The organism is Enterococcus sp. DIV0183 (genome assembly GCF_050541505.1).
Taxonomy (GTDB): domain Bacteria; phylum Bacillota; class Bacilli; order Lactobacillales; family Enterococcaceae; genus Enterococcus; species Enterococcus faecalis.
The window spans coordinates 2,737,501-2,786,518 of record NZ_CP172932.1; the positions used below are offsets into that span (position 1 = coordinate 2,737,501).

Annotated in this window: 42 protein-coding genes, 1 rRNA gene and 1 other annotated feature (1 of these 44 cut by a window edge); of the genes, 5 read left to right on the top strand and 38 right to left on the bottom strand. The window is 39.7% G+C overall.

Annotation, left to right across the window (positions count from 1 at the left end; genetic code table 11):
- Positions 1-1,287: ribosomal RNA gene (locus IGK72_RS13195) — 16S ribosomal RNA — on the bottom strand (it extends 274 nt beyond the left edge of the window).
- A gap of 666 nt (positions 1,288-1,953) precedes the next feature.
- Between IGK72_RS13195 and IGK72_RS13200 the strand changes: the two genes are divergently transcribed.
- From IGK72_RS13200 to serS, 3 genes are all read left to right on the top strand, one after another.
- On the top strand, positions 1,954-2,643 hold the full coding sequence (locus IGK72_RS13200) for a response regulator transcription factor (RefSeq protein ID WP_002355963.1): 690 nt from the start codon (positions 1,954-1,956) through the stop codon (positions 2,641-2,643).
- On the top strand, positions 2,633-3,814 hold the full coding sequence (locus tag IGK72_RS13205) for a sensor histidine kinase (RefSeq protein WP_002363566.1): 1,182 nt from the start codon (positions 2,633-2,635) through the stop codon (positions 3,812-3,814). Before IGK72_RS13200 ends, IGK72_RS13205 begins: the two co-directional genes overlap by 11 nt.
- 40 nt (positions 3,815-3,854) lie before the next feature.
- Positions 3,855-4,061 (top strand) — a binding site (T-box leader).
- An 87-nt stretch (positions 4,062-4,148) separates the two neighbouring features.
- A complete protein-coding gene (gene serS / locus IGK72_RS13210; RefSeq protein WP_002355965.1) occupies positions 4,149-5,420 on the top strand; it encodes a serine--tRNA ligase in 1,272 nt (423 codons plus the stop codon).
- A gap of 168 nt (positions 5,421-5,588) precedes the next feature.
- On the opposite strand, the gene guaB is transcribed toward serS, so the two are convergent.
- The 32 genes from guaB to IGK72_RS13370 form a co-directional block, all read right to left on the bottom strand.
- On the bottom strand, positions 5,589-7,070 hold the full coding sequence (gene guaB / locus IGK72_RS13215; RefSeq protein WP_002355966.1) for an IMP dehydrogenase: 1,482 nt from the start codon (positions 7,068-7,070) through the stop codon (positions 5,589-5,591).
- A 157-nt stretch (positions 7,071-7,227) separates the two neighbouring features.
- A complete protein-coding gene (locus IGK72_RS13220; RefSeq protein WP_016635255.1) occupies positions 7,228-8,910 on the bottom strand; it encodes a 6-pyruvoyl-tetrahydropterin synthase-related protein in 1,683 nt (560 codons plus the stop codon).
- A 165-nt stretch (positions 8,911-9,075) separates the two neighbouring features.
- A complete protein-coding gene (locus IGK72_RS13225) occupies positions 9,076-9,765 on the bottom strand; it encodes a DUF1129 domain-containing protein (RefSeq protein WP_002363563.1) in 690 nt (229 codons plus the stop codon).
- A 108-nt stretch (positions 9,766-9,873) separates the two neighbouring features.
- On the bottom strand, positions 9,874-10,989 hold the full coding sequence (gene ychF / locus IGK72_RS13230) for a redox-regulated ATPase YchF (RefSeq protein WP_002355971.1): 1,116 nt from the start codon (positions 10,987-10,989) through the stop codon (positions 9,874-9,876).
- A gap of 56 nt (positions 10,990-11,045) precedes the next feature.
- Positions 11,046-11,231: a DUF951 domain-containing protein gene (locus tag IGK72_RS13235; RefSeq protein WP_002355974.1), complete on the bottom strand. Its 186-nt coding sequence runs from the start codon at positions 11,229-11,231 to the stop codon at positions 11,046-11,048.
- Positions 11,232-11,348: 117 nt separating this feature from the next.
- Complete coding sequence (locus tag IGK72_RS13240; protein ID WP_002355975.1) at positions 11,349-12,239, bottom strand: ParB/RepB/Spo0J family partition protein; 891 nt, start codon at positions 12,237-12,239, stop codon at positions 11,349-11,351.
- Positions 12,232-12,993, bottom strand: a complete 762-nt coding sequence (locus IGK72_RS13245) for a ParA family protein (protein ID WP_002355976.1) — start codon at positions 12,991-12,993, stop codon at positions 12,232-12,234. The genes IGK72_RS13240 and IGK72_RS13245 overlap by 8 nt, the downstream gene beginning before the upstream one ends.
- 15 nt (positions 12,994-13,008) lie before the next feature.
- The gene (gene rsmG, locus IGK72_RS13250; RefSeq protein WP_002355977.1) at positions 13,009-13,725 is read right to left on the bottom strand and encodes a 16S rRNA (guanine(527)-N(7))-methyltransferase RsmG; all 717 of its coding nucleotides are present in this window, start codon (positions 13,723-13,725) and stop codon (positions 13,009-13,011) included.
- 247 nt (positions 13,726-13,972) lie between these two features.
- Positions 13,973-14,959, bottom strand: coding sequence for a DUF3114 domain-containing protein (locus tag IGK72_RS13255; RefSeq protein ID WP_002387420.1), 987 nt, complete (start codon positions 14,957-14,959; stop codon positions 13,973-13,975).
- 558 nt (positions 14,960-15,517) lie between these two features.
- Positions 15,518-17,290 carry an oleate hydratase gene (locus IGK72_RS13260; RefSeq protein WP_070415752.1) on the bottom strand — a complete coding sequence of 591 codons (1,773 nt, stop codon included), beginning with the start codon at positions 17,288-17,290 and terminating at the stop codon, positions 15,518-15,520.
- A 200-nt stretch (positions 17,291-17,490) separates the two neighbouring features.
- On the bottom strand, positions 17,491-18,168 hold the full coding sequence (locus IGK72_RS13265) for a fructose-6-phosphate aldolase (protein WP_002355980.1): 678 nt from the start codon (positions 18,166-18,168) through the stop codon (positions 17,491-17,493).
- A gap of 27 nt (positions 18,169-18,195) precedes the next feature.
- The gene (locus IGK72_RS13270) at positions 18,196-18,552 is read right to left on the bottom strand and encodes a PTS glucitol/sorbitol transporter subunit IIA (protein ID WP_002355981.1); all 357 of its coding nucleotides are present in this window, start codon (positions 18,550-18,552) and stop codon (positions 18,196-18,198) included.
- A 24-nt stretch (positions 18,553-18,576) separates the two neighbouring features.
- Entirely contained in the window at positions 18,577-19,572 is a 996-nt protein-coding gene (gene srlE, locus IGK72_RS13275) for a PTS glucitol/sorbitol transporter subunit IIB (RefSeq protein WP_002379286.1), read from the bottom strand.
- 16 nt (positions 19,573-19,588) lie between these two features.
- Positions 19,589-20,143, bottom strand: a complete 555-nt coding sequence (gene srlA, locus IGK72_RS13280; protein WP_002355983.1) for a PTS glucitol/sorbitol transporter subunit IIC — start codon at positions 20,141-20,143, stop codon at positions 19,589-19,591.
- Positions 20,143-20,628: a transcriptional regulator GutM gene (locus tag IGK72_RS13285; protein WP_002355985.1), complete on the bottom strand. Its 486-nt coding sequence runs from the start codon at positions 20,626-20,628 to the stop codon at positions 20,143-20,145. The genes srlA and IGK72_RS13285 overlap by 1 nt, the downstream gene beginning before the upstream one ends.
- Positions 20,625-22,487 carry a BglG family transcription antiterminator gene (locus IGK72_RS13290; RefSeq protein WP_002364610.1) on the bottom strand — a complete coding sequence of 621 codons (1,863 nt, stop codon included), beginning with the start codon at positions 22,485-22,487 and terminating at the stop codon, positions 20,625-20,627. The genes IGK72_RS13285 and IGK72_RS13290 overlap by 4 nt, the downstream gene beginning before the upstream one ends.
- Before the next feature lie 15 nt (positions 22,488-22,502).
- The gene (locus IGK72_RS13295; protein WP_002376273.1) at positions 22,503-23,303 is read right to left on the bottom strand and encodes an SDR family oxidoreductase; all 801 of its coding nucleotides are present in this window, start codon (positions 23,301-23,303) and stop codon (positions 22,503-22,505) included.
- Positions 23,304-23,474: 171 nt separating this feature from the next.
- Entirely contained in the window at positions 23,475-25,373 is a 1,899-nt protein-coding gene (mnmG, locus tag IGK72_RS13300; RefSeq protein WP_002355988.1) for a tRNA uridine-5-carboxymethylaminomethyl(34) synthesis enzyme MnmG, read from the bottom strand.
- 19 nt (positions 25,374-25,392) lie between these two features.
- Positions 25,393-26,790 (bottom strand): tRNA uridine-5-carboxymethylaminomethyl(34) synthesis GTPase MnmE, encoded by a 1,398-nt coding sequence (gene mnmE, locus IGK72_RS13305; protein WP_010819663.1) that lies wholly within the window; start codon positions 26,788-26,790, stop codon positions 25,393-25,395.
- Positions 26,791-27,022: 232 nt separating this feature from the next.
- The gene (locus IGK72_RS13310; RefSeq protein ID WP_430608852.1) at positions 27,023-31,987 is read right to left on the bottom strand and encodes an Ig-like domain-containing protein; all 4,965 of its coding nucleotides are present in this window, start codon (positions 31,985-31,987) and stop codon (positions 27,023-27,025) included.
- Positions 31,988-32,727: 740 nt separating this feature from the next.
- A complete protein-coding gene (gene citG / locus IGK72_RS13315; protein WP_002379282.1) occupies positions 32,728-33,597 on the bottom strand; it encodes a triphosphoribosyl-dephospho-CoA synthase CitG in 870 nt (289 codons plus the stop codon).
- A gap of 6 nt (positions 33,598-33,603) precedes the next feature.
- The gene (locus IGK72_RS13320; protein ID WP_023894426.1) at positions 33,604-34,776 is read right to left on the bottom strand and encodes an NAD(P)-dependent malic enzyme; all 1,173 of its coding nucleotides are present in this window, start codon (positions 34,774-34,776) and stop codon (positions 33,604-33,606) included.
- Positions 34,777-34,893: 117 nt separating this feature from the next.
- The gene (locus tag IGK72_RS13325) at positions 34,894-36,291 is read right to left on the bottom strand and encodes an oxaloacetate decarboxylase subunit alpha (RefSeq protein ID WP_002355994.1); all 1,398 of its coding nucleotides are present in this window, start codon (positions 36,289-36,291) and stop codon (positions 34,894-34,896) included.
- The gene (gene citX, locus IGK72_RS13330) at positions 36,284-36,820 is read right to left on the bottom strand and encodes a citrate lyase holo-[acyl-carrier protein] synthase (protein ID WP_023894427.1); all 537 of its coding nucleotides are present in this window, start codon (positions 36,818-36,820) and stop codon (positions 36,284-36,286) included. The genes IGK72_RS13325 and citX overlap by 8 nt, the downstream gene beginning before the upstream one ends.
- Positions 36,813-38,345, bottom strand: coding sequence for a citrate lyase subunit alpha (gene citF / locus IGK72_RS13335; protein ID WP_070415757.1), 1,533 nt, complete (start codon positions 38,343-38,345; stop codon positions 36,813-36,815). The genes citX and citF overlap by 8 nt, the downstream gene beginning before the upstream one ends.
- Positions 38,346-38,347: 2 nt before the next feature.
- Positions 38,348-39,235, bottom strand: a complete 888-nt coding sequence (gene citE / locus IGK72_RS13340; protein ID WP_002355998.1) for a citrate (pro-3S)-lyase subunit beta — start codon at positions 39,233-39,235, stop codon at positions 38,348-38,350.
- Entirely contained in the window at positions 39,223-39,531 is a 309-nt protein-coding gene (gene citD, locus IGK72_RS13345; RefSeq protein WP_002355999.1) for a citrate lyase acyl carrier protein, read from the bottom strand. Before citD ends, citE begins: the two co-directional genes overlap by 13 nt.
- Before the next feature lie 5 nt (positions 39,532-39,536).
- Positions 39,537-40,529, bottom strand: coding sequence for a [citrate (pro-3S)-lyase] ligase (gene citC / locus IGK72_RS13350; protein ID WP_002386427.1), 993 nt, complete (start codon positions 40,527-40,529; stop codon positions 39,537-39,539).
- A gap of 32 nt (positions 40,530-40,561) precedes the next feature.
- Complete coding sequence (locus tag IGK72_RS13355; RefSeq protein ID WP_002356001.1) at positions 40,562-40,696, bottom strand: OadG-related small transporter subunit; 135 nt, start codon at positions 40,694-40,696, stop codon at positions 40,562-40,564.
- A gap of 21 nt (positions 40,697-40,717) precedes the next feature.
- Positions 40,718-41,833 (bottom strand): sodium ion-translocating decarboxylase subunit beta, encoded by a 1,116-nt coding sequence (locus tag IGK72_RS13360; protein ID WP_002383526.1) that lies wholly within the window; start codon positions 41,831-41,833, stop codon positions 40,718-40,720.
- A 29-nt stretch (positions 41,834-41,862) separates the two neighbouring features.
- On the bottom strand, positions 41,863-42,264 hold the full coding sequence (locus IGK72_RS13365; protein ID WP_002363547.1) for an acetyl-CoA carboxylase biotin carboxyl carrier protein subunit: 402 nt from the start codon (positions 42,262-42,264) through the stop codon (positions 41,863-41,865).
- A complete protein-coding gene (locus IGK72_RS13370) occupies positions 42,248-42,610 on the bottom strand; it encodes a hypothetical protein (protein ID WP_002356004.1) in 363 nt (120 codons plus the stop codon). The genes IGK72_RS13365 and IGK72_RS13370 overlap by 17 nt, the downstream gene beginning before the upstream one ends.
- Before the next feature lie 403 nt (positions 42,611-43,013).
- On the opposite strand from IGK72_RS13370, the gene IGK72_RS13375 reads away from it, so the two are divergent.
- Positions 43,014-44,411, top strand: coding sequence for a CitMHS family transporter (locus IGK72_RS13375; protein ID WP_002410309.1), 1,398 nt, complete (start codon positions 43,014-43,016; stop codon positions 44,409-44,411).
- Between the two features lie 133 nt (positions 44,412-44,544).
- A complete protein-coding gene (locus IGK72_RS13380) occupies positions 44,545-45,240 on the top strand; it encodes a GntR family transcriptional regulator (RefSeq protein ID WP_002356006.1) in 696 nt (231 codons plus the stop codon).
- A gap of 43 nt (positions 45,241-45,283) precedes the next feature.
- On the opposite strand, the gene IGK72_RS13385 is transcribed toward IGK72_RS13380, so the two are convergent.
- The 5 genes from IGK72_RS13385 to rpmH form a co-directional block, all read right to left on the bottom strand.
- Positions 45,284-46,006 (bottom strand): response regulator transcription factor, encoded by a 723-nt coding sequence (locus IGK72_RS13385; RefSeq protein ID WP_002363545.1) that lies wholly within the window; start codon positions 46,004-46,006, stop codon positions 45,284-45,286.
- 177 nt (positions 46,007-46,183) lie between these two features.
- Positions 46,184-46,960 carry an RNA-binding cell elongation regulator Jag/EloR gene (jag, locus tag IGK72_RS13390; RefSeq protein ID WP_002356009.1) on the bottom strand — a complete coding sequence of 259 codons (777 nt, stop codon included), beginning with the start codon at positions 46,958-46,960 and terminating at the stop codon, positions 46,184-46,186.
- A 14-nt stretch (positions 46,961-46,974) separates the two neighbouring features.
- Positions 46,975-47,802, bottom strand: a complete 828-nt coding sequence (locus tag IGK72_RS13395) for a YidC/Oxa1 family membrane protein insertase (protein WP_002356010.1) — start codon at positions 47,800-47,802, stop codon at positions 46,975-46,977.
- Positions 47,802-48,158, bottom strand: coding sequence for a ribonuclease P protein component (gene rnpA / locus IGK72_RS13400; RefSeq protein ID WP_002356011.1), 357 nt, complete (start codon positions 48,156-48,158; stop codon positions 47,802-47,804). Before rnpA ends, IGK72_RS13395 begins: the two co-directional genes overlap by 1 nt.
- A 203-nt stretch (positions 48,159-48,361) precedes the next feature.
- Complete coding sequence (gene rpmH / locus IGK72_RS13405) at positions 48,362-48,496, bottom strand: 50S ribosomal protein L34 (protein ID WP_002356012.1); 135 nt, start codon at positions 48,494-48,496, stop codon at positions 48,362-48,364.
- Between the last annotated feature and the right edge of the window lie 522 nt (positions 48,497-49,018).

Below are 49,018 nucleotides of genomic sequence, written 5' to 3' on the forward strand. Positions count from 1 at the left end.
TCGCGGTCTAGCGACTCGTTGTACTTCCCATTGTAGCACGTGTGTAGCCCAGGTCATAAGGGGCATGATGATTTGACGTCATCCCCACCTTCCTCCGGTTTGTCACCGGCAGTCTCGCTAGAGTGCCCAACTAAATGATGGCAACTAACAATAAGGGTTGCGCTCGTTGCGGGACTTAACCCAACATCTCACGACACGAGCTGACGACAACCATGCACCACCTGTCACTTTGTCCCCGAAGGGAAAGCTCTATCTCTAGAGTGGTCAAAGGATGTCAAGACCTGGTAAGGTTCTTCGCGTTGCTTCGAATTAAACCACATGCTCCACCGCTTGTGCGGGCCCCCGTCAATTCCTTTGAGTTTCAACCTTGCGGTCGTACTCCCCAGGCGGAGTGCTTAATGCGTTTGCTGCAGCACTGAAGGGCGGAAACCCTCCAACACTTAGCACTCATCGTTTACGGCGTGGACTACCAGGGTATCTAATCCTGTTTGCTCCCCACGCTTTCGAGCCTCAGCGTCAGTTACAGACCAGAGAGCCGCCTTCGCCACTGGTGTTCCTCCATATATCTACGCATTTCACCGCTACACATGGAATTCCACTCTCCTCTTCTGCACTCAAGTCTCCCAGTTTCCAATGACCCTCCCCGGTTGAGCCGGGGGCTTTCACATCAGACTTAAGAAACCGCCTGCGCTCGCTTTACGCCCAATAAATCCGGACAACGCTTGCCACCTACGTATTACCGCGGCTGCTGGCACGTAGTTAGCCGTGGCTTTCTGGTTAGATACCGTCAGGGGACGTTCAGTTACTAACGTCCTTGTTCTTCTCTAACAACAGAGTTTTACGATCCGAAAACCTTCTTCACTCACGCGGCGTTGCTCGGTCAGACTTTCGTCCATTGCCGAAGATTCCCTACTGCTGCCTCCCGTAGGAGTCTGGGCCGTGTCTCAGTCCCAGTGTGGCCGATCACCCTCTCAGGTCGGCTATGCATCGTGGCCTTGGTGAGCCGTTACCTCACCAACTAGCTAATGCACCGCGGGTCCATCCATCAGCGACACCCGAAAGCGCCTTTCACTCTTATGCCATGCGGCATAAACTGTTATGCGGTATTAGCACCTGTTTCCAAGTGTTATCCCCCTCTGATGGGTAGGTTACCCACGTGTTACTCACCCGTCCGCCACTCCTCTTTCCAATTGAGTGCAAGCACTCGGGAGGAAAGAAGCGTTCGACTTGCATGTATTAGGCACGCCGCCAGCGTTCGTCCTGAGCCAGGATCAAACTCTCATAATAAAAGTTAGAACAATCTTACGATTGTTAAGCTCAATTTGTTTGCTAGCATATTGCTTGCTTGTTAAAAATGTTTGTTGTCTTGAATTGAATCAAGACGCCCTACACATTTGGTTCGTCTATTCTTTGTTCAGTTTTCAAAGGTCTACGTTACCTCGCAGCAACTTTTATATCATAACAAACTTTCGTTTGAATGTCAAGAACTTTTTTAAAAAAGTTTTTTTAAGTTGTTTTGCTCGGTTGTTGTTGTCTGTTGTGACAACTTCTATATCTTATCATCTCGCTTGTTATTTGTCAACAACTTTTTTGTTGTTTTTTCAAACTTTTTTCGAGAGATTTGAAATCAAGAATTGTTATTTAATTATTGATTTCTGAATCGCTCAGCTGTGTGACTCGCCTTGCGACATGTAATAATATACCAAGATTTCAAGCATTGGTCAATCATTATTTTCACTTTTTTTAAACTTTTTTTCAATACCGATTATTATGATTGGTATAGGTATTTTCGTTCGCTTTTTACCCTCTTTCATCCTTTTTTGGCTATAGTTTATTAACTTTTAGCAAAATCTTCTAAATTTATCGTAATATATCAAGGATTTTGTCCTTTTTAGCAATTATTTGTTAAAATATGGAAAAGAGATTTTTTATATATGGAGGAAATGAACGCTTATGAAAATTTTAGTTGCAGATGATGATAAAGAAATTGTAGAACTATTGAGTATTTATATTCATAATGAAGGATACGAAGTCGTGAAAGCTTATGATGGAAAAGAAGCATTATCCAAATTGCACACAACACCAGATATCGATTTATTAATCTTGGACATTATGATGCCAATCATGGATGGAATGGAAGTAGTGAAAGAACTTCGAAAAGAATCGCAAATTCCAATTATTATGTTAACAGCAAAAACAACCGATATGGATAAAATCAAAGGCTTAGTTGCTGGTGCAGACGATTATGTCACCAAGCCTTTTAATCCTTTAGAAGTAATGGCTCGGGTGAAGTCTATTTTACGTAGAAGCCAAATGCAATTAACCAAAGAAGAACCCGATGAATTAGAAGTCGGCCCATTAATGATTAATAAGGACTCTCACGAAGTCAAAACAATAGAAGGAAAAGAAATTCAATTAACCGCTCTTGAGTTTGGTATCCTCTATCTATTAGCTAGTCATCCAAATCGTGTGTTTAGTGCGGATGAAATTTTTGAGCGTGTGTGGCAACAAGAAAGTATTGTTTCTGCTAAAACCGTGATGGTTCACGTCAGTCATTTAAGAGATAAAATTGAAGAAGCAACTGGTGGAGAAAAAGTCATTCAAACAGTGTGGGGAGTTGGATATAAGATCGATGCTCGTTAAACCTAAAAAGATTGAAAAACAAAAACGAATTACCTTAACTTCTAAAGAAATCAGCGAGTTATTAGCAGAAGCAATTGTGACAATTGTTTTATTACTACTATTAAATGTCTCAATTATGTTCCTTTTAGGACAACTACTTAGTGAAAACTCGCCCTTAGCTGGTGTCATCTGGGCCACTAAGGATGCGGTCGCTAAAGAATTAAATACTGATTTGTTTTGGAGCTGGAATAAATTTGTCTTACCCATTTTCTTTTTAGTAGATGCAGCTGTTCTCTATTGGCGCTTAATTCGTCGCTACCATCAAATGCAATTGCGTCATATTATCAGTGAGTTACATTACATCGCTGATGGTAATTACAATCACCGCATTCCGTTTGAATTAAGTGGTGATTTAGCAAAAGTCGTGACGAGTATTAACGGTCTGGTGGATAGTACTGTCGCAGCCATTGAAGATGAACGGCGAATTGAAAAATCAAAAGATGAATTAATTACGAATGTCAGTCATGATATTCGGACACCGTTAACTTCTATTATTGGTTATCTGGGATTGATTGAAGATCGTCAATTTCATAGCCAAGAAGATTTACTGAAATATACGCATACCGCTTACGTCAAAGCGAAACAAATGAAATTATTAGTTGATGATCTTTTTGAATATACAAAAGTCCGTCAACCAAGTGTACCGATTCATACGACGACTTTTGATATGGCACAATTAATTGAACAGCTTGCTGCCGATTTTGAATTGGAAGCGAAAAAGATTAATATGCAAATCCAAGTAAAAGCCAATCCAGCTTCTTTAATGATGGAAGGCGATACGGAAAAACTAGTCCGAGTCTTTAACAACCTTCTTTCAAACGCTTTGAAATATGGCAAAGGCGGCCATCATATTGTAATGGAAGTAGACAAAGTCGGCACCGAAGCAATTATCGCTGTTCGCAATGATGGACCAGCTATTCCTAAACATTCTTTAGATCAGTTGTTTGACCGCTTCTATCGTGTCGAAGAATCCCGATCACAAGAAACGGGTGGTACTGGTTTAGGTCTGGCTATTGCACAAAGTATTGTCGCTTTACATGGTGGATATATTTATGCGAAGTCTGATCAAAAGTGGACCTCCTTTATTATTCATCTACCCTTACAGCGTACCAACAAGAAATCAGAGAGTTAATTGACATCCCTGAACTTTTTCGGTATTCTATAGAAAAGAGAAAACTAAGAGAAAAAGTATTTATGGCACTGAATTCCAGAGAGTTTGCGGGGGTGCGAGCAAACATTCATCTATAAAGAAGTCCGTCTCTTCCAGGTGTCCAGCGAAATAAGTTGGAACGGTCTGCAGCCGTTATCTGCAAATCAAGGGCAGTAACATTACTGAACTTGGGTGGTACCGCGAGATTTCCAGTCATTTCGTCCCAAGAATATTTATTTTTGGGGTGAGATGGCTTTTTTGTTGTTTTCTACAACAGTTATTATTGATTATGTACTAATTTTAAGGAGGAAAAAATATGTTAGATGTAAAAATGATGCGTCAAAATTTTGACGAAGTAAAAGCAAAGCTACAAACCCGTGGTGTGAAAGAAGAAATCTTAGTGGAATTTCTGCGTTTAGATGAAAGTCGCCGTGATTTATTAGTCAAAGTCGAAGAAATGAAAAAATACCGGAACGATGTGTCTGCTGAAATTGCTCAATTAAAACGGAACAAAGAAGATGCAACGGCCAAAATCGCGGAAATGAAAGAAGTCGGCGGTAATATTAAAGCGTTAGATGCAGAAATTAATGCTATTGACGAAGAGCTACGTGGGATCACAACTACTTTACCGAACTTGCCAGATGATTCTGTGCCTGTTGGTGCTGGTGAAGAAGAAAATGTAGAAGTACGTCGTTGGAGTGAACCAAGAACTTTTGCTTTTGAACCAAAACCACACTGGGAAGTCGCTGAAAACTTAGGCATTCTAGATTTTGAACGTGGTGCCAAAGTAGCTGGTAGCCGTTTTGTTTATTACAAAGGCTTAGGTGCTCGCTTAGAACGTGCGTTATACAACTTCATGTTAGATTTACATGTTTATGAACATGGCTATACAGAAATGATTACGCCTTATATCGTTAATGACACCGCCATGTTCGGAACTGGCCAATTTCCTAAATTTAAAGAAGATGTCTTCCAATTACAAGATACAGATTTAACGTTAATCCCAACGGCAGAAGTCCCGTTAACTAATTACTACAACAATGAAATTTTAGATGGCAAGGATTTACCGATTTACTTTACGGCCTTGAGCCCTTCTTTCCGTTCTGAAGCTGGTAGCGCTGGTCGTGACACACGTGGGTTAATTCGTTTACACCAATTTAATAAAGTCGAAATGGTTAAATTTAGTGATGCAGAGCATTCTTATGAGGAATTAGAAAAAATGACGAATAATGCCGAAGAAATTCTGCAAAAACTGGGATTACCTTACCGTGTCATGGCTCTTTCAACAGGTGACATGGGCTTCTCAGCTGCGAAAACTTATGACTTGGAAGTTTGGATTCCCGCTCAAGAGACATACCGTGAAATCAGTTCATGCTCAAACTGTGAAGATTTCCAAGCGCGCCGTGCGATGATTCGTTACCGTGATGAAAATGATAAAGTCCAATATGCGCATACACTCAATGGTTCTGGTTTAGCCGTGGGACGGACAGTCGCTGCTATTTTAGAAAACTACCAAAACGAAGATGGCTCTGTGACTGTACCAGAAGTCCTAGTTCCTTACATGGGTAACCTAACAGTTATTAAATAAAGGGAAGATGAAGGTCGTTGTCTGATATCAGATAACGGCTTTTATTCTACAGAAAAAGGAGCCTGATAAACGGTGGAAACAGAAGCAACTCCTTCATTCTACAGAAAAAGAGGCAGACGTCGAAATGACGTCTGCCTCTTTTAAATTTCAAAAAAATCAGCTTTTATTTTATTGAACAGAATAGTTTGGTGCTTCTTTTGTGATTTGAACGTCATGTGGATGTGATTCTTTCAATCCGTTACCACTCATTTGAACAAATTGTGCTTCTTCACGCAACGCTTTCAGGTCTGCTGCACCGACGTAACCCATCCCTGATTTCAAGCCACCGATTAATTGGAAGACAATATCAGAAACGCTTCCTTTGTAGGCGACACGTCCTTCGATTCCTTCTGGCACTAATTTGTTTGCTTCATTGACACTTCCTTGGAAGTAACGATCACTTGATCCTTTTTCCATTGCACCCAATGAGCCCATGCCACGGTAAGTTTTGAAACGACGGCCTTGATAAATTTCAAATTCGCCTGGAGATTCATCTGTACCTGCTAACATACTTCCTAGCATTACAGCATGTCCACCAGCAGCTAAGGCTTTCACGATATCACCAGAATATTTAATACCGCCATCAGCGATAATTGCTTTACCATATTCTCTAGCTACAGAAGCAGCATCATAAATCGCTGTTAATTGAGGAACACCAACACCAGCAACGACACGTGTTGTACAAATTGAACCAGGTCCAATACCAACTTTGACAACGTCCACGCCGACATCATACAATGCTTTGGTTGCTTCAGCAGTGGCAACATTACCAGCAATTAATGTTGCTTCAGGGAACGTTTCACGAATTTCTTTAATTTTGCGAATAACGCCGGCACTATGGCCATGTGCAGTATCGATAACAATCGCATCGGCACCTGCTTCTAATAATGCTTCCGCACGTTCGAACGTATCACTAGTGACACCGACTGCTGCCGCCACAAGTAAACGACCGTGTTCGTCTTTGGCAGCATTTGGGAATTCAATCACTTTTTCAATGTCTTTAATTGTAATTAAGCCACTTAAGCGACCTGCTTCATCAACGATTGGTAATTTTTCGATTTTATGTTTTTGTAAGATTTTTTCTGCATCTTTTAAAGATGTGCCAACTGGCGCAGTGACTAAATGATCTTTTGTCATGACTTCTTCGATTTTGATTTGGTAGTCCGTTACAAAACGCATATCACGGTTTGTAATAATTCCGACTAATTTACGGTTTTCCATTGTTTCTACAATTGGCACACCGCTAATACGGTAACGACTCATTAATTCTTCTGCATCCGCTACTAAGTTTGTTGGTGTTAGAAAGAATGGATCAATGATAACGCCGCTTTCAGAACGTTTGACTTTACGTACTTCGTCTGCTTGTTGGGCGACAGTCATATTTTTATGTACGACACCTAGTCCACCTTGACGAGCCATCGCAATTGCCATATTACTATCTGTAACAGTATCCATACTGGCACTCATCAATGGAATATTTAACTTGATATTTTTAGCTAATTGTACACTCATGTCTACATCATTTGGTAAGACATGGCTTTCTGCAGGGATTAATAGCACATCATCAAATGTAAGACCTTTTTTCGCAAATTTTGTTTCCCAATTTGACATTTTTTTGTCCACTCCTCGACTTAATTTTATATATGAAAATAACAGATAATACTAAGGAAGTCAACTAGATTTGTTTAAATAATCAATGAGGAATAAAGGACAAAATGCCGAAATCGGTTTGTCCTCTATTCAACTCTTCCTAATTAAGGTCCTACTTTCATCGTTGTTCTTTTATCTTGTGTTTCTTTTTTTGTTGTAAAAATCGGCTAAATCCAAAACCACCGACAGAAAGCAAGGTCATCATTGTCCCTATTTTTTGCACTTTTGTTCTTTGGTAACGGATGTCGACATGTCCTGTACCAGATAAAGAAAGAGCGGCTAAACCTCCTTGATTGGTTAGGCTCATTTTTTTAGCGCCCGTTTGGTTTTTCATTTGAATCGTGGCTTGATAGCCTAAGTAATAAATAAAAGGAACGGTCACCTTCGCTGATTGATTCACCACTTGGTAGTCAAATGAAATTTTCCCATAAGGCATTCTAACGTTTGTAATGGTTACTTGTTCTGCCGAATAATCAAGTTGTCGTTTTTTCTGTTTCAATAATTCCTGATAATTGATTTCATCTGGCAAATATTCATGGCCCGCACCGATATAAAAAGGCGTTGGTTGCTCATACTCAGCTTTTGTTAACAGGTGGCCTTGTTGTGACTGAATACTTTGATATTGATAAATGCCCAAATTGCTGATGGCAAGGAAAACCAACAAAGCCACGGTCCAAGATTTACGGAAAACGCCCCATTCGTCTTGTGCAATGAAAAAAGCGAGCATTACAGAAAGAATCCCTAAAAACCGCCAAGGAAACTGAATCGTATTTAAAGGCGTGTGGTTCAGCCAGTGCCAAGGAAAAAGCGTGGTAACCATCAATAAGAGTACCAGCGTCAAACCAATAAACCGTTTGTTCTGAATTTTTTTGCTGGCAAGCGAAACCACTGCTACAACAAGCCCTACAAACAAAAGGGTTCCTAGATTCGCTGTTTTCGCGTGAAAAACACTGCTCTTTAAACTATTAATGAAAAGAGAAACAATGGGATAACTTCTTTCGGAAATATAAGTGAGTGGATTGGAGGTGACTTTAAACACTTGATTTTTCATTTGTTCAGCAACTGGTAAAAGATAAAAGGCCAGCCAAAGCAGCGTCAAACCTGCAGCCTTCGCTAATGCCCACAGGACCTCCTTTTTAAAAAACTGCTGCCAATAAAACAGAATGTATAACCCAATCCAAATAGAAACCATTTCAATAGAAATAAAGTGAGCCAACCCAATCCCAGTCATCGCCAGCGTTAACAACGGCCAACATTTCGTGGTTCCCTTTCGTAATAAAAACAGGCTCGCTAAGACCAACGGAAAAAAGCTTAGCGCCAAAAATTCTCCTAACGCTTGGCGATTAAACAAGTCTTGCATGCGGTAAATAGATAAGCCATACAAAATGGCAAAGAGATAGCTTCTTTTTTTAGAGAGCGCCATTAATCGGCCTGCATAATAAGTAAGACTAAATGTTGCCAAGTTTACCGCAAAAACAAAAATCGCCATACTAGCGACAAAGGAAAGCCCCAGAACACGCAAAAGCGCAGGTAAATAAAGATACGCATCTGGATAAAACAAACTAGAGGCATAGCCATAGCCTCCCAAGAAAAAATAATTGATTTTAGGAAACCAGTCGTTGTTTTTAATTGCTAATGCGAGGCCTTCCACCCGATTTTGATGAAAGCGGAAATCACTTGCTCGTAAAAAATTCTCTTGAAAATAGACAAAATAGAGAGAAAGTCCACTTAATAAGAGAAAACTAATAAAAATGAGTAGCCGCTCGTGTTGACGGCACCAAGACTTCACTTGTTGTCCCATAAGAGGCTCCTTTCTTTACAAACTTCTGAAAACAGAAGCCTGGGACACTAGTTTTTTCGACTAATCCCCCAGGCTTTAACTGTTAAAACGCTCTATTGAGAGAGCGACTTTGCTTGTTGCAGTTTCTGCGTCAGCCGAGCGCATTCACAATTGAGCGCGCGCCGTTTATTGACGTGTCATGAAACTACCTTGAATATTGTATTTTTTCTTGAAGAAATAGCGTGCTACAAAGGCTAACGCACCGATTACTAAAGCAATCATCGGATCTAAAATGGGATTGATCACTGGCGGCAGCATCGCTGAACCAGCGAAAACTGCAATCCACAAGAACATCCCACCAAATAGAATGGCAGTCGTTTTTAACCAACCAGGACGTTTGCTTTTGTCGCCACCTTGACGATCAAAACGGTAAACATATTTGTGCATTAGATAGAAAACATAACCCCCAGCCATCGCACCTAAGATATATGTGGTTAATCCGAGAGGTTGTGCGGTTCCTTTTGAAAATAGAGACATCGCCGCTAACATGATTGTTAATAAACCAAGCAATAGTAAGGTATTGTCGAGCCAAATCATCCAGCCCGCTGGTTCTTTGACTTCTGCTGGTTTATTTAAAATTGCTTCCGTCCGTTCTGAAACAGTGCCAAATAACTGACGGGCTGTTTTGCCTGTTTTTTGACCGGCTACTAATTCTGGTAAAATACCGTGTAGAGCCAATGCTAGCTCTTCTTCAGATAAATTAGCCGCTTTTAATGATTTTTTTAAGTCAAAAATGTATTGTTCATTTCTTTTAGTCAAATTCTGTTCTAATTGACGATTCTCAGCCACGATTGCTCGTAATGCTTCTGCTTCCATAGTTGTATCCTCCTCACCCTCATGTAGAGGGAACCTCTTTCTAAACGGCTGAATGGCCTTAAATATGTGGGCTTAGCCCAAAACAAATTGCTTGTTGGGCACATTTTTTTAAACGTTAAAACGGAACAACATAACATCGCCATCTTGAACGACGTAGTCTTTTCCTTCTAAACGAACACGGCCCGCTTCTTTGGCAGCTTGCATATTGCCATATTTATCTAGGTCTTCATAAGAAACTGTTTCCGCACGAATGAAGCCTCGTTCAAAGTCACTGTGGATAATCCCAGCTGCTTGAGGTGCCTTGATTCCCTTACGGAACGTCCATGCACGAACTTCTTGTTCACCAGCTGTAAAGTAGGTAGCTAAGCCTAACAAATCGTAAGCCGCACGAATCAATTGATCTAAGCCAGATTGTTCAATGCCCATTGCTTCTAAAAATTCAGCCTTGTCTTCTTCAGAATCCAATTCAGCAATTTCTTCTTCTGCTCGCGCACTAACTACGATTACTTCCGCATTTTCACTGGTTGCAAAATTACGAACTTGTTGTACATACTCGTTGTTGTCTGGATCCGCCACTTCATCTTCTGAAACATTTGCTACATAAAGGACCGGCTTTGTGGTTAATAAGAAAAGAGATTTAACAATTTTCTCTTCTTCTGGCGTAAATTCAATCGTACGAGCAGATAAACCTTCTTCTAAAACTGGTTTAATTTTGTCTAAAACAGCTAATTCTTCCACCGCTTCTTTATCTTTTGCTTTCGCCATTTTAGCCACGCGAGTATAGCGCTTATTGATTGAATCTAAATCTGCTAAAATTAGCTCTAAATTAATTGTATCAATGTCTGCTAAAGGATCAACGAAATCCGCATCCCGATTTTGTTCACGCATGATATTTTCGTCATCAAAACAACGAACCACGTGACAGATTGCATCTACTTGACGAATGTGACTTAAAAACTGATTTCCTAGCCCTTCTCCTTTACTGGCACCTTTAACAATTCCGGCGATGTCTGTAAATTCAAACGTTGTGGGAACTGTTTTTTTCGGTTTTACTAGTTCTGTCAAGCGTTGTAAACGGGCATCTGGTACTTCAACCATGCCGACGTTCGGATCAATCGTTGCAAAGGGATAATTTGCAGCTTCTGCTCCTGCTTTTGTAATTGCGTTAAATAGGGTCGATTTACCAACGTTTGGTAAGCCGACAATTCCAGCTGTTAGTGCCATTTGTTTTCCACTCTTTCTCTCAGTCTATTCTCTTTTCTATTAGAGGCATCAAAGCATTAGTCTGCTTTTTTCTCGATTACTTTTTTTAATTTTTTAGTAAAATCACGACGCGGCATCATGACAATATGCCCGCAATTCGTGCACTTGATTTTGATATCAGCGCCCATGCGAATGATTTGCCAACGATTTGCTTGGCAAGCATGCGGCTTTTTCATTTCGACAATATCGCCTAAATCATACATGTTCCAAGCCTTCTTTCTTCTCTTACTTATATAAAAATACCATGATTACAATACCATTTTTTACCGAAACTAGCAAAAGGATTTGTGACTTTCTGTCTTACTTTCTCACTTTGCTTTTTATTCCTCGTCAAAATGAATATCTAAAATATCTAAAATTCTAGCCAAATCCGAAGAGGACAAGTACTCAATTTCAATTTTTCCTTTGCCTTCTTTTTCTTGAATCGCTACGGTTGTCCCAAATTTATCCATTAAGCGGTCTTCACTTTCTCGAATATAAATGGGTTTTTCCTTGATGGCTTTTTTCGCTTTTTTGCCCTTTTTGCCTTGTGTTTCGTTTAATTCAGCGACAAGTTGTTCTAATTGTCGAACCGTTAAATTGTCTTTAATACAACGATTAGCTAATGGCAATAGCTGTTCTTTGTTCTTCAAGCCTAATAACGTCCGTGCTTGACCCATTGACATGCTTTGTTTTTGAACCATTGCTTTGACCGCATCTGGTAAAGTTAGCAACCGTAAATAATTGGCAATATACGGGCGACTTTTGCCCAAACGTTCTGCGACTTCCGCTTGTGTTAATTTTAAATTTTTCATTAGCATTTCATAGGCTTCTGCTTCTTCTAGCGGATTTAAATCTTCCCTTTGTAAGTTTTCCAAAACAGCAACTTGCATCATGGATTCTTCATCAAATTCGCGAATAATTGCGGGAATTTTTTCTTTGCCGGCTAATTTAGAAGCCCGGAACCGACGCTCACCTGCAATAATTTCATAGCCTTTAACTGCCGATTTACGAACAATAATCGGTTGAAACACACCGGAATGTAGAATCGAGTTTGCAAGTTCTTGTAAAGAGGTTTCATCAAATGTTTTCCGCGGTTGGTAAGGATTGGGACGAAGTTCGTTTAATAGAATTTCTGTCACTTGTTCGTTCTTAACGTCGACATCTTCTAGCTTTGCGATATCTTGAAACAAGGCATCGATGCCTCTGCCTAAACCTTTGCCTTTATTCATTCTCCAACACTTCCTTTGCTAGTGCTTGATACACTTCGGCACCTTTTGAGCGAATATCATAGTCAATGATTGGTAAACCATGACTTGGTGCTTCGGATAAACGGACATTTCTTGGAATAATCGTATCATAGACTTTTTCACGGAAATATTTACGGACTTCTTCAACGACTTCGGCACCTAAATTGGTCCGAGCATCGTACATGGTTAACAAGACCCCTTCAATTTTCAATTCAGGGTTAAAATGTTTTTGAACCAAGCGAATCGTATTTAGCAATTGACTCAAGCCTTCTAATGCGTAATATTCACATTGAACAGGAATTAGAATCGAATCACTTGCTGTAAAAGCATTGATTGTTAAATGCCCTAGAGAAGGCGGGCAATCAATTAAAACGAAATCATACATGTCTCTTACTTCATCAATTGCTAATTTCAAGCGCGATTCTCGAGCCATCATTGAAGTTAATTCAATTTCAGCGCCTGCTAATTGAATAGTTGCAGGGACAATATCTAAATTTTCACGGCTGGTATGTTGAACCACGCTAGTGATTGGTTCTTCATTTACAAGGACATCATACACATCGTGTGCGACATCTGGTTTAGGAACACCCATGCCACTGGTAGCATTTCCTTGTGCATCAATGTCGATCAGTAAGACTTTTTTGCCTAAGTTTGCTAAACATGCGCCTAAATTTACAGTGGTCGTTGTTTTACCAACGCCGCCTTTTTGGTTCGCTACAGAAATAATTCGTGTCATGTGTGTGCCTCCATCTTATTTAATCGGTTGTTTATTTGGTAATCCAGGTTTTCTGGGATATTTTTTAGGGGTTTCTTTTTTCTTTTGAATCACGACAATGTGGCGTTCGTCTGCCGTAATCGGCAAAGTAAAACCAACTTCTTTTTGAAATTGACCGCCTAATGTAGCGATTGCAGGTTTTGCTTCATTAATTTCTTCTTCACTTTTCGATGCTTTTAAGGCTAAAAAATAGCCTTCTTTTTTAACTAAGGGTAAACACAGTTCACTTAAAACATTTAATCGTGCAACTGCTCGCGCTGTAACGTAATCAAACGCGCCACGAAATTCTGCTTTTTGACCAAATGTTTCTGCACGATCATGATACAAAGAAACATTAGCCAAACCTAGTTGATTCACCAACTCTGTTAGGAAAGTAATTCGTTTATTTAAAGAGTCAACAATTGTGACATTTAATGAAGGAAAAACAATTTTCAAAGGAATACTTGGAAATCCTGCGCCTGCGCCAACATCACAAATGGCTTTGTCACTGGCAAAGTCTTCAAAGAATGCCAACGAAACAGAATCATAGAAATGTTTCAAATAAACTTCTTTTTCTTCTGTAATGGCTGTTAAATTCATTTTTTCATTCCATTCTACTAGTAAATGGAAATATTGGTCAAATTGTGTCATCTGTTGGTCTGTCAATTCAATGCCTTTTGCGGCTAATAGTTGTCTAAATTCTTCGGGTAGCATAAAGACTCCTTCCTTTTTTGTGAAACAGAAAAATGTTTCACAATCATCTTTTCCTACTTTAACGCAAATAGCAATTTCTTGCAATGCTTTTCGGAAGATTTTTGCCTGAATGATAAAAGAAAAATCCGCCTTTTTATGTGGTAAAAAGTCTCTAGCCACGGGCCAAAATGTTCAATTGGCGGCAACGAAAACCGCCTTTCTCTAAGAGTAAAACAAGCCAATGTTTCATGTGAAACATTGGCTTGTTTTACTTACTATAATCATCGCACTTTATTTGTCGTTCTCTGCGGTAGTCGTATTCTTGGATACGGGGACTTAACCAACCTTTTTTGGCTGTTTTTCGTAATTGATGATCAAATCTCCCTGGTGGTGAACTATCTAGTAATTCATGGGTACGATTATTCCGATTTGCATAATTAAACGATTCACCATTCAAGACTTTTTCCTGGTATTCATTGTTTTTGGCCGCTTGATAATAAGCTGGATTACTAATTAATCTGCCTCGCCAGTCTTCAACTAACACATCCCACTGGGTCACAAAGGTCCCTTCTTCATTCAAAATAAACTCACTGTGAAAATTAGGTGTCAATCGTTTCTTATTAATTAAAGAATAAGATGCCCCCTCAGGGTATTTGTTGTGCAAACGAGCAGAGCTTTTTTTCAGCTTCCGCCCACCCATCCCTTGCGGCTTGGCCGCAAAAACATAGCGTTTTAACGCCTGTTCATCGGTGTCCCCTTCTTGTTTAAAAAAATCGCGGATATACGTGATATTTTGACGATCAATATACATTCTTAATTGATGTATCTTTTTCGCTTTCTCTTGGTTAAAGCTCCCAAGAAGACCTAACGGATAGGCTTTTTGAACTGTTTTTGCCAACAAATCCCAAAACGTCGCATGCGGTGCAACCGTCTTCGAGAAACGATAAGGTCCTACTAATTGCAACATGCCATGCTGATCCAACACTGCACCTAATTGCCATAACAGTAACGAGAGCTTTTCTTGCGGACGATAAGCCGAAAAGCGAAATAATCGCTCATACGCTGAAGAGCCCACTTCTTCCACTTCAGAAAACAGTTCCGCGACTGCTGTTTTCGCTTGCTCAAGTGGCAAGAAACGCGTGTCTTTTATGGCGCTTTCCACTAATCCATAAACAGCTTGGCGGTCCCAGCCAGCGTCAATCGCCGCCTCTACACCAGCACTCATTGCTTGTTGTAATTCTTGCCAACGTCCCATCTTCTCGCCGCCTTTTCTTATATACTTCTTCTATAATGATAATCCTTTCCCCACAAAATGCCAACTGCTTTAACGCAAAAAAACAACCCGCCCTTTGGGGAAGGGCGGGCGGAGGAGTTAAAAAATGAAAAAGTGTTTTGTTAGGGTTTTGTTTATCGGGTATGTTTAAATAATAGCCGTTAAATGTGAAGAAACTATGGTAAAAATGCGCCTTCTTTTCAACAAAATTTTGAAAAAGTCTCTTCAGAAATTAAGATTTTTTTGCGAAGTTGCCCACTGGCTACTCCCATTCAACATATTATATATTTAATATCCATAAAATCACAAAAGGAATATACACAATAATGAATATTTATTCAACGGTTGATAATCCAACAAAAAAGAGCATGGGACAAAAATCACTTTGGATTTTTGCTCCACGCTCAAAAACTGATAAACGGCGGGAACAGAAGCAACTCCTTCGGAAATAAGCCGAAATTCTCCAAAAATTATAGAACAATTTTCGGAAATTCCTTCTTATTTCTCGGAGTTAAACACTTCTATCCCGACCTCTTTCAACTAAATTAAATGATTTTCTCTTAAAATATCACCAATATACGTATCCTCAAATTTCTTCACAAAGTGTTCAACCATTTTGCGTTCCACGAACGGCATATCCATTTCTGTTAATTTTTTCTTGTCAGATAAATAATAAACAGAGTTTGCTAAGACGCGCAAGTCGTATGCAGAAGCAAACACTTCTGGTACTCCGCGTTCAACCTCTAGCAATTGATAAACAGCTTCCATCGCTGTCCGTACAGAATACTCTGTTGTAAACACCGTATCTCGTTCAGTATCTGCGAAGTTCCCAATGAAAGCAAGATTTTTAGAGCCGTTTGGTACAACTAATGGTCGATCGCCTGGTTCTCTTAACATAAAGTAAGAAGTGATAAACGGCATATAAACCGGAATAGTGGTAGCCGATTCTTCTGAAATACGTTCAATTTCCCCTTCCGGGACCCCTAAATGATAAAGTAACTCTTGCGTAATTTCTTGGCCTGTACATTGTTCGATTGGTTTTTTGATATAATTTCCTGGTTTATTAGAAAGCAATCCATATACCCAAGTTATAGATTGTCGATCATTTTGTTCTTTAAAATGCGGTTGTCTATGCATAGCGAAACTCATCATCCAATTAGAGTCTTTGATAGTAATAATACCACCTGTGACAATTTTTCCTGTGCGTAATTTACGATGTGTTAACCGAGAAAGATACGGTTCAATATCGAAATTTTCCCACGTAATCGTTGCTGAGACAAACCAACTTTCATCTGGTAAATTTTCACAGAAAACTTCTGGGTGCCCAAATTCTGGGGATTGTTTTGCTAAGTTTTTCCAGAGATTCCAACTTCCCCCTAGTTCATGAGTAATTGGTGCTGGTGTATGATGATCTCCTTGCGTCGAACTTTCAGTAATTGAGCCATTCGTTACGAAGACTAAATCATTTTCAGTTAAAGGAATTTCTTTGGTTTTGCCCGCTTGTGTCAACAATAATCGCCGAGCAACTTTAGTAGCTCCTTTGATGTCGACTTGGATATCATTGATCGTTGTTTCATATTGAAAGTCTACCCCTTGATTGGTTAAAAAGCTTAATAATGGTTTCACTAACGATTCGTATTGATTGTATTTGGTAAACTTCAAGGCTGTAAAGTCAGGCAAACCTTTGATGTGGTGGATAAAGCGCATGATGTAACGGCGCATTTCAATGGCAGAGTGCCATTTTTCAAAAGCAAACATTGAACACCAATAGATCCAAAAGTTGGATTCAAAAAATTCTTCGCCGAAAACATCTTCAATTTTTTTGCCAATTAATTGATCTTCAGAAGTCATAAATAAATCAACGATTTCTTTTTGTGCTTTTTTGGATAAAGTAAATTGTCCATCATCGGGGACACGTTCGCCACGGTTATGAATAATGCGGCAATTTGAAGAATTCGGATCATCTAAATCTAACCGGTAAAACTCATCTAGGACAGAGGCATCTTCTACTTCTAATGATGGTACCGAACGAAATAGATCCCACAAACACTCGAAATGGTTTTCCATTTCGCGTCCGCCGCGAGTGACAAAGCCATCATGGGGAATAAATTTACCATCTAAAGAACCGCCAGACAGCGTGAGTTCTTCAAAAATGTGAATATTTTCGCCCTTCATTTGACCGTCACGAATTAAGAAAACAGCCGTTGCTAAACCTGCTAGGCCACCACCAACGATATAGGCACTCTTGTCATCTACACCTTTTGGTTTTCTTGGTCGAGCAAATGCTTCATAATTTCCATTTGTGTATCTCATTCTCGTTTCCTCCTATCATTTGATACCCTCATCATACTGCTACCAAAAAAAATACCCAAAAGATAACCCTTTTTTTTAAGAAATTCTTTGACAAATAAAGAAAATTGTCTAATTTTTAAGCAAGTGAATAATCGTAGATGTTTCATGTGAAACAAAAAAAGAACGAGAAGAAAAATGGCCGCTTTTTCTTCTCGTTCTTTTTATGCTAATTCGTTTACCGTTTCTACTCCAAAAACAGCAACCCAATCTTCCTGAAAATCAGTTACTGCTTTTTGAATGGCGGGCATTGCCAAGCCTTGTGTCACGAGTTCTGGTGCGATAGTGACCGCTTGCGCCCCCATTTGACAGGCTTGATTAATTTGTGCCACGTTTTTAAAACTAGCAGCTAAGATCTTACTCTTTGCGTTCGTCCGTTTAATTTCTGCAGCTAAATGCTCAATAACCTTTTGAGAATCAATTGTTAAATTCTCCATCCTATTATAATATGGCGCTAAATAATCTGCACCTGCCGCAATCGCTAGATAACCTTGAAATTCTGTATAAATAGCGGTTGCTGTTATCCGATAATTTGCCTGCTTTAGTTGTTTGATGGCTGCCAAGCCTGCTTCATTGACTGGGATTTTAATGAATGTTTCTTGGCCTAATTGTTGTACAATGGTTTGGGCATCTTCTAGCATCTCTTCTGTCGTTTGACCGACCACTTGGACGTGCAAACTCGCTTGTCCAATCGTTTTTTTGATTTCTTTCATCTGCGCAAAGAAGTCAATTTTTCCTGCTTGTTTAACAATACTGGGATTAGACGTTACGCCTGCCAGTGGTAAAATTTTCTGATACTTTCGAATAGCCTCAAGATTAATTGTATCTAGCATAAATTCCATCTTTTACGTTCCTCCCTTAAACGATAATTATAGAATAGTGATTGTTGTACCAACAGTTATTTCAGGAATAGCTTTTTCTTCAACGTATAATGTACCTGGTAATTCAGGTGTTGTTGCGCCATCAAATTTAATAGTAATGTGACCCAATGTGTCTAAATTAGTTAATACTACCTCGCCTACAGCGGTAATCTGGTAAGTTTGTTCATCAATCACTAACGTTTGCTTGTCCGTAATCGCTTCTGTGACTGGCTGAACCTCAATGTTATAACAATAATCTGCTAAAGCATCTGGTGCATCTTTTCCAAATAAGATGACCATTTTTTCTTCTTTAAATAATTCGGCTTCTGGTCCAATAGACTGAACCTTTGTTGTAAATACTGACATTTCCCATCCTCCAAAAAAAATTTTTTAACTATACAATCCAAAACTTGCTAACCAAGCAACTAGTACTCGAGGGGCACCATTTAAGAAACGAGAATATAAAACAGAAGGGACCCCGACTTCAACGGTTTCAGCTTCAGCTTCTTCCAAGCCTAAACCCACGGGAATAAAGTCGCACGCGTTTTGTGTATTAATAGCAAACAATGCTGGTAAGGCTAGTTGTGGCGGAATGTTGCCTTTCCCAATTTCCACACCAATTAACGTACCAATTACTTGGCTGATTACTGCTCCAGGACCTAATAAAGGAGAAAGAAACGGCAGAGAACAAATAAAACCAATAATTGTTAACCCCACAATGTTTCCTGCCAATGGCGCCATGATATTGGCAAAAAATTCACCAATTCCTGAACCTTGAATCACACCAATTAATAAAGAAACAAATGCCATAAACGGAATCACTGTGTTGATCATCGTTTGTACGCCTTCACGGGCTGATTGGTTGAATGTCGCTACAACTTTTCCTGCACCCATACCAATTTTTGCAACAAAACTTTGTTGTTCCGCTTTTTGTTCAGTAATTTTTTTACTTGTATCATATTTAAATTCTGTTTTTTTCGAGGTGGGCTTTTCTGTATCAGCAGAAGCTTCTTCTGATGTCAATGTAATCTGTTTCGGGCCTACAGCGGAAACATAAATTGTCTCATTAATGTATTGTGCTAAGGGACCACTTTTGCCAGTTGGAACAACGTTAATAGTAGGAATTCCTTTTTTAGGATAAATTCCGCAACGAAGAGTGCCTCCACAATCAATAATGGCTAATGCGATTTCATCATCTGGAATCGATGTCTTAAAACCATTGACCGCTTCCATTCCTGTCAATTCTACGATTTTATCAACGATTGCGGGTTTCTCGCCGCCACCTGTAATGTAAATAAATTTATGTTTTTCTTCTGTCGGTGTAATCACTAAGGGCCCACCATAACCGCCATTTCCTTTAACTACCTTAATACTATTGTACGTCATCTCACCTTGCTCCTTTCTAATCCACAGCAATCTCTACTGTTTTACTAAGGGTAATTCCTTGTTGTTTGCAAACATAGGCGGTAGTGAAATCGGTAACCCAACCGCCAATAAAATTCATTAATATCCCTACAAACATATAGCGAATCGCTAGGTCCATCGAATTTAGTCCTAACGTATCAATCCCTTGCGCAATCCCTAACCAAACGAACAATTCACCAGGATTAATATGAGGGAAAACCCCATTACTGGTATGACAAAATTGCGCTTGTGCAGCATAATAGCTAGGTTTATAGTATTCTGGTAAAAATCGTGCCATCGTAAAGGACATTGGATTGCCTAACATAAAAGCGGATAAAAAAGGCAGCACTAAATACCGCGTAACAGGATTTTTGGCAGAAAGTTTGGCTACTTTGGTTACTCTTTCTTCTCCTAGAAAAGCAATTAAAGTATTCATAGCTACCATTAACATCAAAACAACAGGTACGATGCCTGTCATCCAAGAAATAAATGTTTCTGCTCCTGTTTGGAAAAGGTGCATAAATCCTTCCGCAAATTTTGTAATATAAGACATTACTCGACACTTCCTTTCAATTTTGTTTGTACTTTATTTTTCCATAATTGCCATTGAATTTTGGCTCCATTAAGCGGCGTTAATGGTTGTGTTTCTTGATAATTGCCAAGCTCAACACGTAAGTAAATTTCTCGTGCATTTTCCATCGCTTGTTGGGTTAATTTATTTTCCTTTTGTACGAGTGGATGGTAATGATCCATATAATGAATATCCTCGTTCACGTACTGAGGTAAGGGATGAAATTTAGCTAGAACGGTGACACCTTGCATCTTTCTAGCGGCTAAGATTTTCCCTTGCGAATCCACAGCAAACAAGATAATCGTGCCTGCTTTTAACTTCCCTGCACGTCGACCAATCGCGACTTTCCCTAATTGTCGCAATTCTTGGTAGTTTTGATTAAAGTGTTTAATCTGTTTCATTCCCATAGCTATCTGAACGAAGTAAGCTGTTAAAAAAAGCGCCCCGAATACGTAGATAAAACTCATATGATAATCCCCTTCCTTTGCATCCACTCTTTAACCGCTAAAACATCTCGTTGCTTCCGTAACTCATTACGTAAACGTTCGTCTCCTGCGATTGTAAACAAGCGGTCATATAGTTGTAGTAACTCTGCTTCAACAGTGGCCGTCAGCTCTTCTGGAATACCCAACAGCAAAATAACATCAACTTTACCTTCTGGTGTAACCAGTGATTCTTCAAAAACCCCAATCGATAAAATAATCGTTGGTAAGGCTTGATTAATTGTATGGGGAAAGGCAATCCCCGATTCAAAAATAGTTGTTTGTTGATCTTCTCTAGTAAAAATTCGTTCGATAAATTGGGGATCTACTAATTTTTCTGCTTCTAAATCAGCAACCATTTTCTGGATATTCGCTCGGTAACCTTGAGTATTCTCTAATAATTGATAGGTCATATGAATATTTTGAGATTCCACGGAACGAATTTCTTTTGCTCTCTGCCACTCATTTCTGAGCCAAGTATCGTTAAATAAATTAGTTAAATGGATCATCGGTGTTTGTGGTCGAATATTTTTTAAGGGAATGGTTGTAAAAATAGCAAAATATTGATTCAATTCTCTTCTCTCTGCCTCTTCTTCAGAAAAATGGGCAATCTGGACGTCTGGACCCAAAACTTTTTCCAATTGCCGCTGAATAATCAAGGCCGTTCCATGACCTGTACTGCAGATTACAGCGATTTCTTTTTTGGCTCCCGCTTCATAGTTCCCTCTCAATGCTAGTTCAAAATACAAAGCGAGATACCCAAATTCAACCGTCGGCACACAACGATTTAACAAACGGCCCAATTCTTGCAAGCCAATCTTGGCTAATTCATAGGCCAAAGGATATTGTCGTTCAATTTCTCCGTAAAATAAATCGTGACACTCCACATGAAAAACGAGTCGATTCATCACGTTTCTTAAATGATCTTTCATTTCTGAAAACAAGAAGTCCTCATCAAATTCAACAACAACTGAATGATGAATTTTTTTCATCATTTTTTGAAAATAGTCAGCTAAGAGTCCTTCATCAGCCAATAAAGAATTACGAATATGGTTTGTGTTGATGTTAAAAGGAAAGCTGATAAAGGAACGTTCCCATTGGCTTAACGTTACATTATAGGTTATTTCCAAGTGATACATCAGTTCTTCAATCTGCTCGTTATGACGAACATAATCAACATATTCTGGTGGTAGTTCCGTAATGAGTTTTCCAGCTAAAACACGCTGCAAAACAATTGAAACCACTCTTCGTAAAAGAAAACTATCTTGTTTCGCTAGTCTTGTTTCTTTGATTATTTTTTGTATCATTTGTTTGGTAGTTTCATGAAGAAACTGTTCTTCAAAATATTCTTGGACGTAATTCACATGAAGTAAGCGTAAATCAAACTCTTTTCCTTCTAAATGAATGCCACGGTTTGGCGTGCCTACAACCGCAACCTGCCAAGGAGCAATCAGCTCTTTCATGCGCTTAATGTCTTTATTAACTGTGCCGCGACTAACGGCGAGTTCTTCGGATAAATCATAAGTTGAAATAAATTGATCTTCTTCTATTAATCGTTTGATAATGTAGGAAACACGCTTGCTTGAAGAATTAAAATCAGATTCCCTTTTTAGCCGTCCAGACAAAACCTCTTCAAAACCTTCAAAGTTATTGATTTCTAACTGAAAGAGATTTTCCTTCTGAATAATTTGGGCGATACCGATTAATTCATCATTCAATGTATCAATGTTTTTACGAACTGTTTGAGGACTTGCGGCTAATTTCTCTTGCAATTCCTGTAAGCTCATTCCTTTGTGATCAACTAGTAATTTTATTACTTGGTACCATCTATTTACTAGCGTCATTTAGTTTTCCCACCTCTATCCTCTTGTTTTACCTCCAGCTACGTTTGTGGTGATGCCTGTAATATAGCTTGAACGGTCTGATAAATAATAGCATACTAAGTCAGCGACTTCATGGAGTTTTCCGCTACGACCTAATGGAATCGTACTTGTTTTTGAATAACCTGCTCGCAATTGCTCAACAGAAATATTTCGTGTATAAGCCAATGCTTCTTCGTATGCTAAAGTGCGCAAGCCCGTTTCTTCCATAATACCTGGCGCAATCCCCACGACACGGACGTTTGATTTTCCTAACTCTTTAGCCCATGAACGTGTATAACTGCTGACCGCTGCTTTCGTTGCAGCGTAGGCGCTTTGCCCTTCGGAGCCTTCTAATCCAGCTTCTGAAGACATATTAATAATGACACCTGCTTGTTTTTGTACAAGAATCCGGCCCACTGCTTGGCTCATTAGGTAGAGCCCTTTTTGATTGATGGCTACAATTTTGTCGAATACCTCATCCGATAATTCATAAGGCCCATGAGGATGATTTTTATCCACCAATAGACGAGGAATATTGATTCCGGCGTTATTTACTAGGCCATCTACGGTTCCAAATTTTTCCACCACTTGAGCGACACCCGCTTCTACTTCTGCTCGAGAAGTTACATCGACTTTCACAAAGAGTAAATGCTCATGTTGCGTTTCTGATGCTGAAATATCAAAATTAGCGACATAGACCTCTTCTGCTAACAAGCTTTCAACAATGCTGCGACCAATACCAGATGAGCCTCCTGTAACAATCACTACTTTTCCTTTAATTCCTAACCAATCTGTCATTTGTTCCACTCCTATCATTTGTTTGCGCTTTCAGTATAGGTCAGTTTGTGAAATTATTTAAGACAGTCTTTTTTTGCAGTTTAGAAAAAAAAGTAGACTAATTCAAAACAAAAAAGCAGTTGCTTCTTCACAATCAATCATCCGTGAAGAAGCAACTGCTTCAAATTTTTATTATCCTTGCACTTTCGCGATTTTTCCTTGTTCGATGTAGACCATCAAAATGCTAATGTCAGCGGGGTTCACACCGCTGATACGGCTTGCTTGGGCAATCGTTTCTGGTTGGATTTTTTGTAGTTTTTGTTTTGCTTCTGTCGCCAAGCCGTTAATCGCTTGGTAATCAATGTTTTCTGGAATGCGTTTTGCTTCCATGCGTTTTAGTTTCTCAACTTTTTCCATGGCTTTTTTAATGTAGCCTTCGTACTTGATTTGAATTTCTACTTGTTCAATCACTTTTGGATCAAGCGCCTCTTCAGGTGCGGGAATAAATTGAGCGACTTCTTGATAACTGATTTCTGGGCGTTTCAGAAAATCTCTAGCTAAAATACCGTCTTTTAAGCCAGCAGCGCCTTTGGTTTCCAAAAATGCTTGCACTTCTTTGGTTGGTTTAATCCGATGTTTGCCTAAGCGGGCAATTTCCGCTTCAACAGCCGCTTTTTTGACTAGATAGGCGGCATATTGTTCTTCTTTGACTAAGCCAATTTCATGACCCATTTCTGTTAAACGTAAGTCCGCATTGTCATGTCTTAAAATCAAACGATACTCCGCACGTGACGTTAATAAGCGATAAGGTTCGTTAGTGCCTTTTGTAACTAAATCGTCAATCATGACGCCAATATAGCCATCACTACGTTTTAAAACAAGAGGCTCTTTGCCTTGAATTTTCAATGCAGCATTAATTCCTGCCATCAAGCCTTGACCAGCAGCTTCTTCGTAGCCACTAGTTCCGTTCGTTTGACCTGCTGTATAAAGATTCTCAATGACCTTTGTTTCTAATGTTGGGCGTAATTGGTGAGGGACTACCACATCGTATTCAATGGCGTAACCTGTACGCATCATTTCTACTTTTTCTAATCCTTCAATAGAATGAAGCATTTCTGTTTGGACATCTTCTGGTAAAGAAGTAGATAAGCCTTGGACGTAAACTTCTTCGGTATTCAACCCTTCTGGTTCCAAGAACAATTGGTGTCTTGGTTTGTCTGCAAAACGAACAATTTTGTCCTCGATGGATGGACAATACCGAGCGCCCACACCTTCAACAATCCCAGTAAACATTGGGGCGCGGTGTAGATTTTTTTGAATAATTTCATGTGTTGTTTCATTCGTATAAGTTAACCAACAAGGTTCTTGGTTTTGATTGTAGGCACTATCTGGCGTGCTGTAACTAAAGTGGTTGGGTTCTTTATCGCCTGGTTGTTCCTCTGTCACAGAATAATCAATCGTACTTGATTTTACTCGTGGCGGCGTTCCTGTTTTAAAGCGATCGATTTCTAAACCTAATTCTTTTAAATGATTGGCTAAACCAACGGAAGGTTGCGAATTGTTTGGTCCTGATGAATATTTTAATTCACCAATAATAATTTCGCCACGCAAGGCAGTACCGGCAGTAATCACCACTGCTTGACTACGGTATGCGGCACCTGTTGAAGTTACAACACCACGACAAACGCCATCTTCCACGATTAATTCTTCAACAATCCCTTGACGAAGGGTTAAATTTTCTTCTTTTTCAATGGTATGTTTCATTTCTGTCGCATAGGCATGTTTGTCAGCTTGCGCGCGCAACGCACGCACTGCTGGACCTTTACCAGTATTTAGCATCCGCATTTGGATGTAGGTTTTATCAATGTTTTTACCCATTTCGCCGCCTAATGCATCGATTTCTCGGACAACGACTCCTTTGGCAGGTCCACCAACAGAAGGGTTACATGGCATAAAAGCAACCATATCTAAATTAATCGTTAAAAGTAACGTTTTAACGCCCATTCGTGCGGCTGCTAAGGCTGCTTCAGAGCCAGCATGTCCAGCACCGACGACAATAACATCATATGATTCTGCTTGATATTGATTCATAAAAAATTCCTCTCTTGTCTTATTTTCCTAAACAAAATTGACTAAATAACTGTGTAATTAATTCATCTTGGACACTATCGCCAACGATTTCCCCTAAATAATCCCAACAACGGGTCATATCAATTTGAACTAAATCGACTGGCATACCTGCTTCGATGCCGTTAATCACTTCTTGTAACGAAAGCGCTGCTTGATCCAGCAAAGCAATATGACGTGTATTAGAAATATAGGTAGCATCTTTTTCGCCTGTTTGGCCGCCAAAGAAAAGATCAGCAATTTTCGCTTCTAACTGGTCTAAGCCTGTGTTTGACAACACCGAAACGGATAAAATTTCTTCTGCAGGGACTAATTCTTGTAATTCGTTAGGATCCAGTTTTGTCGGTAAGTCCATTTTATTTAAAAGAATAACGCGTTTTAAGCCTTTCGTTGCTTCCAACAGTTGACGATCTTCCTCTGTCAATTCTTCGCTTTGATTTAAGACTAACAAAATTAAATCCGAATCTGCTAACGCTTTGCGGCTGCGTTCGACACCAATTCGTTCCACAATGTCTTCTGTTTCGCGAATCCCCGCTGTATCAATTAATTTTAAAGGAACGCCGCGAACGTTAACGTATTCTTCAATGACATCACGTGTCGTTCCAGCAATATCTGTAACGATAGCTTTTTCTTCTCGTAACAGATGGTTTAACAAACTGGATTTCCCGACATTTGGTCGGCCAATAATTGCTGTACTTAGACCTTCTCGCAAAATTTTTCCTTGTTTAGCGGTCGTTAATAATTGTTGAATCTGCGCTTTCACAAATTCGGCTTTTTCTAAAAGTAATTTCGTGGTTAATTCTTCGACATCATCATACTCTGGATAATCGATATTAACTTCTACTTGTGCTAAAGTATTTAAAATTTCTTGTCTTAATGAACGAATTAACGCCGACAAGTTACCATCCAATTGGTTCAATGCAACATTCATCGCTTTATCCGTTTTAGCACGGATTAAGTCCATCACTGCTTCTGCTTGTGAAAGATCCATTCGGCCATTTAGAAAAGCACGTTTTGTAAATTCCCCAGGTTCGGCCATTCGTGCGCCTTCACGTAACAGTAATTGCAATAATTGGTTCACCACGACAATGCCGCCATGACAGTTAATTTCTACCACGTCTTCTCGTGTAAATGTTTTCGGTGCCCGCATCACAGAAAGCATGACTTCATCAATCAATTGATTGTTTTGCGGATCAACAATATGACCATAATGAATCGTGTGCGTGGGGACTTTAGCTAAATCTTTAGTGCCTGACCGATAAACTTTGTTTGCAATAGCAACTGCTTGCTCGCCACTTAAACGAACAATACTAATCGCACCTTCACCTGGCGGCGTAGAAATCGCCGCAATTGTATCAAATTCCATTGTAGCTGATTGCATAATTAGCTTCCTTTCTTTATAACAACAAAAAAAGCGCCCACTCCTCCTGCATTAAAAAATTCAGGTTGGATTTAGCACTTTCACTGCTTGTTCCTTCGATTTTCTGAAAATAGAATAGCACATTTTATTCTATTTGGCAATTTTTCTTCATTAAATGGAACGAGAAAACGTATCATTGAGTGGGGAATTCTCAACAATACGTTTTCTCATCTATAGGAATTAAAGGAGAGAGCTAGTTTTTACGTTTGCGTTTGATGATTCCCATGCTCGCAAGGAGTGCGACAAAGGCGCCAAACAAACTTGTTGTCACGGCTGAAGACTCTTTTTCACCTGTGCTAGGTAAGAAGCCTGTTTTCCCGTGATTTCCAGTGCCATAACTGATGGTGCTTAGTTTAGGGTGGTAGCCACTACCATTTGTACCGATGCCATTGCCTAGTGAACCTAAGCCAGAACCTGTTGTTCCTAAACCAGAACCTCCATTTGGATTTGAACCGGTGTTTGAACCATTCCCATTATTCCCGCCAGTTGCGCCATTGTTTCCTGTATTGCCGCCTGTATTGCCGTTATTTCCGCCAGTGTTACCATTGCCTCCTCCAGGATTCGTTGGGTCGGCTGGTGTCATGAAGGTTGTAGCCGTACTGTAATGTCCTGCGCCATCGGTAGCTGTCGCAAGTAAACTTTGTTGAGCAGTCGCTTGTCCCGCTGTTAATTGGATAGCGAAGTTGCCTTCAGCATCGGTGGCACCTACAGCAATCACACTTCTTAATAGTCGGTTACTAATTTGAATGATTCGGTTTGGTTCAGCTGTTCCTTTGATGAGGTAGCCGGCTTTAGACGTTCCTAAAACTGAAGAAACAGTTGGTGCCGCAATTTTAATTTCTGGTTCTCCCGCAATATCGGCTGGCGTCATAAATGTGGTTTTAGGACTCACATTTCCTTGTGTATCTGTGGTTAGTGCGGTTAATGTTTCTTTTTCTGTTGCTAACCCTGCTGCAATATGAACGGAGAAGGTACCTCCAGTAGTTGTATTGCCACTTGCCAATAATTGTTCACTGCTATTGTAAAATTGAACCGTGACATTTGGATCAGCAGTTCCAGTGACTGTATAGCCATTGGCTTTGTTTCCTTCAACCTTCGTAATAGTTGGCGCCGCTAAAACGACATCCGCTGGAATAACGGCTGTAGCTGGTTGACTTTCATTACCAGCGCCATCTTTGCTAATAATCGTAATCGTTTCTCCTGGTGTCACTACGCCAGCTAGTAGAGTCACCGTATATTGGCCGGTTTCGTTAGCAGTTGTAGCAGCAATGATGGTTCCGTCTGCGTCACGGACATCAATAGTGGTTTTGGGCTCCGCCGTTCCAGTGATTTCGTAACCTTTACCAGAATTTCCGGTAATAGAATCAATGGTTGGTGTGGCTAAGTCGGCTGGTGTAGTTGCTGTAGCTGGCTGACTTTCTTTTCCTGTTGCATTTTTCGCTACGACAGTTATTGTTTCGTTAGCTGAGGCCTTCCCTGGCTCTAAAGTCACTGTGTATTTGCCATCAGTTCCAGTAGTTGCCATGCCAAGGACTGTGCCATCGGCGTCACGCACCTCAACTGTTGTACCAACTTCTGCTGCTCCTACTACTTGATAGCCGTTTGTCGTGCTACCAGTGATTTTGTCAACAGTAGGTGTCGCGACTGGTGCATCTGGATCAGCAGGTGTTTTGAAAGCAGTCGGATTACTTTCTTTCCCAGCAGCATCTTTCGCAATGGCAGTTAAGGCTTCGTTAGCTGTTGCTGTGCCCGTCGGAAGAGTGATTGTAAATGCGCCAGCACCATCAGTCGTTCCCGTAGCAATAACTAAACCTGCTTCATTGTGAATCTCAATGGTGACATTTGGCTCTGCCGTGCCGGTTACTTGATACCCAGTGGCAGTTGTTCCTGTAACAGTCGTCACAGTTGGTGCTGCTACGGTTGCATCTTCAGGGACCGTCACTTCCGTTGGTTGACTTTCATTGCCGTCACCGTCTTTTCCAACAACTGTTAATGTATCACCAGGATTAGCGGCTCCCGCTGGAAGGTCCACAGTAAAGTTTCCTTGATCATCCGTTGTCGTTGTACCAATAATTGTTCCATCTGGGTTCCGTACTTCAATGGTGGTATTAGGGTCCGCCGTCCCAGTGATTTCATAACCAGTTGTTGAATCTCCAGTAATGTCACCAATTGTTGGTGTGGTAACATCAGCGGGTGTCATAGCTGTAGTTGGTTGACTCTCAAGTCCAGTATCATTTTTAGCAACTACATTCACTGTTTGTTTAGCTGTTGCTTTTCCTGAAGCTAACGTCACAGTATATTGGCCAGTCGGTCCAGTTGTTGCGGTGCCTAAAACTGTTCCGTCTGTTGCACGAACTTCAATGGTGGTGCCAAGTTCAGCGGTACCTGTCACTTGATATCCTTGTGTTGTATTCCCAGTAACTTTGTCGACACTTGGCGGTGCCACTACTTCATCTGCTGGTGTTTGGAAGGTTGTCGGTGTACTTGTATTGCCAGCAGGATCTTTGGCTAACGCTGTCAATGTTTCATTCGCATTTGCCGTCCCAGCTGGAAGGTTCACAGCAAAGGAACCAGTCCCATCGGCAGTCCCTGTTGCAATCACGTTCCCATCTGCATCACGAATTTCGATGGTAGCATTCGGATCAGCGGTGCCTGTCACCTGATAACCAGCAACTGAATTACCTGTTACTCCTGTTACAGTTGGTGCTGTAACCGTGGCATCAGCAGGAACAAGGACTTCAGTCGGTTGACTTTCATTTCCCGCGTTATCCTTTCCAATCACTGTTAACGTATCCCCAGGATTGGTCGTTCCCGTTGGTAGCGTTACAGTAAAATCACCATTCGCATCAGAGGTACCTGTACCAATGACTGCCCCAGATGGATCACGAACTTCGATTGTTGTGTTAGGGTCTGCTGTTCCTGTAATTTCATAACCCGAACCAGAGTTGCCTGTGATGTTATCAACTGTTGGTGCAGTGACATCAGCTGGTGTTGTCGCCGTTGCTGGTTGACTTTCCGTGCCACTAGCGTTTTTCGCTACAACGCTCAGCGTTTGATTTGCTGTTGCTGTTCCTGAATCTAAAGTCACTGTATATTTTCCGTCAGTTCCAGTTGTTGCAGTACCAAGGACCGTGCCAGCTGCATCGCGAACCTCAATGGTGGTGCCAACTTCAGCAGTCCCTTTGACCTCATAGCCTTTTGTTGTACTACCTGTTACAGTCTCAACAATTGGCGTCGCCACGGGCGTATTAGGATCCGCTGGCGTTTGGAACGTTGTTGGCGTACTTTCTGTGCCGCTGGCGTTTTTCGCTACGGCGGTTAACGTTTCATTGGCACCTGCTTCACCTGCGGGAACGGTAACTGTAAACGCTCCTGTCCCATCAGCGGTACCTGTGCCTATTACGGTGCCTCCTGCATTTCGGATTTCAACCGTGGCATTGGCATCGGCAGTTCCTTTAACTTCGTAACCTGCCGTTGAATTACCTGTCACTCCTGTGATTGTTGGTGCGGTTACGGTTGCTTCATCCGCTGGTGTTTGGAACGTTGTTGGCGTACTTTCTGTACCGCTGGCGTTTTTCGCTACGGCGGTTAACGTTTCATTGGCGCCTGCTTCACCTGCGGGAACGGTAACTGTAAACGCTCCTGTCCCATCAGCGGTACCTGTGCCTATTACGGTGCCTCCTGCATTTCGGATTTCAACTGTGGCATTGGCATCAGCAGTTCCTTTAACCTCGTAACCTGCCGTTGAATTACCTGTCACTCCTGTGATTGTTGGTGCGGTTACGGTTGCTTCATCCGCTGGCGTTTGGAACGTTGTTGGCGTGCTTTCTGTGCCACTGGCGTTTTTCGCTACGGCGGTTAACGTTTCATTGGCGCCTGCTTCACCTGCGGGAACGGTAACTGTAAACGCTCCTGTCCCATCAGCGGTACCTGTGCCTATTACGGTGCCTCCTGCATTTCGGATTTCAACCGTGGCATTGGCATCGGCAGTTCCTTTAACTTCGTAACCTGCTGTTGAATTACCTGTTACTCCTGTGATTGTTGGTGCGGTTACTTCACTAGTAGTGCCTGCAGCAAAATAAATGTTGGATACACCGTCTGCTGTTGCTAATAAATTAACGTCTAAAAGATCTGTTTGAACGACTGTTCCTACAAAACGAGCATCTAAATTATTGGATAAATTTTGAGGTGTTGAAACGGTAGTTGGTAAAGTAACCGTGGTTGTGCCTAGTAAAGAAGCATCCACTAACTCATTTACGCCTGAACCACCAACCGCTAATAAAGGCAAAGCACCTGAAACAGCCACGTTTACCGTGCCTTTGACAGGAAGCAAGGCTGCATTTATAGCTGCGGCGACAAGATTACTTGGGATACTGGTACCTTTTGCCTCCAAAGCTTGAACTGCCGCATTCAAATCTTGTAAGATGTTTGAAACATTTTGGGCTAAAACTAACCCTAAACCATCACTAATCGGTGCACTAATGTATGAGCCGTCAGCTGCTAACGTTTCCGGAGCTGTAAATGAAGCAGCACCTAAGTTTTCAATGTTATTAACTAATTCCAATTGACGATTCACTTCCGTCAAATCAATATCAACACCAGTTAAATTCCCTAACGCCCCACTGGTAATTTGAGTAATCACATTGGTTAAATCATTGGCTGCATTCAAAACGGCAGTCAAAAAAGTAACTTTTGAAAGATCAATCGTGACATTGGTATTGATTGCTGCGCTGCCTGCTGCAGCTACATTTCCTCTTAACTCAGGAGGAACCACTAACACCGCTTGTTTTTGTCCACTAAACACAGCGGAAGCATCTGCTAAAGCGCCACCAGAAACCGTGAAATTAACTGGTTGATTTTGGTTTGCGGCTGTCCAACGATTACTCGTTGAAGTGCCACTGTCATTATTTGACGTAACATTTGATAATAGTTCGATATCCAAGACCGCTGCTGATGCACTGATTGTGCCAGAGGTAACAGCTATACTTACAGGGATTGCTAATGACGTAAATAATAAACCACTTGATATTGCTAAATTAAGCATCTTGCGTTTTGTCCATTTTTTATGCTGACTTTTCCGATTAAAATCCTCAACAATTTTCTTTTTCATCTGATCGTCCCTCTTTTCTTTAAAATAAACGATAAATATCAAGATCATTAGCTTCCCCTAGTTGTTCATCTCCCCCTTTAGCGATTTAAATGGATTTAACACCTGCAGTTTAGTACATTTCTTCAGCTTTTCAAAATATAATGCTGTGAATTTTTATATAAAAATTCATTTGATAACAAGCATCCTGGATATGTATAATAACTCACTAATTCATTAGTGAGTTATTATACAATGAGAGGAAAATGAGGAAGTTTATACGTTCCTCCCCAATCATTAAAGATAAATAAATTATTTTATTATAACTTATCGTTTGATAAATCGATAATTAAATAACGGAAAATTTTTTTATTTTTTTGAGAAATTCCACTATTATTTTTTCTACTACTTTGACTGTTTTTATCAATTTTATAGACATAAGTTATAAAAACTTTACATCAAAAAAATGACTCTAATCTATAACAATTTTTTCTGTTTTTAAGATTTTTTTATGAAATTTTTTATATTAAAAAAATTTCATAAAAAAAGGCGACAGCCGTTTTTGAACGAATGCCGCCTTTTAGATAAACAAAAACCTGATTCTAAAAGAATCAGGTTTAGGAAAAGCAAATCAAGATTCGCTTCAACTGTTTATCATCGTATTTGTATACTCTGATAAGAATGATTTCGTAATAAAATATACTGTGTTTCGTGGTATTTGTCAATCGCTTTCTTGAATTCTCTTGAGACCTTTCCATAGGCATATAAGGTCAAAATAACTGACCAAATCAGCGTTGTAACTATCTTTTTAATTAAGGCGTCAGCCAATTTAATTTCATTAGTTTATCTAAAAACACCACCAAAATTAAAGCATCTGCACTGCCACCAATACTCCAATTTTTTTCTTTGAATAAGTGATTCAATCTTTCTAAGCAAAGGGTTCCCCGTAACGTTTGTGTCCCCCCTAAAGCAAAATATTCCTGGATTAACGGTTGATATACTTCAAAAATTTGGACATTTTGACTTCGTTTAATCAAATTCGTATCCTCAACATAGAGCGATAAATAAAGGAGCGTATCAATGAGTTTTTGTTGTTGTGTGCCTTGATGTTTTTGATAATAAGGCACTCCCTGTTCAAAGACAGCGGGATAACCTTGTTGCGCCTCACCACGGATTCCAGTCAAGCCATGCTGAACAAATAGTCGTTCACCCCAAGTTAGTTTTTCTAGCTCATTCGTAGCGAGGTTTTCAAAGTCAGCCAATAAGTCTTGCGTCATTGTTTGAAGCGTTTGTTGAAACAATTGTAAGGTGCAAGGGGTCTCCCAAATCATTAGACGACCACAGACAGCTAAAAAAATACCTAGAGAAAAAATTGCTCCTTTATGTGTATTGATACCTTCTGTTGCCTCAAACATCGCTCGTTCTGCTTCTAAACCAACTTGTCGAATCGTGCGAAATGTTGCCTCAATCGGCAAATGACGTAGCTCTGTCCCAGCTTGAACGAAGGTTTCAAAATAAGGAGTCAAAACCACACTACTTTCTAAAAAAGTGAAAACATCCATATCTTGATGGGCGCCTGCATCGACTGGATCCACCAAGCCTGGTTTATTTAAACAGGTCACTTCATAGAGTAGTGCCAATTGTGCTTGCTGCGCTAATTTACTCCTTGCTTGCTTTGTCATTGCCTTTTACGTCCCTTCTTCTGCCGTGGTCTTTTCTTGTTTTATATAGTCTAGTACAGCATTAAAAACCGTGTCAACTACGCCGCCATCAAATACATTAGGTATGAATTTTTCTACTGTGGGTTCTGAAATCATAGCGGCCAAGCTTCGTGCTACTGTCATTTGCAAACCGACATCAACTTTTCTGCCTTTCGCTGCCAATAACCCTTTAAAAAGACCTGGAAAAGCTAAAATGTTGTTCACTTGATTCGGATATTTGGAAGAACCAGTTGCTAATAAACGGACACCATTGGCTTGGGCGAGGGCTGGTTCAATTTCTGGTTTAGGATTTGCTAAAGCAAAGATAATTGGGTCTTGGTTCATTGATTTAATCAGGGCTGGCGTTAGCACATCCGCTTCTGATAAGCCTAAAAAAATATCCTGATTGACGACAGCGGTGGCTAAATCTTTGTTTTCTACTGATGGTTTTATTACCTGTCGAAGCAAAGCACGTTGGTAAGGATTCAATGTCGGGTCTTCTTCTCTTAAAACACCTTGGCGATCTACTAAGGTGAGATGCGTAATCCCCGCTTGAATACATAACTTAGCGGCCGCTACACCAGAAGCTCCAACTCCGTTAATCACCACACGTAATTCATTTAAAGGTTTTCCTTTAATTTTAGCTGCGTTAATTAGCCCAGCTAAAACGACAATGGCAGTGCCTTCTTGGTCATCATGATACACAGGAATGTTCAAACGTTGTTGAAGTTTTTCTTCAATTTCAAAACATTTTGGTGCAGAAATATCTTCTAAATGGATTCCTGCAAAACTATTTTGTAAATTTTCAATTGTTTGAACCATCTCGTCCACTGATTTTTGTTCCAGTGCTAAAGGAATAGCATCGACCCCCGCCAAATTTTTATAAAGTAAAGCTTTGCCTTCAACAATTGGCAAGCCCGCTTGCGTGCCCATATTGCCGAGACCCAGAACAGCTGACCCATCTGTAATAACCGCAATTAACTTACCACTAATGGTCCACTCGCGCGCTAATTCATGATTTTGGGCAATCATTAAACTCAATTCTGCGACACCAGGTGTATACATTTTGGCTAAATCATGATGGTTTAACACCGCTTCTGTTGCTTCAAGACTTAGTACACCAATATTTTTTTGATGAATTGCTAGAACTTCTTCTAACACATTGTCACTTCCTTTCACGGGCTGCCTTTTTTCTATTTGATGAAGTAAGGGTTTGAACAACCGTTATCGTCGCTCAAACCCTTGCTTCTTTATACATTTGCGGAGCACTTGCCCGTTCTATTCTGGCAAGTCAAGTTTGACTGTCACTTTCTGTAACGGTACATCGTAAAAAGGATCTTCACGACGTCCTAAAAAGTCTTTTCCTTGTTGCGGGAACATCGCATATAATAGGACATCCTCTTCAGATTTTGCGTATTGTTGGATTTCCTTTTCTAAACTATGCAACTCTGGTTTCAATAAATCCGCTGGTCGACAAGTAATTACTTCTTCATCCCCAATGATTTTTTGCTTAATCTCTTCTGCGATAGGTGCTGGTGATTTGCCATATTCTCCGCGCACATAATCTTTGATTTCATTCGGTATTAAGGAATATCTTTCCCCAGAAATCACATTCATTAAGGCTTGTGTTCCGACCATTTGTGAAAGCGGCGTAACTAGTGGTGGGTACCCTAAATCCGCTCTTACTTTAGGTACTTCAGCTAAAACTTCTTCATATTTGTCTTGTAAGCCTTGCTCCGTTAATTGACTTAATAAGTTTGATAACATACCACCAGGCACTTGATAAATCAAGGTTTTCGGTTCCGTATCTTTAACTTTAGGGTTTAAAATGCCTTCACTTCTAAAGCGATCACGAATCGGATTGAAATAGTCAGCAATCTCTGTTACTTTTTCCATATTTAAACCTGTTTCAAAGCCTAAATCTTCTAACGCAATGGCTACAGATTCTGTGGCTGGTTGACTCGTACCGCCAGCGAAAGAAGAGATAGCTGTATCGATGATATCCGCACCTGCTTCAGCAACTTTTAAATAGGTCATCTCAGAAATACCACTAGTCGCATGCGTATGCACCTCTAAAGGTAAATCAATGGCATCTTTCATTTTGCTCACTAATTCAAAACCCGTTTGTGGCGTCAAAACGCCTGCCATATCCTTAATACAAATGGAATCCGCTCCTGTTTGACTTAATTCTTTGGCTAATTTTACAAAGTAATCGATGGTATGAATTTCACTCGTGGTATAAGAAATCGCTGCTTGACAGTGTCCGCCAGCTTCTTTTGTTGTTTGAATTGCTGTTTGTAAATTACGGACATCATTCAAGGCATCGAAAATACGAATAATATCAATCCCATTTTCAACTGATTTTTCGACAAAGGCCCGCACCACATCATCAGCGTAATGACGATATCCTAGTAAATTTTGTCCTCGTAATAACATTTGAAGTTTGGTATTTTTAACTTCTTTGCGAATTTGGCGAAGACGTTCCCAAGGATCCTCGTTTAAATAGCGGACACAGGAATCAAACGTTGCCCCGCCCCACATTTCTAATGCATGAAATCCTGCCTCGTCCATTGTTTTAATAATCGGCAGCATATCTGAGGTTGGCATCCGTGTTGCAATTAAACTTTGTTGTCCATCCCGTAGCACCGTTTCTGTAAAACGAATTTTTTTACTCACTTGGCTGCTCCTTTCGTGTCAAAATTATTTCTGTTATTTTTTCTTGCATTGCTTCAAGACTGTGACGTCGATTTCGTCCACAGACTTTCGCCTCTTCTTGGCACATAAAACAGAGCCGTGGTGGCAAACCTAAATCTCCTCGATGAAGGCTTTTTAGTTCCTCATTTCCCCATAAAACATCTAGGTCCACTAAACGACCATAAGGATGTGTTTCTTCAATTTTGACCATTCTTTGTTTTAACTCTTGCGGGGCTAACGAAACCGCCAAATAATATTCAGGCCCTGTTTTTTCATTCCGGTAAAAATTAACAATCGGTACTTGATCCAGCAATTGTTGCTCGACTTCGTCAATTACTTCTAAAAAAACAGCCGTTAAGGTGGGCGAATTTTTCACTTCTCCAGGAATATTCATTGTGGCAGATAAGAGACTAGCTTCTGGTGCTGTTTCTAACAACTCCTTCTGTGTGGCAGCTCTTTGTTCGCGAGCATCCAACATCTCTAAAAGTGTTACTTTTTCCCCATTAAACATTGCGTACCACATCAATTAGACTACCATCTCGGTATTCAATTAACGCAACAACTTTGTCTCCATATTTAATTGGTTCCGGGGTGCCAACAATGTTGTAGGCTTTGTCTTTCAACTCTTCTAACGTAAACTGAGGAACATCTAAGGTTTTAAAACAATCAATTAAGTCTGTTCTTTTTGGATTGATTGCAATGCCGACTTCTGTTACTACGACATCGACACTCGTACCTGGTGTAACGACTGTATTTACTTGCTCAACGATTGTTGGGATCCGTCCACGAACAAGTGGTGCAATCACTAGACTCATTTTACAAGCCATACTTGTATCGGAATGTCCGCCAGAAGCACCACGGATGACACCATCTGAACCAGTAATGACATTTACATTAAAATCTGTGTCCACTTCTAAAGCAGATAAAATAGCTGTGTCTAATTGATTAATAACCGCCCCTTTGCTAAGCGGTGAAGCATACATATTGGCATCAATTTCATAATGATTGGCATTTTCCCCTAAAGAAATAGCTGATGGATGATCAAAGTCTTGGACGTCAATAATTTTTTCTACTAAGCCTTCTTCCAAAAGTTCCACCATTGCATTCGTAATTCCGCCTAAAGCGAAACTTGCTTTAATGCCATCTTTAAGCATTTGTTCTCTCATGAACCGCGTAACTGCTAGTGAAGAGCCACCTGTTCCTGTTTGGAATGAGAAGCCTTCTTTGTAGTAAGGAGAATGTGTAATTATTTTTGCGGCATATTCAGCAATCAATAATTCTTTAGGATTCTTTGTAAAACGTGTCGCGCCTTTGGCAATTCCATCTGGATCACCAATTGCATCAATTTCTACCACATAATCAACATCTGTTTGTGGAATACTAATAGGGGTATTAGGATATGGTACTAATGTGTCAGTAATGATGACCACTTGATCCGCATATTTTGCATCGACCATCGCATATCCAAGAGAACCACAGGTGGCTTTTCCTTTGGTTCCATTCGCATTTCCATAAGCGTCTGAACTTGGTGCACCTAAGAAAGCTACATCAATATGGATATCACCTGCTGCTACTGCCCGTGCCCGGCCACCATGTGAACGAATCACCACAGGATTTTCCATGATACCTGCTGAAATAGCGGCGCCTACTTTATCTCTCAAACCTGAAGAAGTAATGTTGGTGACTACTCCATTTTTAATGTGTTCGATCAAAGGTTCATGAACATTTGCAATTGAACTAGGTGCAATCGAAATGTTTTTCAGCCCCATGGCGGCAATCTCGGCTAAAACTAAATTCATCACATAGTCTCCTTCACGGAAATGGTGATGGAAAGAGATGGTCATGCCATCTTTTAAACCTGTTTTTTCAATTGCTTCACGAATACTTCCTAAAAGTTTTGTCTCCCGAGGTTTCACTGGTTTAATTGCTCGGCTCGATTCTTGATAAGCATCAATGTGTGCTAATTCTCCTTCATAAATGCCGTATTGCTCTGCATAAGATTGAGGAATGTCTTTGCCTACTTTATTTACTACCATGTCTATATTTCCTCCTCGGTAATTAATTTAGCCGCCAATGCTAACGCAATGACCCGTTCAGCTCGTTCAACAATTGGTTTATCAACCATTTTTCCATTTACGGAGATAACACCGGAACCTTTTGCTTCGGCTTCCCGAATGCCCCAGATTACTTCCTTAGCATTCTGGATTTCTTTTTCTGTTGGCGCATAAATAGTATTAACTAATGGGATTTGACGAGGGTTAATCACCGATTTTCCATCGAAACCTAGCTGTTTAATCAAACGAACTTCGGCTTCAAAGCCTTCCGTATTGTCTACATCTGAATAGACCGTATCAATAGCTGCAATCCCAGCTGCTCGAGCGGCATGTAAAATCATGCTACGAGCAAAGAATAGTTCTTGGCCATCTGGATGGCGGCGTGTTTTCATATTGGTAACATAGTCTTCGGCGCCTAACGCGATGCCAATCAAGCGAGTTGAACTTTTGGCAATCGCGGGCGCATTTAGAACACCTTCAGCCGATTCGATGGCAGCCATCATTTTCGTTGTTCCTACGGGAATGTCATTTTGCTGTTCTACTTCTGTAATGACTGCCTCGACATCAATGATATCTTGGGCTGTTTCTGTTTTTGGTAAACGAATCACATCGACACCAGCTAAGACCATTGCTTCAATATCTTCTGCGCCACCGGCATCTAAAGCATTGATCCGAACAACAATTTCAATATTGCCATAATCGAAAGTTTTCAAAGCAGAATGGACTAAAACACGGGCAGAGTCTTTTTCTTTTAATGAAACTGCATCTTCTAAATCAAACATGATTGAATCTGCCCCATACAAAGGTGCATCTCTTAGCATTGCTGCATTCGCTCCAGGGACAAACATCATTGTTCTTCTTAAACGTTCCATGAGTCCAACTCCTTCCAATCATACGTTTCTTTTTCAGCGCCTCGATGTAAAACTGTAATCATCCGAGCTTTGATTGTACAATCTAATGCCCCTTTATCAATCGCCTTGACCGCAACGCCTTGGACATCTAAATGTTCCAAAGTTGTCGTAATCACCTGACGAATTTGATTGCCAAATTGTTTTTCGACACTACTTTCTAATTCAATGGTATTTTCTGTTGATTCAATGGGTTGGACGGTAATCATAATATCACTTGATTCTACTGTCCCTGCAGTAGCATTTTTGATAATCTTCACTTTCTTCACCTCATTAGTTTCTTGTGTTCTACTAAGTATTGATAACTTGTTGCTGGTAAAAACTTCTTGAGTGTCTCTTTGTCGCCTTCAGCCATCGCTTTGCGAACTTTCGTCGCACTAATCAGCTCTCCATCACTCGCTAATCGCGGGACAATGGTTAGCGTTATCGTTTGTCCGAAAACTTGTTGCATTGCTTGATTGTAGACATCGGTCACTTCTGAATAAGGCTCTTCTCCCACATAACGTTGCTGAATTTCGAGTATTGGCGCAATTCTTTCTTTAAATAACGTTGCATCAAGCGTTGCTTGAATTGCAGCTACCTCTAATGGCGCTTTTTCTTTCAAAAAATAGGTAGGAAAAGTCGCAGACGAAACTAAGTAATCTTCTGTAGATAGGACTGTCACATTGGGTAAATGGGCGACCCCTTTTTGCACCATTGCGAAACGTGCTTCTTTTGAAAATAGCGATTTATCTTCAGATAAAACAAACACATAAACGTGCGGACTTTCTTTGGCTGCTTTTTCGACTAAGTACTGATGGCCTTTCGTAAAAGGATTTGCATTCATGACAATGCTACTGGCTGGCCCTGCTTTTTTATGCTGTGTCAGGTAATCAAGATAATCGGCAAAATCTGGTTTGCCTTGCTCCATAAATAGCACCTCTTGATTCGCAACCACTTTTTGAAAGCCTAGCGACTGAAAAATTTGTTCATTTTTTGGTTTTGTATACAAAAAACTGTGTAATTGGTTTTCTTCTCTCAGTTTTTCAAGTAGATGAACCACCAATTGGGTTAACAAATTTTCAGATTGATATTTTTTACAAACGGCCACGCACTTAATCGTTTTGCCTGAAAGCGAGCCAGAGGCGATTAATGCTGTGTCATCATATATGCCAACGGTGTAATCAAGTGCTTCTGTCGTTTGCAATGCGGCTTTTTCCATTAATTCGCGCCAAGCTTGATAAGCTTTTTTATCTTTTTGCAACCAGATTCTTTTCATTGTATATACGCTGCTCACAGCAATAACCTCCTTTATTTTTTAATTGGAAATAATTTTGTTAGTAATTTAGATGCTAGATAAATGATAAATAAAACAACGAAAACGCCGCCCCAACCAAAACCTAACAGTTCAAAAGCAATTTTTAAATCTTCCATGTTAACAGACATGTATTCGTTCTCCTTTCCGTCCTATGTTAAAAAGGCTAATAGTAAGCCACCAGCAATTACAGAAGCGATTTGTCCTGAAACGTTGGCACCAGCAGCATGCATTAAAATAAAGTTTTGTGGGTCTTCATCTGTAGCCATTTTTTGAATGACCCGACTAGACATTGGGAAAGCGGAAATACCCGCAGCACCAATCATTGGATTGATTTTTTCTTTTCTAAATAAATTCAAGAATTTAGCAAAAAGCACGCCGCCGACTGAGTCCATAATAAAGGCGACTAACCCTAAGCCAATAACCATCAACGTATCGACTTTTAAGAACTCTGCATAGTTCATGCTAACGGAAATAGATAGTCCTAGCAAGATACTAATAATATTTACCAATTCATTTTGAGCTGTAATGGATAAGCGGTCCAAAACGCCACATTCTCTTAATAAGTTCCCAAACATTAAGAAACCAACTAATGGTAATGACACCGGCGCAATTAACCCTGCGACAATCGTAATAACAACCGGGAAAAGAATTTTTGCTGTTTGAGAAACTTCACCGGCCCGATAAGTCATACGGATACGACGTTCGGCTTTCGTCGTCACTGCTTTAATCGCTACTGGTTGAATAATCGGAACTAACGCCATGTAGGAGTAAGCGGCAACCATTATGGCCCCCATGTATTTTGAATGTAAGGTATTTGCTACGAAAATAGACGTTGGACCATCAGCGGCACCAATAATCCCAATCGAAGCAGCATCGTTTAAATCAAAACCTAATAAAACAGCCATAATAACTGTAAAGAAAATCCCAAACTGTGCAGCGGCACCAAACATCAACATAAACGGATTTTGTAACAATGGACCGAAATCAATCATTGCCCCAATCCCAATAAATAATAATAACGGGAATAACTCTGTTTTTATTCCAAAATCAAAAAGAACATTAAACGGACCCGGCTCGCCGCCAGCGCTCAATACGCCGGAATTAGGAAAGTTCACTAAAATCGTTCCTAAACCCATTGGCACTAAAAGTGTTGGTTCATACTCTTTTTTTATTCCTAAATACATTAATAGTCCACCAATCAGCATCATCACAATGCGTCCTGGTTCTTGGCCCATTCCTATAACACCTTGAATCAGTGTCTCCACACAAATCACTTCCTCTTCTTAAATTAATTCTAGTTAATTGTTATTAATGGTTCCCCTGGATTCACAATTTGACCTTGGGTAACATGAATTCCTGTTACCGTACCTGCTTTCCCTGCAACGATTTCATTTTCCATCTTCATTGCTTCTAAAATTAACAATGGTTGGTTCTCAGACACCGTATCACCAACATTGACTAATACTTTTAACACAGTTCCTGGCATTGGCGCAGGCATTGCATCTGCTCCTGCTGGGGCGGCTGGCTGTGCTGCTGGCGCTGGGGCTTCTTCAACAGCAGGGGCTGGTGTTTCTGTCGTAGCAACTGGCGCTGTTGGTTGTGGCGCAACAGGTGCTGGTTGTGGGACGCCACCGATTTCTTCCATCTCGACTAAATATTCTTTCCCATCAATTGAAATTTTAAATTTGCGTAACATAATGATCCTCCTCAAGGTTTTGTTTTGAAATTCTTTTGACAACTAGCTGAGACTCTTCTGAAAGCTCTGCAGCTATACTGGCTGCAATAATGGCAACTTCTTTTGCTTCTGGATTTCGTTTTGCGATTTTTTTGATAACAAAACGACTTTCTGGAAACTCTCCTGCTGCGATGGCAGTGGCCACAATACTTACCAATTGATATTCTTTTGGCTCAGCAGGAATATATGCTGGTATATCTATCCATCGCTTTTCCAAGTTATCCGCTTCACGTTGGATAACGCTTTCATTAATCTCGGTATCCTGCGTGTGTTGCTCTTTCTTGAATAAGGACTTAAATAGGCCCATATTGTCTCTCCTTTCACTAATTCTTGGTATACGTTCATTATAGAAAAAACCGTTAAAAAACCTAGTGAAAACACTAGCTCAGATTGTTCTTTTATTGTTTATTTTGTGAAAAAAACTCTGTAAACATTGGTATATAAGCATTTATCAGCCGTTAAGATTCTATTAATATTATATTAAGTTATTAATAAGAATTTGATTGTTGAATTGTTTTTTTGATGTTCTTTTTGTTTTAGGCTATTTATTCTCTGCGAAAGTTTGTATATTCTCACACTATAGACAAACACAAAAAATATTTTTTGTTGTAAACCAGAATACTGTGAAACATTTCTCATGGCTATTCTTTTTTATTAACACCGGTTGTTAACGCTTACAAAAAAGTTCTAAAAAAGAAAGGAAGAAAAACATGTTACTCACTATTTTAGCTTATGGTATGATTATCATCTTTATGTATGTAATCATGAAAAAGAAATTGTCACCGTTTACATCTTTAGTAATTATTCCTCTTATTTTTACTTTGATTGCAATTGCAACTGGAGTAGCGAGTCCGCCACCTGGTGCTGACGGTGTTGTCCCTGAAGTCAACATTGGGAATTTCGTCTTAGATGGGATTTCAACTACTTCAAAAACTGGTATTATGTTATTATTTGCCATTCTTTACTTCTCTATTATGTTGGATGCTGGTTTGTTTGACCCAATCACTAAAAAAATGATTTACTTTGCTAAAGGCGATCCAATGAAAGTCTTGATGGCTACTGCGGTAGTTGCTGCTGCTGTTTCCTTAAACGGAGATGGAACAACCACGACCTTGATTTGCTGTTCTGCGTTTATTCCCATCTACAAAAAACTTAATATGAAATTGATGAATTTAGGTGTGCTTGTTATCTTACAAAACACCATTATGAACTTATTACCTTGGGGCGGTCCAACAGCTCGTGCCATGGCCGTACTAGAAGTTGATGCCGACATTCTTTCTTATTTAGCACCTGGTATGATTTTATCTGTATTGTATGTTATCTTCTTTGTTGCTTATCGCATGGGGAAAAAAGAACGTGCTCGCTTAGGCGTGACAACGCTTACTGATAAAGAATTGGAAGAAATGACTATTGTTAACGATCCTGAGTTATTAGAAATTCGTCGTCCAAAGAATTTTGCATTCAATGGTATTTTAACGATTATCTTAATCGGTTGGTTAGTCCTAAGTTCATTCGTTGGTCAATTAGGTTTGCCTTCGTGGATTGAAATGCCACCGTTATTATTATTCCTAGTTGGTACTTGTATCGCTTTAATGATTAACTATCCAAAATTAAAAGATCAAAGCAGCCGTATCAGTGCAAATGCTGGTGATGCTGTACAAGTAGTTATCTTAGTTTTTGCTGCTGGCGTCTTCATGGGCTTATTCCAAGGTTCTGGTATGGCCAATGCCTTAGCAAATAGCTTTGTTAATATTATTCCAAAACAATTAGCCGGCGCTTGGGGCTTAGTGATTGCGTTCATTTCAGCACCAGGAACATTCTTTATTTCAAACGATGGTTTCTATTTCGGTGTCTTACCAGTCCTAGCAGAAGCTGGACGTTCTTATGGATTTGACAATATGTCTATGGCTTTAGCTTCCTTAATGGGGCAAGCGTTCCACTTATTAAGTCCATTAGTGGCATTTATTTACTTGCTATTACGTTTAACTGGTTTAGATATGGGCCAATGGCAAAAAGAATCAGCAAAATATGCCTTAGGAATTTTCGTTATTTTCGTTGTTACAATTGTTGCTTTAGGTCACATGCCTTTATTTATTCCACAAAATTAAACGTCGTCGCTGAAACCGTAGGAGTGCCTTTTCTCCTCGGTTTTCTTTTCATTTTGTCTTTTCTTGCGTTATATTTTCATTTTTAATATTATATTTATTATCTATAAAAATAACCTATAGGGAGGTGCCTCATATGAATCCAACGGTTGAAGCAGTAAAACGGAACTTAGATTTAACCAGCAGTAAACCTCTAAAAATTTGTACCTACGAAGCCTTTAAAAAAACCATTATTTTAGGGGATATTCCTGCAGGTGAACGGATTAACGAAAAAGAATTTTCCGAGCAATTAAACATTAGTCGGACGCCCATTCGCTTTGCTTTACAAGAATTGGTCAAAGAACAATTGGTGGAACATATACCTATGGTGGGTATCGTGGTTAAAGGGATTAGTATGAAAGATGCTTATGAAATTTATGATATTCGTAAATCTTTGGACACTTTAGCAACCATTAAAGCCATGGAACTCATGACACCAGAAGATTTTGATGAATTGGAAGCCTTACTTCTCGAAGGAGAACAATACAATAAAAATAACCAAGTAGATGACTTACTACAGAACTTTTCAGATTTTAATTCCTTTATTTATACTAAGAGTCAGATGCTACGTTTAAAAAAAATTGTGACTGATCTCCATGCTTACTTAATCTATTTCAGAGATATTGCGATTCGTGCCTCAGAACGTCGTAGTATTGCCCTAGAAGAACATTGGTTAATTTTCCGCGGAATGAAAACAAAGAATATTGACCAGATCACACTTTTAACCCATGAACATCTAAATCGTTCGCTTCAATTTATTTTGAAAGAAATGGAACGTCGGCAAATTGAATAAGCAAAAAAGACCTGCAGTCGCTCGTGCAACTGCGGGCCTTTTTTCATTTTTTTTGTACGCAACCATCTGGCGTAAAGGTATAACCAATGCCCCAAACGGTCCGAAGGTAACAAGGTTCTTTCGGGTTTTCTTCTAATTTACTTCGTAAACGATTAATAAAAACCATAATCGTATTCGCATCGACATCCCCGGTACCCCAAACACTGCTGTAAATTTGTTCTTTAGAGAATACTTGCTCGGGATTCTCCAGAAAAAATTGAATTAATTGAACTTCTTTCGAAGATAATGAAATAGGTAAATCCTTTTTAAATAGTTGATAACGACCATAATCAAAACGGAAATCACCTACCTGTAGCTCTTCTTTTTTATAAACATTCAATTGTTTTCGAATCATTCGAGCTCGATTCAACGAAGCAATCACCTGAGCCTTAAAAACATTCAAGGAAAAAGGTTTCGTTATATAACTATCCACGCCCATTTCCAAGGCTGCAATGATATCCTCTTCTTCTTTTTTGCTACTAAAAAAGATAATTGGCACTAGTGGATATTTCTCTCTAATCATTTGGACTAAGTAGTAACCATCGCTGTCATGTTCCAAGTTATCATCTAAAATGAACAAATCAAAGGTAACTCTGGACACGATATCTTTTGTTTTTTCAATTGATTCACTTTGGTAAATAAGAATACCTGTTGATTGTAATGCTTTCCAAATCAAGCGACGAACTGCTGCATCATCATCTACAACCAGTATTTTCTCCGTACGCATACCTGTTGCTCCCCCTACGTCTCTTTACAAAACTTTTTCATTTGAATTTACTACTGGAGTAATTACTGATTATCATAACATAAAAAAAGAAACGGAGACGGCTAAAAAATCATTTAACAAAGAAACGTTGGCAACTATTCAGTCCCTGCTGAGAGTTGCCAACGTTTCTTTGTTTGTTTAAAAATACTTCTTAACTGGTTCAACCACTAAATACCGATAAGGTTCATCCCCTTCAGAATGGGTTTTGATTTGCTCATCTTTACTTAGCGTGTGATGAATTTGTTTTCTTTCAAAAGCCGGCATTGGTTCCAAGAAGACTGGCCGCCCAGTGCGTTTGGCTTTTTCCGCGGTGCGTTTCGCTAAACGTTCCAAAATTTCATGACGTTTTTCACGATAATTTCCGACATTCACAACAATCGATAGCTTATTGCTTGCAATGCGGTGAATAAAGACTTGCGCTAAATACTGTAACGCATTTAACACTTTTCCGTGTTTTCCAATTAAGATACCTTGTTTTTCTGTTTCTAAATGGAAGATAATATTGCCATTCTCGCGCGCTATGCGAACCATGGCAGGGGCGTTCAGTTCATTTGAAATATTCGTTAAATACATCGCTAATTCAGTAATAGCAGCTTCGTCTTCCAGATTTTCTAAAGAATGTGTTGATTCCTCTGAGAGACTAGGAATTGCTTCGGTTAATTCCTCAACTGCTTCTTCCACTGCTTTTGCTTCATCGGCAACAACAATATCTTCCACTGTTTCTTCGACCGCTTCTGTAACTTGCTCACTAATCGTTGGTTCCATTGAAATTTGGGCAAGTTTTTTTCCTAGACCTAAAAATCCTTTTTTTCCTTCGTCTAACACATCAATTGTAACATCCTCTTTGGTTAAACCAAGTGCTTGTAAGCCTTTCTGCGTTGCTTCTTCGATTGTATTTCCTTCATAAATCGGCATCTGAACGACCTCCTTTATTTTTTCTTCCCTTTTTTCTTAGGACTTTTTGCTCGTTCAAGCGCTCGCTCCCGTGCTTTGGCTTGACGTGCTGCTTCCTCCCGCTCTTTACGGATTTTGAATGGGTTGTTTAATAACAATGTTTGCCCTGTTTGGAAGGCATTTGAGACCACCCAGTAAAGAGATAAACTGCTGGCTAATGAAATCCCCATAAAGAAGATCATCGCTGGCATAACGTAATTCATAATTTTCAGTGAGGCATTTGTTTCTAGTTGGCTCATACTTGAAAGATACGTACTAGCAAACGTAAAGACAGCTGCTAAAATCGGTAAAATTAAATACGGATCCGGCTTATCGAGGCTTAACCACAAGAACGTTCCTTCTTTTAACTCAGGCACGCGTGAAATGGCTTGATACAAAGCCATCATGATTGGTAGTTGAACCAACAGTGGTAAACAGCCAATGTAAGGATTCACATTATTCTCTGCATACAAACGTTGCTGTTCTTCTCGGAATAAGCGTTGTGTTTCAGGATCTTTTGAAGAATATTTTTGTTGCAAGGCCTTTAATTGCGGTTGCAACTCTTGTGTTTTACGCATACTCTTCGTTTGGAAATGCATCAACGGCAATAAAATAATCCGGATGACTAACGTAAATAGGATAATCCCAATTCCGACACTGCCGCCTAATGATAGGAACTTAATCGCTTGGGCAAAATAATAAACAATGTATCGATCCCAAATTCCTGTACTACTTTCACTTACGGGCGCGGTTCCGCAGGCGGATAAAACAAAGACTAAGGTCACTAACCCAGCCATTAATAATAAGCGCTTATACTTCTTCACTACTCAATTCCCTCTCTTACATCTAATATTTTAGCTAAATTTAACACATGTGTTAAATTAGCTTTCACTTCTTCAGACGATAACTTTTCCAATCCTGGACGTGCAATCACGATAAAATCAATTTCTGGAGAGATACGGTCTTTTAATTGAAATAAACTCGCGCGGATTTTCCGCTTCACAGCATTTCTTGTGACCGCGTTTCCAATTTTCTTCCCAACAGAAATCCCCACTCGAAAATGGGCTTGTTGTGGTTTCTCTAAAACGTACACCACGAAACGACGATTTGCACAAGATTGTTTTTTATTAAACACCTGTTGAAATTCTTTTTCTTTCTTGACACGGTAGGACTTTTTCATCGGCATCCCTTTGTTTCTATATTTTTTTACTTCTTAATAATAATAGCATATTTCCGCTCTTTTTTAGTAGCCTTTTCTATAGAATCCTGCTTTCTTTTATTGAAAACAGAAAAAGAACCCTTAGTTATCTTCACATCTTCCAAAAAATTATGGAGATAACTAAGGGTTCTTAGAAATTGACTGTTTAAAAGACCAGACCATCATTAAGCAGAAATAACTTTTCTACCTTTACGACGACGGCTTGCTAATACGCGACGGCCATTTTTAGTGCTCATACGTTTACGGAATCCGTGAACTTTTTGGCGTTTACGTTTGTTTGGTTGATACGTTCTTTTCATGCAATTACACCTCCTGAAATTGTAACTATCCATCAATATATAGACATACTTTGATAGTATAACGAGTAATAGGGTCTTTTGTCAATAAAATTTAAGAAATATTTCCTGAGAAAGATTCGTTTCAATTATCCACAAATTAAATTTTCCTGTGAGTAGCTTGTGGATAGTTTTCCACATTTTTTTCTGTTCACAGCCATTTTTCCACTAGTTTTACACAAAAAAACAACCTGTTAAAAAGTTTTGCACAGGTTGTTTTTTAGCTGTTGATAAGTTCTTGAAACATGATTGTGTCAAGCTTAATTATTCTCAACTTTTTGTGGATAACTCATTCAACAACCACTTTCTTCCGCAAGTGTCGACACCCTGTGGAAAACTTTTTTCACCCTTGTGTACTTTTTTTCCACATTGAACAATTGCTTGTGGAAAAAGTTTTAAAAAAATGCTAAAATCGACTATGCTCATTCTTTTAAGTTATCCACATTTTTTAGATAACCAAAATTTAAACATATAGGAGGTCACTGT

Coding starts and splice junctions, on each gene's coding strand:
- IGK72_RS13200 (WP_002355963.1), top strand. CDS start 1,954: ATGAAAATTTTAGTTGCAGATGATGATAAAGAAATTGTAGAACTATTG.
- IGK72_RS13205 (WP_002363566.1), top strand. CDS start 2,633: ATGCTCGTTAAACCTAAAAAGATTGAAAAACAAAAACGAATTACCTTA.
- serS (WP_002355965.1), top strand. CDS start 4,149: ATGTTAGATGTAAAAATGATGCGTCAAAATTTTGACGAAGTAAAAGCA.
- guaB (WP_002355966.1), bottom strand. CDS start 7,070: ATGTCAAATTGGGAAACAAAATTTGCGAAAAAAGGTCTTACATTTGAT.
- IGK72_RS13220 (WP_016635255.1), bottom strand. CDS start 8,910: ATGGGACAACAAGTGAAGTCTTGGTGCCGTCAACACGAGCGGCTACTC.
- IGK72_RS13225 (WP_002363563.1), bottom strand. CDS start 9,765: ATGGAAGCAGAAGCATTACGAGCAATCGTGGCTGAGAATCGTCAATTA.
- ychF (WP_002355971.1), bottom strand. CDS start 10,989: ATGGCACTAACAGCTGGAATTGTCGGCTTACCAAACGTTGGTAAATCG.
- IGK72_RS13235 (WP_002355974.1), bottom strand. CDS start 11,231: ATGTATGATTTAGGCGATATTGTCGAAATGAAAAAGCCGCATGCTTGC.
- IGK72_RS13240 (WP_002355975.1), bottom strand. CDS start 12,239: ATGAATAAAGGCAAAGGTTTAGGCAGAGGCATCGATGCCTTGTTTCAA.
- IGK72_RS13245 (WP_002355976.1), bottom strand. CDS start 12,993: ATGACACGAATTATTTCTGTAGCGAACCAAAAAGGCGGCGTTGGTAAA.
- rsmG (WP_002355977.1), bottom strand. CDS start 13,725: ATGCTACCCGAAGAATTTAGACAACTATTAGCCGCAAAAGGCATTGAA.
- IGK72_RS13255 (WP_002387420.1), bottom strand. CDS start 14,959: ATGGGACGTTGGCAAGAATTACAACAAGCAATGAGTGCTGGTGTAGAG.
- IGK72_RS13260 (WP_070415752.1), bottom strand. CDS start 17,290: ATGAGATACACAAATGGAAATTATGAAGCATTTGCTCGACCAAGAAAA.
- IGK72_RS13265 (WP_002355980.1), bottom strand. CDS start 18,168: ATGGAATTTATGCTAGATACAATTAATCTTGAGGCTATTCGAAAGTAT.
- IGK72_RS13270 (WP_002355981.1), bottom strand. CDS start 18,552: ATGTCAGTATTTACAACAAAGGTTCAGTCTATTGGACCAGAAGCCGAA.
- srlE (WP_002379286.1), bottom strand. CDS start 19,572: ATGACGTACAATAGTATTAAGGTAGTTAAAGGAAATGGCGGTTATGGT.
- srlA (WP_002355983.1), bottom strand. CDS start 20,143: ATGTCTTATATTACAAAATTTGCGGAAGGATTTATGCACCTTTTCCAA.
- IGK72_RS13285 (WP_002355985.1), bottom strand. CDS start 20,628: ATGAGTTTTATCTACGTATTCGGGGCGCTTTTTTTAACAGCTTACTTC.
- IGK72_RS13290 (WP_002364610.1), bottom strand. CDS start 22,487: ATGACGCTAGTAAATAGATGGTACCAAGTAATAAAATTACTAGTTGAT.
- IGK72_RS13295 (WP_002376273.1), bottom strand. CDS start 23,303: ATGACAGATTGGTTAGGAATTAAAGGAAAAGTAGTGATTGTTACAGGA.
- mnmG (WP_002355988.1), bottom strand. CDS start 25,373: ATGAATCAATATCAAGCAGAATCATATGATGTTATTGTCGTCGGTGCT.
- mnmE (WP_010819663.1), bottom strand. CDS start 26,790: ATGCAATCAGCTACAATGGAATTTGATACAATTGCGGCGATTTCTACG.
- IGK72_RS13310 (WP_430608852.1), bottom strand. CDS start 31,987: ATGATCTTGATATTTATCGTTTATTTTAAAGAAAAGAGGGACGATCAG.
- citG (WP_002379282.1), bottom strand. CDS start 33,597: ATGACAAAGCAAGCAAGGAGTAAATTAGCGCAGCAAGCACAATTGGCA.
- citX (WP_023894427.1), bottom strand. CDS start 36,820: ATGTTTAATGGGGAAAAAGTAACACTTTTAGAGATGTTGGATGCTCGC.
- citF (WP_070415757.1), bottom strand. CDS start 38,345: ATGGTAGTAAATAAAGTAGGCAAAGACATTCCTCAATCTTATGCAGAG.
- citE (WP_002355998.1), bottom strand. CDS start 39,235: ATGGAACGTTTAAGAAGAACAATGATGTTTGTCCCTGGAGCGAATGCA.
- citC (WP_002386427.1), bottom strand. CDS start 40,529: ATGAAAAGAATCTGGTTGCAAAAAGATAAAAAAGCTTATCAAGCTTGG.
- IGK72_RS13355 (WP_002356001.1), bottom strand. CDS start 40,696: ATGTCTGTTAACATGGAAGATTTAAAAATTGCTTTTGAACTGTTAGGT.
- IGK72_RS13365 (WP_002363547.1), bottom strand. CDS start 42,264: ATGTTACGCAAATTTAAAATTTCAATTGATGGGAAAGAATATTTAGTC.
- IGK72_RS13370 (WP_002356004.1), bottom strand. CDS start 42,610: ATGGGCCTATTTAAGTCCTTATTCAAGAAAGAGCAACACACGCAGGAT.
- IGK72_RS13375 (WP_002410309.1), top strand. CDS start 43,014: ATGTTACTCACTATTTTAGCTTATGGTATGATTATCATCTTTATGTAT.
- IGK72_RS13380 (WP_002356006.1), top strand. CDS start 44,545: ATGAATCCAACGGTTGAAGCAGTAAAACGGAACTTAGATTTAACCAGC.
- IGK72_RS13385 (WP_002363545.1), bottom strand. CDS start 46,006: ATGCGTACGGAGAAAATACTGGTTGTAGATGATGATGCAGCAGTTCGT.
- jag (WP_002356009.1), bottom strand. CDS start 46,960: ATGCCGATTTATGAAGGAAATACAATCGAAGAAGCAACGCAGAAAGGC.
- rnpA (WP_002356011.1), bottom strand. CDS start 48,158: ATGAAAAAGTCCTACCGTGTCAAGAAAGAAAAAGAATTTCAACAGGTG.
- rpmH (WP_002356012.1), bottom strand. CDS start 48,496: ATGAAAAGAACGTATCAACCAAACAAACGTAAACGCCAAAAAGTTCAC.